This is a genomic window from Vagococcus allomyrinae (assembly GCF_017829975.1).
GTDB classification, from domain to species: domain Bacteria; phylum Bacillota; class Bacilli; order Lactobacillales; family Vagococcaceae; genus Vagococcus_D; species Vagococcus_D allomyrinae.
The window spans coordinates 279043-333936 of record NZ_JAEEGA010000002.1 but is presented as its reverse complement, the minus strand read 5'-3'; the positions used below and the strand labels follow the sequence as shown (position 1 = coordinate 333936).

Annotated in this window: 53 protein-coding genes (1 of these 53 only partly in view); 38 read left to right on the top strand and 15 right to left on the bottom strand. The window is 38.6% G+C overall.

Features of this window, described 5'->3' with window-relative positions; genetic code table 11:
* The 13 genes from I6N95_RS04225 to I6N95_RS04165 all read left to right on the top strand — a co-directional run.
* The coding region (locus I6N95_RS04225) for a MucBP domain-containing protein (RefSeq protein ID WP_209525106.1) at window positions 1-2012 on the top strand (2012 nt) is incomplete at its 5' end.
* A 462-nt stretch (window positions 2013-2474) separates the two neighbouring features.
* Window positions 2475-2735 carry a CD3324 family protein gene (locus I6N95_RS04220; RefSeq protein WP_209525105.1) on the top strand — a complete coding sequence of 87 codons (261 nt, stop codon included), beginning with the start codon at window positions 2475-2477 and terminating at the stop codon, window positions 2733-2735.
* 116 nt (window positions 2736-2851) lie between these two features.
* Window positions 2852-3763, top strand: coding sequence for a GNAT family N-acetyltransferase (locus tag I6N95_RS04215; RefSeq protein WP_209525104.1), 912 nt, complete (start codon window positions 2852-2854; stop codon window positions 3761-3763).
* 573 nt (window positions 3764-4336) lie between these two features.
* Complete coding sequence (locus I6N95_RS04210) at window positions 4337-4939, top strand: helix-turn-helix domain-containing protein (protein ID WP_209525103.1); 603 nt, start codon at window positions 4337-4339, stop codon at window positions 4937-4939.
* A gap of 187 nt (window positions 4940-5126) precedes the next feature.
* The gene (locus I6N95_RS04205) at window positions 5127-5747 is read left to right on the top strand and encodes a DUF1989 domain-containing protein (RefSeq protein ID WP_209525102.1); all 621 of its coding nucleotides are present in this window, start codon (window positions 5127-5129) and stop codon (window positions 5745-5747) included.
* Between the two features lie 752 nt (window positions 5748-6499).
* A complete protein-coding gene (locus I6N95_RS04200) occupies window positions 6500-6946 on the top strand; it encodes a MarR family winged helix-turn-helix transcriptional regulator (protein ID WP_209525101.1) in 447 nt (148 codons plus the stop codon).
* Window positions 6939-8372, top strand: coding sequence for an MDR family MFS transporter (locus tag I6N95_RS04195; protein ID WP_209525100.1), 1434 nt, complete (start codon window positions 6939-6941; stop codon window positions 8370-8372). The genes I6N95_RS04200 and I6N95_RS04195 overlap by 8 nt, the downstream gene beginning before the upstream one ends.
* Before the next feature lie 528 nt (window positions 8373-8900).
* Entirely contained in the window at window positions 8901-9431 is a 531-nt protein-coding gene (locus tag I6N95_RS04190) for a hypothetical protein (RefSeq protein WP_209525099.1), read from the top strand.
* A gap of 275 nt (window positions 9432-9706) precedes the next feature.
* Entirely contained in the window at window positions 9707-11011 is a 1305-nt protein-coding gene (locus tag I6N95_RS04185; RefSeq protein WP_209525098.1) for a PTS sugar transporter subunit IIC, read from the top strand.
* 14 nt (window positions 11012-11025) lie between these two features.
* Window positions 11026-11721, top strand: a complete 696-nt coding sequence (locus I6N95_RS04180) for a GntR family transcriptional regulator (RefSeq protein WP_209525097.1) — start codon at window positions 11026-11028, stop codon at window positions 11719-11721.
* Window positions 11722-11736: 15 nt separating this feature from the next.
* Window positions 11737-13161: a 6-phospho-beta-glucosidase gene (locus tag I6N95_RS04175; RefSeq protein ID WP_209525096.1), complete on the top strand. Its 1425-nt coding sequence runs from the start codon at window positions 11737-11739 to the stop codon at window positions 13159-13161.
* 704 nt (window positions 13162-13865) lie between these two features.
* Complete coding sequence (locus I6N95_RS04170) at window positions 13866-14561, top strand: class I SAM-dependent methyltransferase (protein ID WP_209525095.1); 696 nt, start codon at window positions 13866-13868, stop codon at window positions 14559-14561.
* A 184-nt stretch (window positions 14562-14745) separates the two neighbouring features.
* The gene (locus I6N95_RS04165) at window positions 14746-15243 is read left to right on the top strand and encodes a GNAT family N-acetyltransferase (protein WP_209525094.1); all 498 of its coding nucleotides are present in this window, start codon (window positions 14746-14748) and stop codon (window positions 15241-15243) included.
* A 67-nt stretch (window positions 15244-15310) separates the two neighbouring features.
* Here I6N95_RS04165 and I6N95_RS04160 read toward each other — a convergent pair whose 3' ends face one another.
* Window positions 15311-15481: a hypothetical protein gene (locus I6N95_RS04160; RefSeq protein ID WP_209525093.1), complete on the bottom strand. Its 171-nt coding sequence runs from the start codon at window positions 15479-15481 to the stop codon at window positions 15311-15313.
* A gap of 175 nt (window positions 15482-15656) precedes the next feature.
* Here I6N95_RS04160 and I6N95_RS04155 point away from each other — a divergent pair, with 175 nt between their 5' ends.
* From I6N95_RS04155 to I6N95_RS04145, 3 genes are all read left to right on the top strand, one after another.
* A complete protein-coding gene (locus I6N95_RS04155) occupies window positions 15657-16382 on the top strand; it encodes a helix-turn-helix domain-containing protein (protein WP_209525092.1) in 726 nt (241 codons plus the stop codon).
* A 118-nt stretch (window positions 16383-16500) separates the two neighbouring features.
* Window positions 16501-16650 (top strand): hypothetical protein, encoded by a 150-nt coding sequence (locus I6N95_RS04150; protein WP_209525091.1) that lies wholly within the window; start codon window positions 16501-16503, stop codon window positions 16648-16650.
* Between the two features lie 51 nt (window positions 16651-16701).
* Entirely contained in the window at window positions 16702-17292 is a 591-nt protein-coding gene (locus I6N95_RS04145; RefSeq protein ID WP_209525090.1) for a GNAT family N-acetyltransferase, read from the top strand.
* Window positions 17293-17499: 207 nt separating this feature from the next.
* Here the strand turns inward: I6N95_RS04145 and I6N95_RS04140 are convergent, their stop codons facing one another.
* The 3 genes from I6N95_RS04140 to I6N95_RS04130 are packed head-to-tail and all read right to left on the bottom strand — an operon-like array spanning window position 17500 to window position 21327.
* Window positions 17500-18939 carry a response regulator gene (locus I6N95_RS04140; protein ID WP_209525089.1) on the bottom strand — a complete coding sequence of 480 codons (1440 nt, stop codon included), beginning with the start codon at window positions 18937-18939 and terminating at the stop codon, window positions 17500-17502.
* Window positions 18917-20695 carry a sensor histidine kinase gene (locus I6N95_RS27640; protein WP_209525088.1) on the bottom strand — a complete coding sequence of 593 codons (1779 nt, stop codon included), beginning with the start codon at window positions 20693-20695 and terminating at the stop codon, window positions 18917-18919. The genes I6N95_RS04140 and I6N95_RS27640 overlap by 23 nt, the downstream gene beginning before the upstream one ends.
* 2 nt (window positions 20696-20697) lie before the next feature.
* Window positions 20698-21327: a DUF624 domain-containing protein gene (locus I6N95_RS04130; protein WP_209525087.1), complete on the bottom strand. Its 630-nt coding sequence runs from the start codon at window positions 21325-21327 to the stop codon at window positions 20698-20700.
* 290 nt (window positions 21328-21617) lie between these two features.
* Here I6N95_RS04130 and I6N95_RS04125 point away from each other — a divergent pair, with 290 nt between their 5' ends.
* The 7 genes from I6N95_RS04125 (at window position 21618) to rhaM (ending at window position 29842) form a co-directional block, all read left to right on the top strand.
* On the top strand, window positions 21618-22928 hold the full coding sequence (locus I6N95_RS04125; protein ID WP_209525086.1) for an ABC transporter substrate-binding protein: 1311 nt from the start codon (window positions 21618-21620) through the stop codon (window positions 22926-22928).
* Between the two features lie 16 nt (window positions 22929-22944).
* On the top strand, window positions 22945-23856 hold the full coding sequence (locus I6N95_RS04120) for a carbohydrate ABC transporter permease (protein WP_209525085.1): 912 nt from the start codon (window positions 22945-22947) through the stop codon (window positions 23854-23856).
* 3 nt (window positions 23857-23859) lie between these two features.
* Window positions 23860-24696, top strand: coding sequence for a carbohydrate ABC transporter permease (locus tag I6N95_RS04115; protein WP_209525084.1), 837 nt, complete (start codon window positions 23860-23862; stop codon window positions 24694-24696).
* A gap of 39 nt (window positions 24697-24735) precedes the next feature.
* Window positions 24736-25848 carry a beta-galactosidase BglB gene (bglB, locus tag I6N95_RS04110; protein WP_209525083.1) on the top strand — a complete coding sequence of 371 codons (1113 nt, stop codon included), beginning with the start codon at window positions 24736-24738 and terminating at the stop codon, window positions 25846-25848.
* Window positions 25849-25949: 101 nt separating this feature from the next.
* Window positions 25950-28556 (top strand): beta-galactosidase, encoded by a 2607-nt coding sequence (locus I6N95_RS04105; RefSeq protein ID WP_209525082.1) that lies wholly within the window; start codon window positions 25950-25952, stop codon window positions 28554-28556.
* Window positions 28557-28570: 14 nt separating this feature from the next.
* The gene (locus tag I6N95_RS04100) at window positions 28571-29410 is read left to right on the top strand and encodes a sugar phosphate isomerase/epimerase family protein (RefSeq protein WP_209525081.1); all 840 of its coding nucleotides are present in this window, start codon (window positions 28571-28573) and stop codon (window positions 29408-29410) included.
* A 117-nt stretch (window positions 29411-29527) separates the two neighbouring features.
* On the top strand, window positions 29528-29842 hold the full coding sequence (rhaM, locus tag I6N95_RS04095) for an L-rhamnose mutarotase (protein ID WP_209525080.1): 315 nt from the start codon (window positions 29528-29530) through the stop codon (window positions 29840-29842).
* A gap of 92 nt (window positions 29843-29934) precedes the next feature.
* Here the strand turns inward: rhaM and I6N95_RS04090 are convergent, their stop codons facing one another.
* The 7 genes from I6N95_RS04090 to I6N95_RS04060 all read right to left on the bottom strand — a co-directional run bounded on the left by I6N95_RS04090 (window position 29935) and on the right by I6N95_RS04060 (window position 35072).
* Window positions 29935-30558 (bottom strand): TipC family immunity protein, encoded by a 624-nt coding sequence (locus I6N95_RS04090; protein ID WP_209525079.1) that lies wholly within the window; start codon window positions 30556-30558, stop codon window positions 29935-29937.
* A gap of 175 nt (window positions 30559-30733) precedes the next feature.
* Window positions 30734-31363, bottom strand: a complete 630-nt coding sequence (locus I6N95_RS04085; RefSeq protein ID WP_209525078.1) for a TipC family immunity protein — start codon at window positions 31361-31363, stop codon at window positions 30734-30736.
* An 83-nt stretch (window positions 31364-31446) separates the two neighbouring features.
* Window positions 31447-32064 (bottom strand): TipC family immunity protein, encoded by a 618-nt coding sequence (locus I6N95_RS04080; protein WP_209525077.1) that lies wholly within the window; start codon window positions 32062-32064, stop codon window positions 31447-31449.
* Between the two features lie 83 nt (window positions 32065-32147).
* Window positions 32148-32771 (bottom strand): TipC family immunity protein, encoded by a 624-nt coding sequence (locus I6N95_RS04075; RefSeq protein ID WP_209525076.1) that lies wholly within the window; start codon window positions 32769-32771, stop codon window positions 32148-32150.
* A gap of 4 nt (window positions 32772-32775) precedes the next feature.
* Window positions 32776-34545, bottom strand: coding sequence for a T7SS effector LXG polymorphic toxin (locus tag I6N95_RS04070; protein ID WP_209525075.1), 1770 nt, complete (start codon window positions 34543-34545; stop codon window positions 32776-32778).
* On the bottom strand, window positions 34542-34898 hold the full coding sequence (locus tag I6N95_RS04065) for a hypothetical protein (protein ID WP_209525074.1): 357 nt from the start codon (window positions 34896-34898) through the stop codon (window positions 34542-34544). Before I6N95_RS04065 ends, I6N95_RS04070 begins: the two co-directional genes overlap by 4 nt.
* A 24-nt stretch (window positions 34899-34922) precedes the next feature.
* Window positions 34923-35072, bottom strand: coding sequence for a hypothetical protein (locus tag I6N95_RS04060; RefSeq protein ID WP_209525073.1), 150 nt, complete (start codon window positions 35070-35072; stop codon window positions 34923-34925).
* 354 nt (window positions 35073-35426) lie between these two features.
* Between I6N95_RS04060 and tnpA the strand changes: the two genes are divergently transcribed.
* The 3 genes from tnpA (at window position 35427) to I6N95_RS04045 (ending at window position 37442) form a co-directional block, all read left to right on the top strand.
* A complete protein-coding gene (tnpA, locus tag I6N95_RS04055; RefSeq protein WP_209525072.1) occupies window positions 35427-35828 on the top strand; it encodes an IS200/IS605 family transposase in 402 nt (133 codons plus the stop codon).
* Between the two features lie 25 nt (window positions 35829-35853).
* Window positions 35854-36993: an IS200/IS605 family element RNA-guided endonuclease TnpB gene (tnpB, locus tag I6N95_RS04050; RefSeq protein ID WP_209525071.1), complete on the top strand. Its 1140-nt coding sequence runs from the start codon at window positions 35854-35856 to the stop codon at window positions 36991-36993.
* A gap of 158 nt (window positions 36994-37151) precedes the next feature.
* Entirely contained in the window at window positions 37152-37442 is a 291-nt protein-coding gene (locus I6N95_RS04045; protein WP_245249243.1) for an AbrB/MazE/SpoVT family DNA-binding domain-containing protein, read from the top strand.
* Between the two features lie 424 nt (window positions 37443-37866).
* On the opposite strand, the gene I6N95_RS04040 is transcribed toward I6N95_RS04045, so the two are convergent.
* Together I6N95_RS04040 and I6N95_RS04035 are read right to left on the bottom strand one after the other, a co-directional pair.
* Entirely contained in the window at window positions 37867-38961 is a 1095-nt protein-coding gene (locus I6N95_RS04040; RefSeq protein ID WP_209525070.1) for an NAD(P)-dependent alcohol dehydrogenase, read from the bottom strand.
* 83 nt (window positions 38962-39044) lie between these two features.
* A complete protein-coding gene (locus I6N95_RS04035) occupies window positions 39045-40988 on the bottom strand; it encodes an NAD(P)/FAD-dependent oxidoreductase (RefSeq protein WP_209525069.1) in 1944 nt (647 codons plus the stop codon).
* Between the two features lie 139 nt (window positions 40989-41127).
* Between I6N95_RS04035 and I6N95_RS04030 the strand changes: the two genes are divergently transcribed.
* On the top strand, window positions 41128-41664 hold the full coding sequence (locus tag I6N95_RS04030) for a TetR/AcrR family transcriptional regulator C-terminal domain-containing protein (protein WP_209525068.1): 537 nt from the start codon (window positions 41128-41130) through the stop codon (window positions 41662-41664).
* Between the two features lie 221 nt (window positions 41665-41885).
* Here the strand turns inward: I6N95_RS04030 and I6N95_RS04025 are convergent, their stop codons facing one another.
* Both I6N95_RS04025 and I6N95_RS04020 read right to left on the bottom strand, forming a co-directional pair.
* Entirely contained in the window at window positions 41886-42215 is a 330-nt protein-coding gene (locus I6N95_RS04025) for a hypothetical protein (protein ID WP_209525067.1), read from the bottom strand.
* Between the two features lie 436 nt (window positions 42216-42651).
* Complete coding sequence (locus I6N95_RS04020) at window positions 42652-43515, bottom strand: helix-turn-helix domain-containing protein (RefSeq protein WP_209525066.1); 864 nt, start codon at window positions 43513-43515, stop codon at window positions 42652-42654.
* 821 nt (window positions 43516-44336) lie between these two features.
* Between I6N95_RS04020 and I6N95_RS04015 the strand changes: the two genes are divergently transcribed.
* The 11 genes from I6N95_RS04015 to I6N95_RS03965 form a co-directional block, all read left to right on the top strand.
* Window positions 44337-45002 (top strand): MIP/aquaporin family protein, encoded by a 666-nt coding sequence (locus tag I6N95_RS04015; protein WP_209525065.1) that lies wholly within the window; start codon window positions 44337-44339, stop codon window positions 45000-45002.
* A 110-nt stretch (window positions 45003-45112) separates the two neighbouring features.
* Window positions 45113-46000: an alpha/beta fold hydrolase gene (locus I6N95_RS04010; protein WP_209525064.1), complete on the top strand. Its 888-nt coding sequence runs from the start codon at window positions 45113-45115 to the stop codon at window positions 45998-46000.
* A gap of 711 nt (window positions 46001-46711) precedes the next feature.
* The gene (locus I6N95_RS04005) at window positions 46712-49420 is read left to right on the top strand and encodes a pectate lyase-like adhesive domain-containing protein (RefSeq protein WP_209525063.1); all 2709 of its coding nucleotides are present in this window, start codon (window positions 46712-46714) and stop codon (window positions 49418-49420) included.
* 16 nt (window positions 49421-49436) lie between these two features.
* A complete protein-coding gene (locus tag I6N95_RS04000; protein ID WP_209525062.1) occupies window positions 49437-49757 on the top strand; it encodes an LPXTG cell wall anchor domain-containing protein in 321 nt (106 codons plus the stop codon).
* A complete protein-coding gene (locus I6N95_RS03995) occupies window positions 49747-50538 on the top strand; it encodes a WxL domain-containing protein (RefSeq protein ID WP_209525061.1) in 792 nt (263 codons plus the stop codon). Before I6N95_RS04000 ends, I6N95_RS03995 begins: the two co-directional genes overlap by 11 nt.
* Before the next feature lie 47 nt (window positions 50539-50585).
* Window positions 50586-51329 carry a WxL domain-containing protein gene (locus tag I6N95_RS03990; protein ID WP_209525060.1) on the top strand — a complete coding sequence of 248 codons (744 nt, stop codon included), beginning with the start codon at window positions 50586-50588 and terminating at the stop codon, window positions 51327-51329.
* A 60-nt stretch (window positions 51330-51389) separates the two neighbouring features.
* Entirely contained in the window at window positions 51390-52130 is a 741-nt protein-coding gene (locus tag I6N95_RS03985; protein ID WP_209525059.1) for a WxL domain-containing protein, read from the top strand.
* A 197-nt stretch (window positions 52131-52327) separates the two neighbouring features.
* Window positions 52328-53392: a WxLIP family cell surface protein gene (locus I6N95_RS03980; RefSeq protein WP_209525058.1), complete on the top strand. Its 1065-nt coding sequence runs from the start codon at window positions 52328-52330 to the stop codon at window positions 53390-53392.
* 11 nt (window positions 53393-53403) lie between these two features.
* On the top strand, window positions 53404-54069 hold the full coding sequence (locus I6N95_RS03975) for a hypothetical protein (RefSeq protein ID WP_209525057.1): 666 nt from the start codon (window positions 53404-53406) through the stop codon (window positions 54067-54069).
* Between the two features lie 22 nt (window positions 54070-54091).
* Complete coding sequence (gene lepB, locus I6N95_RS03970; RefSeq protein WP_209525056.1) at window positions 54092-54697, top strand: signal peptidase I; 606 nt, start codon at window positions 54092-54094, stop codon at window positions 54695-54697.
* A 15-nt stretch (window positions 54698-54712) separates the two neighbouring features.
* Window positions 54713-54894, top strand: partial view of a WxLIP family cell surface protein gene (locus tag I6N95_RS03965; protein WP_209525055.1) — the start only. 826 nt of this gene lie beyond the right edge of the window; the window shows 182 of its 1008 coding nt (coding positions 1-182); the start codon lies at window positions 54713-54715; the stop codon falls past the right edge of the window.

Sequence of the window (54894 nt, the reverse complement as noted above, 5' to 3'; positions counted from 1 at the left end):
ATAAACCCTTTAACATAGCAAACATGTTAGACATTAATTATTCAATAGAACGAAAAAAGACTATTAACGGCGTTGAAGTTCCTAGTAATGTCAATAACATTTTTGGCTATACTTATCAAGATTCAACAAATGAAACCAATCTTATATCAGCAACAAATGAAACAGCGAATGGGGCTAGTTGGAATAGGAGTAATTATATTTTATCAGCTGCAGACGGTAGGAGATTACCAATTGCTTCTATGTATTATCAGGAAACAAACGATAACAAGACAGCCGTTCAATTTAGGTCAGCTGTGTCAAGTCAGAATGTTGCGACTAGCTCTATAAAATTTTCTTACGAGCTTCGTCTGACGCTTATTCCAACAGCATCTGGTGTGAGGTATGTCTATGAATTAGTCTTCAATCAGCAATTAGCAACACCTGAAAATTTTGGTTGGTTGATTCGTATAGATACTGAACTAGCCGGCAATGATTATATCCCGATTTATTCATTGGGACAAGGCAAGGGAACCTATATAGCTGAGAAAAAAAATGGTTTCAAAGTGATATTTCCAACTGTGCCAACATCAGAAGGTGGATATAACAATTATTTTGCAGGGAAATATGAGGGAATGAATAGTGGTCAAGGAACACCGTATTATGCTTTTGGCGGAAACCCTAAAGCAGACGGTCATGAAACAAAACCCTTTCTAGCAGATGAGCAAATCACGACTCAACTGGATACCGCAGTGTTCTTAAAATGGTTACCAGAAAACAAGTTAACTGCTAATGGTCAGAGAGCAACGTTTGCTTATGACGTGGTTCTTTTACCAACTTATCCGCCAGAGATAAAATGGCAAAGCAATCACAATCCTGAAAAGGTAGTTGTTTTAAAAGGTGAAAAATATAAATTAGCATTGAAATGGCAAGATTTAGATTCGTCATTTGTGTACTTGCAACGAAAGAAATCGACGGAATCATGGCCAGCCAACGATGCAAGTGGGAAGCCAAGCAATGCCATTAAGTTGGAAAAGCCTGATTCGGCAGGCATGCAAGATTGGATTGAGGCAGAATTTGACTACGACTCTTCTGATTTGCCAGTGGGGGACACGACATATAATTATCGAGTCACTGATTCAACTGGACAATTGGGAAAAAATACGATCAACGCTGTTGTGAATGTGTATGAAGAAGTTCCAGTTAAAGTAAAGTACGTTGATGAAGAAGGAAATGAATTGTTTCCACCAGTCGATAAAAAAGGCAAACCAAATGAAACGTATAGTTATCCAGCAGTTGATTTAAAATCTCAAGGTTGGGTATTGGATCGTACAGAGGGTGGTGAAGAAACAGGAGAAATTTCTCAAACTGGACTGAGTTTAACCCATGTCTATCGCAAGGGGCTTGTTAAAGTTGTGACAGAATACAAAATTGCCGAGACAACCACCGATCTTTTTCCAGCAGTAGCCCCTAAAGAATATTATTTTGGTGAAGCTTATGCAACCGATAATAAGCAAGTAGAAGCCGAAAATTTAGACTATTTATTGACGACAATACCGGATAATGCTACAGGAACCACTCCTTTTGAAGAAAAGACAATAGTAGTTACATATCTTTTCCGTAAAGGTGAATTAAAACTGCAGTCTGTTCCTGAAACAATTGATTTTGGTCAACAGAATCAACTAATTAGTTTTGGAAAAAGGGATATTTATCCAGCAAAAGATTTAGAAGTTGAAATATTGGATCAATTAAGCCGTGATTGGTCACTACAAGTAAGGATGGACGATCCATTAAAAGCAGCTAATGGAGAAGCTTTTAAAGGAAGCACAAATTTTAGAAAAGATATCAATGAACAATCATTGGCAATTAATCAACATAGTATCGAAGTCTATGAGCGTCGTCAAATTAAACAAGGAACATTAAGAGTGAGTTGGTTATCAGAAGAGAAATTAGGGGTATTCCTAACTCAAAAACCTGGAAATAAGGCAAGTGAATATAGCGGAATACTAACGTGGAGCCTAGTTGATGGATTATAGTGGAAGTCAATTCAGGGCAACGAGTTAAAAATGGTAACTTTAGCGCTAACACTAAGAAACAGCGTACTGAAAAGTCAAAGAGAGGTCAATCTTTTTGGCTTTTTTCGCGACCTTATTTAAAGGTAATGAGATTAAAGGGGGCATCCAGTTAATAAGGATGAAGTGAAAACTAAAAAAGCAAACGCGTAGGATTATTTTTTGCTACTTAGTTAAAAATATTTTGATAACGCTTTACCTAAACAAGAAAAGCGGGTAAACTAAAACTAAGAAAAAGACGATTATTCGGAGGTGAGCAAGATGATGAGACGTTATATCGGTTTTTTGAATGTATTATGCCATGCAAAGTTGAAGGGAAAAAAGCAACCCTTTGCATGGAGCTTGTAACACCGTTGCTGTGATCTAAGATCACGTTTCCCTCCGACTTTGCACCTTATGTATGTCATTAATAAGGAGCGAAGACGGATGAAATATGTAAAAGCACATGATGTATTTCCTAAAGAGCTATTAACGGAAATCCAAAAACATGTTCAAGGTCAATTGGTCTATATACCCAAATTACCTGAGGCTCATGAAAAATGGGGGACTCACACGGATACCAAAAAACGCTTGTTAGAACGGAATTCGGCAATTATCAAAGCTTATCAATCAGGTCTAACCGTCCCTCAATTGGCGGAAAGTTATTTTTTGTCAGAGGAAACCATTAAAAAAATAGTTTATTGCTAAAGACAGTCGTCATGCCCTTTTCGGTATGGCGACTTTGTTTATAAATCAAAGAAGGCATATGGTTTGTAGCGGGAAGGTGCTATAGTGAGAAAATAGAAAAGAAACGAGGTGGTCGCATGAAACCAATATTTTCCTTTTATACATCAGCTGATTTTGGTCGAGTGTCTCAATTTATTAGGCAGTTAAAGGTAGCGTATCTGCCTTATGATGGCGTTCGTTTTCAATTTACCTTAGGCTTGCACATTGATTTTGTCGGAAATGGGCTAGAAGGTGGTTTTGAACGAACCTGTGGTATTTGGGAAGACCGACAGGGAATTGTGGCGCTGGTTATGACAGAGGGCGGAACTCAGTGGGAGGAGACATTTTTTCTTTTTCGCTCAGATGAGGACAAAAGCACGGAACTTTTGCCGAGAATGTGTGAGTTTGCCGAGCGTTTTACCTCTCGGGTTTCGGCAGATCAGCAACAAAATCAGTATCGGTTATGTTTGCCAAGTAGTGATCTAGTTATTGCTAATTTTTTGCGAAAGCGAGGGTATCAGCGAACAACAGATAAAGAGCGAACACTGATCAAGCCTTATTCTGACCCAGAGGAAGTGATCTTACCAGAGGGGTTCACAATTCATGATGGGCGAACAGTAACACCTTTTTACACGGCATTGGCTCATAACCATTCTTTTCGTTACAATCAAGAAAATGATGGTGGCCAGCGAGGGTTTGAAAAAATCCGCCAAATGCCGGACTATCGACCTGAACTCGATTTAGTGGTTTTTGATCCTGAAGGACAGCCAGCTGGATTGGCCAACTTTTGGGTTAGCGACAAGACAGACATCGCTGTTTTGGAGCCACTTGGCGTTGTTTGGTGGTATCGGCGATTAGGGTTAGGAAAAGCGCTAATCACAGAAGGGATTAATCGTACTCGAGTTCATGGTTGCACCCAACTAATTGGTGGCGATCAGCCTTTTTATTGGGCACTAGGGTTTGAACCTCAACGAACGGATGATTATTGGGCTTGGACATCTTCCTCTTAACAATCAGCAGCTAGCGAAATGCGCAATAAGTCTATAAAAAAACAGTGAATTTACCCAAATAGGGTTATTCACTGGTTTTTTGGAGTGGACGCGGATAGATCGCCCTCCTTCCCTATGGTGATTGGTATGAGAACTGGTTTTCTACCACGAAACTAGGACGATAATCATGAGTGCTAATTCTGTAGTCAATTCTAAAATAATCTAAAGCCTTTTTGAATGTATCCTGCGCCGTCAGGAGCATATCCAATAGATGTCCTTCCTCCTGTTGCCGATGTTTGATGATCTATTTTATTTATGGTTTGGGCTTCGATTATGAGTCCTTTCAAAGCTAATGACTACAATAAAGATAAACTCCATACCCCAATAAGTTTTTTTAACCTCCTAAACGTAAGAGGGGTGAGTCGAAAACAGCCAGATATGCAATGATCAGATTCTTATCATTACGTTAAACATTGGTCTATCAGTGTTTGTCAGTATTGGGTATGTATTTAAGAAAATAACTAGCAAGGCATATAGTATAATATTAGGTAAGAATATGAGTTTTACATACTTAATGTCAGAAAGGAGAATGACATGAAAATTGGTCAAGTCATTAAAGAAAATAGAAATCGTAAGCAGTTGACGCAAGAAGCCCTAGCTGATTTAATAAATGTGTCAAGAAGCACCATATCCAGCTGGGAAAATGGTCGTTCCTATCCAGATTTGGAGATGGTATTGAGTTTGAGTGAAGAATTTGATATTAGTGTTGATCAATTATTGAAAGGTGACAGTGATATCGTTCATGAACTTACGAAAGACAGCCGGTTGAAAAAAAAGCATCGTCTAGTGATTACTGGTTTAACGATGGTTATGTTGTTATTATTAGTCGTTATGTTCAAGTTTCAGTTTAAAGCAAGAGATATTTCATCCTCGGATATTGTATCAGCTGAAAGAACGGGTGATGAGGTCGTGATTACGTTTAAGAAAAGCTTATTTTATAAAGAGGTGGCCTGCAATATCGACAATCAGGATAGTTCAAAAACCATCTACATAAGTATGGATCGCATGTTTGCCCCCTTTAGCAAAAATACTAATGTGTTTACAATTGAATTTGAATCTCTTAAGAATTCCCAAAGTAAACCAATCAAGATTGTAAATGATGAGTTTGAGGTCATTTATGATGTAAAAGAAAATTGATGAAACGCAAAACTAGGACATAATCATAACTGTAGGAAATAAGCAATTAACAGTTAGAAATTATGTCAAGGGAATGTAAAAGGTAACGCCTGTATGTTAAAATAAGGTTGAATATTTAGCGCGCCCTACTCGTAGAACAATTGTAAAAATGAATAGAAAGGTCATCAGAAAGTCTGGAGGAAAAAAGATGGAAAAAGAGTACATAGTGGCAGCCAAAAGTGGGTTAAATATCCCTGTGAATCAAGGGGAGCTGGTTGAAGTAATCGATTTAGATGGACAACAAGTCGTTGACTTTTTCGCCACAAATCAAATAAGTTCTAAGGAATATTTATCTACTGGTGCGACGATTGACTGTAACGAAAGTTTAAAAATAAGTGTTGGAGACGCTATTTACACGAATCATTACAATAAAATGTTTACGATCATTGAAGACGATGTTAAAGAACACGACTTACTGCATCCTTGTTGTCGGCCGGAAATGTATGATTTTTTTTATGGTACGGGGAAAGCTCATCCTAATTGCCTAGCCAATATTAACAAGTCCTTAAAGGACGTTTTTGCTGAAGAACGAGCAGAAATTACCCCTTTTAATATCTTTATGTATACCAAACTATTACCAAATGGCAAATTATCTGTTGAACCGCCCTTGTCAAAACCGGGGGATAAATTGGTGTTAAAAGCTGAAATGGACGTCTTGCTGGCAGTCGCAGCGTGCAGCGTATCTGAAAGCAACTGCAATGGCGGGAAATGTACGCCAATTAAGATAATCGTCAAGTCCCGTTCCGAGGTCTCTGGTGGTGACAAATGATTCGATTTCTTTAACCTTGAAGCTATATACATCCCGTAAAATAATCCGAACATATAGTTCCACTGGATTATCAACATAAGCTGTCGGGTTATTTGTTGGTGGAATTACTATTTATCTTATCCAAAAAGCAATTAAAAATATGATTGCAGAAAAGGGCTTGAAAGAGAAATAATCAAGATAAAGGCCACTAAAGAAGATTAGCTATCTATAACTAGATAATATAAAGACCTTTGGTGTTTTAGTTCTCCAAAGGTCTTTATTATGAGCGTCTTCTTTAGATTTCAGCACTAAATAGCGCGGGGAAGACAGCGATCATTCGACAGTTGCTGGATTTTCCAAATCCAGAGAAGGGATCAAGGGATCAACGATTATAAATGGATTGGCAATCACGCGTCCAGTAAACTTTGCAGAATGTCGAGTATTTACTAGGAGATTGCTTTACCGAATGGTTTGACAAGTTGGTAAATAGTTCGCATGATAAAGAATGGCTGGCCTGTTGCTCGTGAGAGGCATAAGCAAATCAACCGATCTGCTTATGCCTTTTTGCGAGCTTTTTTAATTGAATGAAGTAAGACATCTGTGCAACCGACTGACAGAACAGTCTGGTGTATCCTCTATCAATGTTAGGAATTGTATATAATCCTCATTTTAAATAAAAGTTACATCCGCACTAATCTTTTTCTTGAATATAGTTAGGTACCTAATTATAATACTAAAGGTACTACTAACTCATTTAGAAAGAAGTGACGAGGATGACGGTTCAAGACGAAAACATTGTGGAATTATTTTTTGATGTCTCAAAATTAAATCGGAGTTATTCTGATCATAAATTCGGGAATAAAATTCCCTTTAGAGGGCAATATCAGTGCCTGCTGACTTTAGAGAGTCACGGAAAAATGACCCAAAAAGAAATTGGAGAGAGATTAGGTATTCGCCCCTCTTCCGTTAGTGAGAATTTAACCAAGCTGGAGCAAAAAGGACTGATTATCCGCAGTGTATCAGATCGAGATAAAAGGGTGAGCTTTGTTTCCTTAACCTTGGAAGGGCAACGCGAAGCGGAGGCTATTCGTAAGAAAAAGGCCTTGGTTCATGTGGACATGTTAAGTTACTTAACCGAGACAGAAAAACTTCAATTTGCTAACGCGCTGTTGAAAATTAAAGAATTTTATTTAGAAATGGGAGAGACAGAATTTGAATAAAAGTATCGTTCTTACGGATAAAAAAAGAAACATGATTTTTATTAACATCGTCATTACTTGTATCGCGTTGACGATGTTATCAACGGCCTTGACGACGGCTTTGCCGGCAATTGTTAACGACTTAGACATCAGCGTGACCACCGGCCAATGGTTAACCAGTGGCTACGCCTTGTCAATGGCGATTGTTATGCCTTTGACCGCTTTTTTGATCACTCGCTTTCCAACAAAAAAATTGTATATTACCGGATTGGTGATCGCTTTAATCGGTCTGTTGCTCTGCGCGATCTCACCAAACTTTCCAATGATGATGATGGCCAGAATCCTGCAAGCGGTGGGCAATGGTCTGTTAACCTCTATGGCCCAAGTCATTCTGCTCTCGATTTATCCGCTTGAAAAGCGTGGGGCAATTATGGGCTGGTACGGCTTATCACTAAGCGCGGCACCAGTGATTGCTCCAACGATTGCCGGACTGATTGTTGATAAGATGGACTGGCCAGCGATTTTCTATCTAGCTAGTGTCATCATCGTCCTATCACTTATTTGGTCAATCATCGTTTTTGATGATTTGTTAGCAACCAAACCACAGAAATTTGATAGCCCCTCCTTTGTTCTGAGTGCCTTGGCATTTGGTGGTGTGACCTTGGCTATTGGCAATATTGGCCACTACGCCTTTTTTAGCCCTCAAGTCTTGCTATTATTGCTGATTGGTGTTGCAGGAACTCTTGCATTTATCCATCGACAATTGAAGTCTCATCAGCCTTTTCTTGAACTACGGATTTTGAGTAATCGGAATTATGCCTTAAGTGTTCTTGGAAGTATGCTTCTTTACTTAGTTATGATGGCTGCCACCATGTTATTACCATTATACGTTCAATCAGTTTTGGGGAAATCGGCGACTCTTTCTGGTTTGCTAGTACTGCCTGGTTCACTAATTATGGCCTTTATCAGCCCCTTTGCCGGGAAACTCTATGATAAAGTTGGCATTAAACCCCTCTTTGTTTTTGGCGCATGTGGCATGCTTATCAGTAATTTAGGAATGGTCTTTATTTCAATGAGTACGCCCATCTGGGTAGCAGCTGGCTATAATATGTTGCGTTGCATCGCCATTGGTTGTTTGATGATGCCGTTGGTTACCTGGGGAACTAGCTACATCAACCCAGAACTAACCGCCCATGGCACAGCCTTGTTAACCTCCTTGAGAACCGTCTCAGGAGCGATTGGCACAGCAGTCTTTGTGGGAATTATGACCACGGTAAGTCAACATTCAGTTAGTAGTTATGGCAGTGATGCTGCCATTCATGGCCTTAATATCGCCTTTTTATGGATGAGTGGGGTTAGTTTGCTATTGCTTTTAATGGGGATTATCTTTGTGAAAAAGGATGTACTCTTCGGAGAAGGACAGTTAATCAAAACAGAAGTAAAGTAGATCGAAATTTTTGAAAGCTAAACCATTTTGGCGAAATAATAGAAGTGGGTGTGTTAGTGCAGTGGACTAGTTAACGATTTGGTTAAGAATCGTTGACTACTGCCCCGTGACAGAAATGGAAACTCATTAGCTTGAATGATAATCGACAATGAGCCTGTTAATCAATTAATTCAGACAAAGACTGGCCCTAGAATGGTTTACTATATACATCGTGTTAAATAATCAGATAGATAGTTCCATTGGATAATTCGCATAATCAGACCTCAAGAGTGATACTTTCAGCTTTTTTCTAGCTGGAAGTTTAACGGTAAAGTGCCTTCACTACGTTGTCCCTTATCTCTAACGAATAAATTCGTAAGAATAACGGCAAATCTCAGTGCTTCAGCACATAGAATTTGATGAGATCGAAGCTTTGCGTAGTGATTATTTAATAGGAACTATATAGTTAAAAAGCCTGTTTAATAATAATTGACAACGAAAAAATAAAGCGTTGCCATTTAAATGTATACAGACGAAGGAGGCTTTATCATGGACACTCAAACCTTTAGACATTTTTCTAATGAGCGAATTTTACAAGCAATCATCGAGATTGACGGCCACTATTTTCCGACGATCCCAGTCAAACTCCCTCCCTTTTGCTATCTAGCTTTTCGTGAAAAAGGCATTGAGATAATTGAAGCGGAACCGCTAACGAACAAAAAGAAAGACGTTTTGGATGATCTCTCTTACAACCAGATCTGTCAGGTAGAGATTAACCCCGTCAAGAAACTAACAGTAGTAGTTGTTGCACCAGGCACAAGAATTAATTTAGATCTGATTATCAGATTGGAGAATGACACACATTTTCATTTCGAATGTGAGGAGATGAGTATGTTGGTCGAACTTTCAGAGAGACTGACGGCTCATAATATTGAGTTGGTCGATCCATTTGATTTAGTTAAAACATTTAGCTCAGCAAAGACGAGTCGTGATGCTTATGATTATTTAGAAGAACACCTAGAGGACTTAGCTGAGGAAAAGCAAATAGAGTTACTGAGGGTCACACAAACTAAGAGTTAGTAGGAACTCCCTGTCATTGTGGCAATTGATTACGGCATAACGTCAATTTATTTTGGCTGTGTAAATAACAGCAACCCTTATATTGAATAGAACAAGACATGAGCTAGTAGACGAGTTCATGTCTTGTTTTTTATTGTTGAGATAAATGGACTATTCATGCCTTTTTTAGTAGATTGTCTTTTTTTTGTTTACTTTTTCTATTATATAGAGTATCCTAAATATTATTCATTGGTATGAATTATAAAAGAGTGGAATGAAAAAGGAGAGTATCTATTATGAAAAAAATTAAAGATTTTTTTAACGTTGTTTTAGAAAAATTTTTAAAAGTAGTCAACACGAAATCGATGATCGCAATTAAGGATGGCTTTATTTTAACAATGCCTGTTACCTTAGTTGGATCGTTATTCTTGTTAGTAGCGGAGTTTCCCTTACCAGCTTGGGGAGAGTTAATGGCGAGTATTTTTGGGGCGGGCTGGAAAGAACCATTTTATCAAGTATCAGGGTCAACTTTCGATGTTCTAGCAATTGTTGCCGTTATTGCCATTTCTTATACTTATGCGAAGAATGAAAAGGTAAATGGCTTCAACAGCGCAATTTTATCCTTTGTCTCATTTTTAATTGTGACAGATTCATTTAAAATGACCGAAGCTGGCGAATCAATCGGCGGGGTTATTCCTAAAAACTGGACCGGTGGCAATGGCGTTATTACCGCAATTTTAGTCGCTATTATCACGGCAAAAATCTTTGCCTTCTTCCTTAAACGAAATATTACCATCAAAATGCCCGAAACCGTTCCAGCTGGGGTAACCAGTGCGTTCTCAGCCTTAATTCCAGGTCTGGTTATTATGGCAGGGTCGATGATTATCTTTATTTTGTCAAATAAATTTGCAGGCGTTTCTTTAACCGAACTGATCTTTAAAGTCTTACAAACGCCGTTACAAAACTTATCAGATACCTTGCCTGGCGGTTTGATTATGACGTTTATCATGTCGATTATGTTCTGGGCGGGGATTCACGGACCGAATATTGTCATGGGAATTATGGGGCCCATCTTAACGGCTAATGCAACGGCTAACCAAGAAATCGTTAACGCTGGTAAAGAATTAGTTGTCGGTGGCAATGCCAAAATTATGACGATTCAACTGATCGATGTCTACGTTAAATTCGGTGGCCAAGGGATTACCTTAGGGCTGTTAATTGCGGCGTTACTTGTAGCAAAATCTGCTCAATTAAAAGAAATTTCCAAACTTTCTGTAACACCAGGTATTTTTAACATCAATGAACCCGTTATTTACGGCTTGCCGATTGTCTTTAATCCCGTTTTACTAGTGCCTTTCGTGTTAGTCCCTATTGTTGGGGTCTTAATTTGTTATTTTGCCATTCGAATTGGTTTTATGCCACCCTTTCAGGCGGCCACTGTCCCATGGACAACCCCTGTTCTTGTGTCAGGCTTCCTGTTAGGTGGGGTTAAGGGAGTCATTGTCCAATTGCTAATCTTAGCAGAGTCTGTTCTGATCTATTTACCATTTGTAAAAAAACTTGATTCTATGTATCATAGTGAAGAGATGGCAAATAAATAAAAGAGGTGTCTGGATTGACAAAGTACAAACAGGTGGCGAAAGCAATTGAAGAAGCAATCAACTCTGGTAAATATACTGAAAAACTTCCCACAGAAGACGTCTTAATTGAGCTTTATGGGGCAAGTCGCAACACGATTCGCAATGCGATCGATTTGCTTGTCGATAATGCCAGATTATACCGCGTTCATGGTAGCGGCATTTACATTAGACAAAACACCGTTGAAAGTGCCATTGATGTGATGCAAATTCGCTCAAGTATGGCTCAGTTCAATCATTCCAAAGTGACGGCAAAAGTCATATCGATTGAAAAAATAGCAGCTGATGAAGACATTGCCAAGGAATTAGTGACAAAGGTTGGCACGATCATCTATCATATTAAACGGGTTCGTTATGTGGATGATTTGCCGACGATGATTGAATACTCCATGATTAACAAAGAGATCATCCCTTATATTGGCCAGGAAATTGCGGAAGGATCGATCTTTGATTATATTGAAAGTGATTTACACTTGAAGATTGGCTTTGCTGATCGCTATCTGACAGCTGAAAAATTATCTCAGGAGGATGCTGAACTATTTGGGCTGGAAGCCGGTGAGCCAACCTTGGTGAACAATGAAAAAATATACTTATCAAACGGCTTGCTCTTTAATCGCTCCAAAGTTTTTCATCACTACGAGAGAACGAAGATGTATGTGTCGGCAAAAAATTAAGAAATGAGGAACAACATGAGCTTTCCAATGAATTTTTTATGGGGCGGCGCAACAGCTGCCAATCAGTGTGAAGGTGCTTATGATCTAGATGGTCGCGGACTGGCAAACGTTGATGTCTTGCCGATCGGACCAGATAGGTTTGAGATTTTAGCTGGGAAGAAAAAGCATTTCAAGTTTGACGATGAACATGTTTACCCAGCTAAAAAGGGCATTGATTTTTACCATCATTACAAAGAAGACATTAAGTTATTTGCTGAAATGGGCTTTAAAGTCTATCGCTTTTCATTGGCGTGGACACGAATTTTTCCCAATGGCAATGATGAACAACCAAATGAAAAAGGGCTACAATTTTATGAGGATGTCATTAACGAGTGTTTGAAGTATGACATTGAGCCGCTAATTACGATTACTCACTTTGATGTGCCAATGCACTTAGTTGAAACCTTTGGCTCATGGCGTAACCGCAAGTTAATCGAGTGTTACGAACGCTTATGTCGGACGATCTTTACCCGTTACAAAGGCATGGTCAAATATTGGCTAACCTTTAATGAAATCAACATGATTTTGCATCTGCCATTTATGGGAGCGGGGCTTTGTTTTGAAGAAGGCGAAAATGAGGAGCAAGTTAAATATCAAGCAGCCCATTATGAATTGGTTGCCAGTGCCCTTGCCACAAAGATTGCCAAAGAAATTGATCCCGAAATGCAAATTGGTTGTATGCTAGCTGGCGGTGTCTTTTACGCGCAAACCCCAAATCCTAAAGATGTCTGGGCAGTTAGACAAGCTGAAATGGAAAATTATTTCTTTATTGATGTTCAAGCACGTGGTAAATATCCCTCATACGCCATTAAAGAATGGGAAAGAAAAGGGATTGAGCTGGATATTACAGAAGAAGACTTAACCTTACTAGCAGAAAATACCGTAGATTTTATCTCGTTTTCTTATTACTCTTCACGAGTAACAGCGGATCAAACGGAAGAAGCTGAAAAAACCGCAGGAAATGCCTTTGCCTCGTTAGAGAACCCTTATTTATCATCGAGTGAGTGGGGCTGGCAAATTGACCCATTAGGGTTAAGAATTACCTTAAATGACATTTACCAACGCTACCAAAAACCGCTATTCCTAGTTGAAAATGGTTTAGGCGCGATTGATACGCCGGATGAGAATCATGATGTTGCAGATGACTATCGGATTGATTACTTATCTTCTCATATTCAAGCGATGAGTGATGCAATCAGTTTGGATGGTGTCGACTTAATCGGGTACACGACCTGGGGATGTATCGATTTAGTTTCCGCCGGAACAGGTGAAATGAAAAAACGGTATGGCTTTATCTATGTTGACTTAGACAATGAGGGGGAAGGAACCCTTCAACGCTATAAGAAGAAATCATTCTCTTGGTATCAACGAGTCATTGAAACAAATGGCGAAGAACGCTAGAAAGTATTCGCCTGTGGTGGCTAGAAAAATGAAGCAGCTCTGTCAGTGATGATGGGGTTGTTTTTTTGATTTCACAGCCAAAAATTGATGTGGAACAAGTTGTTTCTTAGGTTTACTTCATTATTAATAACCGAAAAATCATTTTCTAACTGTGAAAAGATTATATAAATGTATCTTTTTTTTTTTTTTTTTTTAGATACACTAAAAAAATATAAAGCGACATTTAGTTCTTGAACCAATTAGTAATGGAGCTCATTGAAAATTATCTTTATAAGATGGGAATTATTATGGTATCATAAGAAGATAAAGAATCATGGGCTAACAAAGGACAATCGGAAATCGTCACTGCTAAAAAGACGGCGGCAGAAATCAAATAATTGTTTCATCATTTAACCATCTAACTCTAAAAAAAGTGACAGATGGTTTTTTTGATATTATCTAAGAAGAATTGTATAAGATGAAAAATACTAGAATTGCCAGATGTGAGATACTTTCGCAAAACAGACGATCGATCCGCTCTCAAACTATCAGAAGAGTATGACAAGCTATGTTGGTTAAGCCCTAAAGAAGTCTCAAAAGTGAATAATCTATTTGAACCAGTCATGAATAAGTGGGCGTGGGAAACCCTCATTTAATGGATATTAGTTTTTCGGAAGGATGAGTGGGTGTCTAGTTAAGACTAAAAACAGAGAGAAGGACAATAAATGGATAAGCACTTGTCGACAATCGCCAGTTCTTATGATCAAGGAATTACGCTTGGTAGAAAAGGTGTTAATTTGTATGAGAACTTGCCTGAGTCAATTACGAATCACGCGGATTTTGTTGCATATCAAGAATGGAGTCTTGAAGAAGGAACTTCTGACAGTCAACGTGAAGAAATTTGCGACTTTTTATTACCGAAGACAGAGATGAGATTTGTGGATTTAGGGTGTTGCTTAAATTTAATGTTTAATGGTTATGACAGATGGCCGTCGACCTATTACGGTGTGGACATAAGTCAAGAGACCATATTATTGCTTCGTGAGTTTATCGAAAAAAAGCAACTTAAAATAGGTTCTCTGTATTTGGGCAGTGTTCACCAGACGCCTTTTGAAATGGAGTACTTTGATATAGGTGCCTGCATAGGCGTTTTGGAATATTTTGATAAAACATTCATTGAAATGTCGGTGAAAGAAATGTATCGGATTCTTAAATATGATGGTAAACTAGTTGTTGATATCCCGGATATAAATGGCAACATTTATACAATAGCTAAAATGATCGAAGCACATCTTGGCCGTCCGAATCAGTTTAATATCTCCATTCGCGAGTTTGAAAACATACTAGCACCTTATTTTAAAATAGAGAAGCGAGAAGTGGTCGGACCGATGATTCAGTATTTTCTAAAACGAAATAAATGAGTGGTTCCGTTATTCGTAAAGATTAATAAGAATGCTGATTTGGGGAATGGAATGGTTAGTTATGCGGTCAGCGATTTTTTAGGTGATTAAGACTAAGCGCATATAAAAAATCCATTGAAGTCTTTTAGGCGAATTTCAACTAACGATCTATAAAAAGTTGCTGACAAACAATAGGAGGGATTAAATGGAAGTAGAATTTATCAAACTCGATGTGCAACATAAACAAGAGGTGCTAGAACTATTTAACTATTATATTGAAACCACAACAGCTGCCTACAGAGCTCAACTAGTTAATGAGGATTTTTTCTCACACTTTTGTGAAAGTGGAGACACATATTGTAGCTTTGCGATTGAAGCGAAAGACGGTAGCTTAGTTGGGTTTTGTCTATTAGAGGCTTACATCCCAATAAGCACATTTTCAAAAGCCGCCGAGGTGATGTATTTTCTCCATCCCAAATATACTGGCAAAGGAATTGGGGCGCTTGCCTTGAACAAATTGGAGGTTGAAGCAAAAAAACGAGGCATCACTCGCTTAATTGCAGATATTTCGCTGGAAAATGTTGGAAGCATTAAGTTTCACGAATCAAACGGGTTTGTTGAATTTGGAAAGTTGGCAAATATTGGGGAAAAATTCGGCAGAACATTTGGCATTATCTGGATGCAGAAAGAACTCTCATCATAGATTACTTAGATCTAATTCATACCAGTAGCTGATGAATTAAATCTAAGCAAAAAGCTGACAGATTGGTCTAACCACCAAATGCTATATAAGCGGCAACGCCAATGGCAAATCCCAGTAGTATCATGACACAATTCAAGATTAATGGTTTGTTTTTGTCACTACCTTTAGACCTCTCTTTTTGTAAAATGACGGTTAAGCCAAATACAACGATCAGTACGATCAATAAAAAAATTGACATGTATGTTTGCTCCCTCCCTTCTATCTGTAAAAACAGTATATAGCAACCAAGCTCGTCAAATGGGGATTGTAAACTTATGTTGCGTTAGAGCTTTCATGTGTAAAAAAATAGTAGGAGAACACCTAGAAAAGAAACTAAAGTTTCTTGTGAGAATAATATCAGGAGGACTGGGTCATTGAACAATTTTGGTGAACTATATCGAAGGCTTCGAAAGGGGAAAGAAATTCAGTTAAAAGAAGCGGCTGAGGGAATAATGAGCCCCCAAGCGGTCTCGAAATTTGAAAGAGGAGATAGTAATATTACGGTTTCTAACTTACTATTATTATTAGACAAAATTAACGTCAGTTATGAAGAATTTTTTGAACTGTCAAATGTAGAATCACTCTCAAGTATCATAAAGACTTTCGAAGTAGAGATGGATTGGGCATCAGCTGAAAATCTTTATTTTGAGTGGCAGAAACTAATAAAAAAATATCAACGGTTGTGGCATCAAACGAAAAGAAGTTGTTATCGACATTTTCAATTATTGGCGGAGTATTATTACGCTCAAATGAACAATCATACTCATCGCGTATCCCTTAGAGAAATCATAGAGTTTCTCTTAACTGCTGATTATTGGGGAAAATACGAATTATTCATTGTTAATTATGTCAGTTTCGAGATCAGTTCCGATTTGCTCAATGTGAAGATAGAATCCATTATTCGAAGAACAAAAAATGACCTTAATACCTATCAAATATTGGATTTTTTTATGGTCACAGCAGGTGTTTTTTTCAAACGATCAGAATACGATAATTTCATTAAACTAGTTGAGTCAATTCAATTAAAAATGGCGCCTCAGAAAGTGATCACGAACCTATTTTTTCTGCTATTTATCGACTATATAGTTCCCATTAAATAATCATCCTTTACCGTTAAACTTTCAGCCAGAAAAAAGCTGAAAGTACCACTCTTGGCGGATGATTATGCGCATTATCCAATGGAACTATATGTTTGATTATTTGACAGGATGTATATATTTGGAAAACATAAAAAACCAACTGATCGGGAAATCAGCTGGTTATCAGCGATGTAGCGACATTTTGGAATTTTTGATCAGCATCGGCCTACAAGATTATGCTAATATTCTCTATAAGGCGTTTCAAGAAGAACTGGTCGCAAGTAATTAATGGCGCGAGTTTGCTTACTTTAGCTGAAGGACAAAGTGATTAGGAGGTAAAATGGAAAATAAGCCGATACCATCAAATGATAAAAAGAAACCAATTATCTTTTTAGAGACAAGTCGCTTGGTTTTCTCTAAGTGGTCAGAGGATGACCTCACAAATGCTATGGTATTGTGGGGAGACTCTGAGGTGACGAAGTTCATTAGCGCATCAGGTAAATTTACTAAAGAAGATGTGGAAAATAGGTTAAAGAATGAGATAAAGCAGCAAGAAAAATATCAAGTTCAGTACTGGCCAATCTTTGAAAAGAATTCTGATGAATTTGTAGGAGTTTGTGGGCTGAGGATGCATGATGCTATTAATAATGTGTATGAATTAGGCTTTCATTTAAAAAAAGACTATTGGGGACAAGGATACGCGCTGGAGGCTGCTAGATCAGTCATTAATTACGCCTTTTCTGATTTGGATGCCACAGAATTATTCGCCGGTCATCATCCTGATAATTATTCTTCTCAAAAACTTCTAAGGAAGTTGGGCTTTTGTTACACGGGAAAAGAATTCTATCAACCGACTAAGTTATTTCATCCATCATACCGATTGACTAAGACAATAGATCGAGGGGAGATGTTTCAGATATTCTCTCGCTAATTTGGGCAATGTCAAAATTCAAACGGAATGGTAACGTTATGTTTGGATTAGAGTGTTCAAAATTACCAATCAAAGTAGCGCCATCATCAAGGATGGCGCTACTTCTTTGTGTTAACTTAAACTAGCAAAAACTGGCCGTTAACATTCCAAAAGCTAGGTCCCTCATTAACTAGCTGTGTGCTAATCCTTTAATAAACCTAAGCTAACTTATTGAGTGCTAGTATGTTCTTTTTTTGTATACCGATGAGGTGTCATCCCACTATGCCGTTTAAAGACTTGGCTAAAATACTCTGGGTTATTGCCGAAGCCGACAAGTTTAGCGACCTCATAAACCCGATAGTCTTCAGCCAATAACTGCTTAGCTTTTTCCATGCGGAATTCCACTAATTGCTGGTTAAACTTGTTGCCTGTTTGTTTAAAATAGGCTTTTCCAAGGTACTCAGGATTGAGAAACAGTAAATTTTTGGAGATCCAGCGTAAGGATAAATCTTCATTGTTAAAATGTTCTTCAATAATTCGGTTAAGGCTAGCGGCAATGTTTCCATCTGTGGAGCAGTTAGCCTCTTTTACTAGGTCAAAGATCGACATCACCAAGTAGTGCAATTCTGCTACGGAGCTAGAAAGGACGATCTTAATGGACAATTCGCTGGCCAGTTTATCGGTTTGAATTTTATATTGAGCAATCAGTTTTGTAATCAAGTCGTTGCATTCAATTTGCAGCAACTTTACCGGATAAAGGATGTCCTGGCAGGTTGTAAAAAACTGTTGAATGGCTAATTGGCCTTTTGTAAATTCAGCAGATTCGATTAAGGTCAAAATATCCTGACGAAAGGTTAAATACAACTGATTGTTTTTTTGTGCTGAGCTGGCCTGGCTTAATTGTTGAGCGTTTAAGACTGTAATATGGGTCACATAAAATTCTTTTTCAAAGGCTTTTAGGCCACCGCGAAAGGTGTCGTAAAGTTCAGCGATTTGGATAAACTCGGAGTGGAAAATGGTGCAACGGGGTAGTTTATCCAAAGGGAGTTGTTTTATCAATTTTTGCCCATGATAGGCGTCAGAAAATACCACATAATAAGCGGCTTTTTTGATGGAACCAGATAGGGAGTCAGCTTCTGCTAAATAATGATTAAACCATTTGGATAGCAGATGATAGTTTTTCGAATCGAATAGAATCAAATAAAAAGGGGCGACTTGAATGGTCGAAACCGTCGTTTTATCTAAGATCGTGGCTTCAATAACTTGTTGTAGACGGAGCTGTTGCATCTGATCAGTTTCTGCCACTAGTTCCAAGCTGTCCAGCAAAGAGCGCCTTAATTCATCTGGTTGACAAGGCTTTTGGATAAAATAACGAACACCCAACTCCATGGATTCTTTGGCATATTCAAAGGTACCAAAGCCGGTTAAAACGATGATTTGGGTTTGGGGATTGGTTTGGCGAATCAGACGAATCAGCTCAATGCCGTTAATAACTGGCATGTTAATATCGGTAATAATAATGTCCAAGGCTTGAGTTTGACTAAAGGCCAAAGCCTCTTCAGCAGAGTAGCGCGTTGTGATGGCCAAATTTAATTGAAAGCCTTGGATCATAGCAGTAATGCCATTGGCAATAATGGGTTCATCATCAACAACTAATATTTTTTTCATGGGAATCACTCCGATCATTCAATGGGATAGTTAAGGTGACCTCTGTTTGGTTAAAAGGACTGGAATGAATGGTCAAGGGGGTCTCCAGTTGATATTTAACTGTCAAACGAGCGGCAATATTTTTAAGGCCAATACCGTGATTGGCGTCTAAATCTAAGTGATGGTCAGAAAAGCCAGGCCCATTATCTGAGACACTGATAATTAAACAGTCAGCTTTTTCAAAAATCTTCAATTGAATCAGGCAGGGCGTGGACATCTTTTCGACAGCGTATTTAAAGGAATTTTCAATCAGTGGCTGGATGATTAGTTTGGGAATCACCTGACTGAGGTCATCGATTAAAATAACTGGAACAAAGGTAAAGCGATGTTGAAACCGGATAGATTGAATGGCGATATAAGCGTTGATTAAATCAAGTTCATCTTCAATGGTAGTGGTGGTCGATGAGTTGTCGATTTTCTTCTTAAATAGAAAGGCTAAAGAAGTCACCATTTGGGAAATTTCTGTTTCTTCTTTGTTTAAGGCCAACCAGTTAATGGAATCCAGTGTATTGTATAAAAAGTGTGGGTCTAGTTGGGCTTGTAGTGCTTTAAATTCAATTTCTTGGGCTAAGATTTTGGCTTGATAGTTTTGGGAAATCAATTGATCAATCTCTTCAATCATTTGTTGATAACTTTCGTAAAGAACGCCAATTTCATCGGTTTGATTAAGGGAGTCAATTCTTTTTAATTGACTTAAATCTTTATTTTGTTGAAAGCTCGTCATATTACTGGCTAACTTGTTTATTGGTGAAATCAGTGAACTGATATAATGATTAATAAGGGCGATAATGCCGATAAATAAACTAAGTGTGGTTAAAATGATGACCAGTTCAATATGAGTGATTTTTTGTAAGACATCCTTATTAGGCTGTAAAGAATAGAAGGTAAAGGCGCGATCGGTTGAGTGATTTTCCACAATAAAATACTTTTCGCCTTCAAAGCGGGCCACTCGATAATTGGGTGTTGGCAAGCTAGGCTTATTAATCAGTTCAATATAGCGATCAAAGGTCGCAGTGGCTAGTTTTGAGTTAGTGTAATAGTGATCTTGATACTCCAGAATAAACAGTTCACTGGAAGTGGGTGGTTTTCGTTCATTTAAAATTTGCTCAATAAACGAGGTGTCCACGGTTAAAATAATCGTGCCTAAATAATCGAGTGCTAGTCGCTTCGTGTTAAAAATTTTACGAGCATAGACTGCCCGACTAAAGTTTTCCGAGAAAAACCATTGGCCTTTGCTAGGGCCGTCAGGCAACGAGTCAACAATCGCCTTTACAGATAAATTATCAAGGAGATGATTGGAATCGGCCATAAAATTCACCTGATTTTCTTGATGGGTGTTAAGCAAAAAGACGCTGCGAATATCTTTTTCATCCAAAACTAAGGCATTAATCAGCAGTTGCATTTCTTGTTTAAGCTTAATTTTATCGCTGGTGTCCTTAGGTTGGTTCGCTTGTACGAGACTATTTTGTAACGAGTCATTGCCAATCAATTTATATGAGAAATTTTCAATGGCCTCAAAATGTTCGTAGAGATTAGCACTGGCAAAGGTGATTTTGTCATGGTTACTCTCATAAATTTGTTTTGAAAAAAAGAACCAAAAGATTAGATTGATAATAAGTAAAACTGAAAGGGAAACACCACCAATAAAAAAGACCGAGAGCTTCAGTTTTTGGCTAAACGACAGGGAATTAAAGCGATGGCTGATTTTTTTCTTCACGCTCATCCCTCATTTACTAAAGTGGGGAACTTTTCTAAGGCAGAGACCACTGTTCCGTGATAAATAGCATACCCAATAAGCAGAGGTAAAGAGGCTCCCAGTAAAACTGGTAAGACAGACTTAAGGGAAAGAACGAGGAGACAGCCAAAGAAGCTAAGGGCTAAAGCCAAGCTTTTACCAGGAAAGCGGAAAAGTAAAAAGACCGCCAGCTTAATCGTTGTACCAAACGAAGAGCTTGGAAATTCCACTAGATTAAACAAACTGAGCAAATAAACAAAAACTAACACCATGGCCATAGCTAAGTAGAGCGCTCGCATAACCAATTGATCGGGAAAGTAGACAAGGCAGATCCGATAATTGACTAAAAGCAGACTCCCGAGACCATAAAACAACAGTTGAACCAGTGAACTAGCTTTGAAAAAGTATCGGTAGTCATTGGCGAAGTCTTTGAAACTGGTACTTTCTCTCTTGGTTATCAAGCGCTGACAGGCTGCTAAAAGGGCACAGGTTGCCGGGCCTACGCCAAAAACTACCAGACCTAAAAGGGTAAAACACAACCATAGTAGATTGAGGTAAACAATCGAACTAATCGTTGAAAAAAGTGACATCATTCCATTTTTAATCGTTGTCATCATAAACTCTCCTTTAGCTTTATTGTAAGCGATTTTAAAATTAGAATAGCACAAAAATAGCGATTTACCTAATAGGGTTTTTAGTCATTTTTTTAGAGAAAATCGCCACCAATAGAAATGAAAGCTTGATACTATGCCATTTAGTCAGCTTGAAGTTAACGAAAGATAAAAAGCAATGAAAATAAGATATCCGAATTTTGAATGTTTTTATCTGTTTTTTACATTCCCGAAAGCAGTTTGATGACATAGAATAAGGGTGTAAGCGATCACAAGAAGAGGAGATAGCAGATATGAAAAAGATAGGTAAATTAGTCATGACCGCCTTAGTTGCTGGCAGTATCTTAACAGCCTGTGGGTCTAAAAAAGAAGAAACAGCCTCCACCGATGGCAAAAAGAAAGTGTCCTTTGTTTGGTGGGGAGCGGAAGTCCGCCACGAGAAATACATTAAGGCCATCGAGTTATTTGAAGAAAAAAATCCTGATATCGACATCGAGTTTGAATACTCTGCCTGGGATGATTACTGGAAAAAGCTAGCCACAAAATCAGCCGCCGGTGAATTACCAGATGTCATGCAGATGGATGCGGCTTATGTGGCCCAATACGGGGTTAAAAACCAGTTATCTGATTTAAATGAGTTTGTTAAAAGCGATGGGGGAATTGATGTTAGTCAGATTGACACTAGTTTGATTGATACTGCCCGTTTAAATGACAAACTTTACGCCATTGCCCCAAGTATGAACGCCATGTCGATGATCACGAATCCCCAACTATTAGAAAAAGCGGGTGTGACCTTTGATTATGACAGTTGGACCTTTGAGGACATGGCCAAAGGTGTCAGTGCGGTCCATGATAAAACAGGCGGCTATGGCTGGATTGATGTCTCGGATAATTCAGTCTTACTCCAGTATTTTTTAAGAACCAAAGGAGAAGAACTGTACGAATATGATAAAGATGGCAAACCGGTACTGGCTTTTTCAAAAGAAAATTTTGTTGAGTTTATGACGACCATTCAAAAGCTAGCGAAAGCCGGTGCTTTGCCAACTGCCGAAGTGGTTAATAACCTAAAGAGTTTTGATGAAAATCCCTTCTCACTAGGAGAAGCTGGCGTGCTACAGTCATGGACCAATCAATACGTCACCTATCAAGAATCGGCTGGCGAAAACGTGACCTTTAGTTTGGAATTACCTTATGATGCCAAAGAGACAGGGGCCTTGTATTACCGCCCAACCTTCTATTACTCAATGTCGCAAACCTCCAAAGTAAAAGATGAAGCGGCTAAATTTATTGATTTTATTGTCAACGATCCAGAAGCGGCCAAAATTATCGGCACAGAACGTGGCATTCCTTCTAATAACAAAAATAAAGAATTACTTTATCCCGATATGTCAGATACCGAAAAAAGAACGGCGGATTATTTAACTGATGTGGCTGAGATTGTCGGCGAAGCTTCTCCTGTTCCGCCAATCGGCTATTCAGAATTAAACAATCACTTCAAAGATTTATACGCTGAAATTACTTACGATACCATGACACCAGCAGAGGCTTATCAAAGTTTTGTGGAAAAAGCGGAGGAAATTTTTGCAGAAAATTATACTGACTAATGAATAGGGTGAAAAAATGAAGTTCTTTAAAAAAATGTCCAGTGACCGGCAGGATTTGGTCTCAGGCTATCTGTTTATATCGCCGTTTATTATTGGCTTTTTAATGTTCATCGTCGTACCTATGGGAATTTCATTGTTTATGTCCTTTCAAAATTACGACATGTTAACCGAAGCCAAATTTATTGGCTTGGATAACTTTAAAAAAATATTTTTTGATGATCCAAAGTTCAGACAATCTTTAAGTGTGACGGTGCGTTATGTTATCATGGCCGTGCCGTTGAGATTGATGATGGCTTTAGCTGTGGCGATGTTAATCAATCGCCCGTCGAAGTTATCTGGTTTATATCGCGTGCTGTTCTACATCCCGTCAGTTATTGGCGGGAGTGTGGCAGTCTCCATTATGTGGCGGAATATTTTTGGCGATGCCGGCTTAATCAATGGCTTGCTAAATGCTGTTGGCCTTGACTCGATATACTTTTTTAAAAATCCAACAACGGCGCTCTTAACCTTAATATTACTGGCCGGTTGGCAGTTTGGCTCTTCCATGCTAGTCTTTCTTTCGGGCTTAAAAAATATTCCCATCGACTATTATGAAGCAGCTCAAATCGATGGTGCCAGTAAAGTGCGTCAGTTTTTCAGCATTACACTGCCTTGTTTAACGCCGATTATTTTCTTTAATTTGGTGATGCAGACGATTCAATCATTCTTGACCTTTACCCCAGCCTATATTATTTCCAATGGCTCTGGTGCCCCTCGGAACGGCACCTTGGTCTATTCGCTGTACGTCTATCAAAAAGCCTTTGCCGATTTTAAAATGGGCTATGCTTCAGCTTTAGCTTGGGTTTTGTTAGTCATTGTGGGAATCGTTACCTTGATTTTATTTGCAACATCAAAATTTTGGGTATTTTCAGAATCAGAGGAGGTGTAACCCGTGGTAAAGACAAAAAAACAAAATTATGTGGTGGATGGCCTGATCTTATTAGTAGCGATTCTCTTGCTGTATCCCGTCTTTTGGCTGATATTTAGTTCCTTTAAGCCTAATGGGGATATCTTTAAAACGGCCACAGAGCTTTTCCCACGAGAATGGACCTTGGATAACTTTGTAACAGGCTTTCAAGGGATTGCCGGGATTAAATTTTGGCATTATATCTTTAATTCATTGCGAATCGCCATCATTGCCACCATCGGAGCGGTTTGTTCATCAGCCGTCATCTCTTACGGCTTTGGCCGGATCAGATTTAAAGGCAAAGGCTTTTGGTTTGCCTGTGTCTTAGTTACGATGATGTTGCCGGCAGAGATTATTATGGTGCCCCAGTATCTCTGGTTTAACAAATTGAACTGGGTCAACACCTTGTTCCCAGTGACTGTTCCATCTTTCTTTGGACAAGCTTTCTTTATTTTCTTAATGGTTCAGTTTATCCGCGGGTTACCTGTGGAGCTGGATGAAGCTGCTAAAATGGATGGTTGTGGCCGAGTAGGAATCTTCTTCCGAGTGATTTTGCCATTGATTAAACCATCATTGGCCACATCTGCCATCTTTTCCTTTTACTGGAAGTGGGAAGAACTCATTGGACCGATGCTCTATTTAACGAAACCAGAAAAATACACGGTTTCAATCGCCTTAAAGCAATTTCTGGATTCATCCAGCAGTTCCAACTGGGGGGCCATGTTTGCCATGTCAGTGGTCTCATTAATTCCCGTGATCGTGATTTTCTTTATGTTCCAAAAGTATATCGTTGAAGGCATCAGTACGACAGGGTTGAAATAGACAGGATGTGGCTTAGCGTCACAGTGAAAGGATAAAAAAATGAAAAGAAATCATAATATTGTGGAACATGCCGTTGAACGTCAGACGATTGTGGCCAATATTCATAAAATGATGGCTAATTTAACAACCATTAAAGATGATGGCGAGTTTTTGATTCATTTTGAGGAGCTCGTCGTGGATGATAAAAGCTGGCACGTTTGGAATTGGCCTCAAGGGGTCGGTTTATATGGTATCTATAAATACTATCAGTTAACCAAAGATGAGCAAGCCTTAAAAATTGTCACGGACTGGTTTGAAAACCAATTGCTGATCGGTGCTCCTCCTAAAAATATCAATACGATGGCCCCTTTATTGACCATGGCCTTCCTCTACGAAGAAAACCGTGACCAGCGATTCCTGCCGTATTTGGAAACCTGGGCAGAGTGGGCCATGTCAGAATTGCCTAAAACCCAAGAAGGGGGCTTTGAACATCTAACATATGGCCCAGAAAATGTCGAACAACTTTGGGATGATACCTTGATGATGACAGTTTTACCCTTGGCTAAAATTGGCATGCTTTTAGGGGAGAACCGTTATATTGAAGAGGCCAAACGACAATTTATGTTGCATATTAAGTATTTAGCAGACCGACAAACCGGTCTGTGGTACCACGGCTGGACCTTTGAGGGCCATCATCATTACGCCGAAGCCCTCTGGGGGCGAGGCAACTGCTGGGTGACGATTGCCATCCCAGAGATTATTGACATTTTGGAACTACCAACTGGCGATGGTTTCAGAGCCTTTTTGGTAGAAACTTTAAATGCTCAAATTCAAACGTTGGTTGCCAATCAAAAGGACAGTGGCTTATGGTCCACTTTGTTGCTTGAGCCAAGTTCTTATGAAGAATCATCGGCAACTGCTGGTTTTGCTTATGGAATTTTAAAATCAGTCCGAAAAGGGTATGTGACGCCTGCGTTAAAAGCCTCAGCAGAAAAAGCGATTCAAGCCTTGTGTCAGGAAATTAATGCTGATGGAGAAGTCCAAAAAGTTTCAGTGGGAACGGCCATGGGAGCCGATTTAGATTATTATCGCAATGTCCCAATAACGGCCATGCCATACGGGCAATCCTTAGTTGTTTTAGCTTTCGCGGAATATCTGTATGATTTTATCTAGTTGAGTTAGAAGCAATTCACTCTTTTGAGGGTGATTGCTTCCTTTTTTGAAAGAGCTAAAAATGCGAAGGGTTAACTGAATGAAAAATGGGAGGTAATCTGGTGAAAATTTTATTAGCGGGTGATTCAACAGTTGCGGACTATCCTCTGTCTCAGGCACCTATGATGGGTTGGGGGCAGGCGTTAAAGGGTCTGTGTTCGGAGCTGGAAGTGATTAATTATGCCAAGTGTGGAGCGACAACGGCTTCTTTTGTTAGTGAAGGACAGTGGGCGTCTCTCTTAAAAGCAGTAGCCCCAGAGGTCGTGGTGCTTATCCAATTTGGTCATAACGATCAAAAGAGTGAGAATGGTGTAACGGCCAATGATTTTTACCGAAATTTGACAGAGATGGTGGCCCAGGTCAAACAAAGAGGGGGACGACCCGTGCTCTGTACGCCAATCGAAAGGCGACAACAGATTCAAGGAGAGTGGTTTAAAAGTCTACAGCGAGAATCCTTGATCATTAAAAACGTAGGCAGTGAGACAGAGACTCGTGTGTTTGATTTAAATAGCTATAGTTTTTTACTGTATCAATTAACGGAACCAAAGGTCGTTGAGACTTATTTTCTCCATATGGGAACTCATCCTCATTATCCTATGGGACTGTCAGATGATACCCATCTGTCGGAATTAGGAGCAGAAAAAATCGCTCGTTATGTGGCCAATCGCCTTAACGAATTGTCAGCAGCCAATCTTTTTGACAGCTATTATTACGGGGCTTGTATGTATCCTGAAGTGATTGATCGGGAGACCCTTCAAACAGATATAAAGCACATGAAGAAAATTGGCATGAATTTGGCCCGGATTGGGGAGTTTGTCTGGGGCCAGTTGGAACCGGCAGAAGGGACCTATGATGTGCGCTTTTTGGAAGAAACGTTGTCACTTTATCGAGACAATCAAATTGATGTGATTTTATGCATCCCTACCCCAACACCGCCGCGTTGGTTGACGAGGGATTATCCTGAGTGTTGTCTTAAAAATAACGATGGAACAGTCATGACCCATGGCTCTCGTCAACATGTCTGCACCAATCATCCTTATTTTCGCCAAAAAGCTTATGAATTGACGAAGGCCATAGCCAAAGTGGCAGAAAAATATGACAATGTGGTTGCCATTCAGTTGGACAATGAATTTAAGTGTCACGTGGATTTGTGTTACTGTAAGGCCTGCGAAAAAGGCTGGCATCAGTGGCTTGAAGACAACTACCACCACATTGACGGTCTCAACAAAGCCTGGGGAACGGCGATTTGGAGTGAGTCTTATGGTTCTTTTCAAGACGTGGTCTTGCCAACGACAACGCCCTTTCTTCACAATGCTAGCTTGATGACCGCTTTTCGAAAATACACCGCCGATTCACTAAATGAATTTGCCCATGGCCTTTGCCATGTGATTCGTCAGGAAACCTTTAAGCCGATTACTCACAATACAGCATTAGGCTTTAATTTGGCTAATCAAGCCTTATTTAGTGAACTGGATGTTGCTGCCTTTGATACCTATGCTCCAGCTAGCAATTACCCAGGCTATACTTTAAATTTGGATCTCTGGCGAAATCTAAAACAGGTTCCTGAGATGTTGTTGTTGGAAACCTCGACCTCCCATGCTGGACATATCGAAAATTATATTGAGCCCCACCCGCCAAAGTATTTACAAACAGAGATTTTTACGGGCTTTGCTGCCGGGCTTAAAGCCTTTACTTACTGGCATTTTCGCGGCCACCGATATGGAGTGGAGCAACCTCATAGCACTGTCGTCACCGCTTGGGGAGAGCCAGATTTAGGGTATGAGGATGTGGTTGCAGGCGGTCAACGATTGCAAGAGCTTCGCCCTTTATTAGCAGATACGGAAGTAGTGAAGTCAAAGATTGGGTTGATTTATTCCGATCGGGCTAAGCGTTTCTATCATACGGAAACAGGCGGTTTTTATGATTATCGCGAGCTGATTACCGATTATTATAGCGCCCTAAGCCATCAAGGGTTAAGCGTGGAGGTAATCCAAGAAGAGACGGACTTTTCAGCATTTGAGGTCATATTAGTGCCTTACGTCCGCTATCTTTCAGCTAAACTAGCCGCGGCCTTGCGCCACTTTACAGAACAAGGAGGTAAGTTGATACTGGGACCGATGACGGGTGACCGAACCAAAGAACATGCCTTAGTAGAGGGGGGAATCAGCTTAGCCGATTGGCTGGGCTTAGCGACGGTCACTCAGTTTAGCTGTAATCAACCGTTGACTGCTAACTATGAAGGTGAATCGATGGAGCTGTGGGGATTGATTACCAGTTTTGCCTCAACCGATCAGAGTGTCAGTCAGATCACATCTGAGTTAGCCAAAGGAAAGTCTGTCTTAGCCAAAAAGCAAATTGGTTTAGGCGAAGGGCTTTACGTTGGCGCCCAGCCGAAACAGCTGGTTGGCAATCAGAGTTGGCAGGCATTTATTCAAAAAGAATTGGCTCCTTTTGATAATAAGCAAAACTTTTTAACTATCAGTGAAGGCATTGTTTGTTATTGTCGGGATAATCCGGAGAGACGCGATTTTTATTTAGCCAATATGACCGGTCACCCTTGTGGTTATCAGTTAAAACAAACAGGACAGGACTTACTGAACTTAGTTACCTTAAGTGGCAAACAAAGCCTTGAACCATACGGAATGTTAGTCTTGTCGTTTAAAAAGTAAGAAGGAGTGATGAGATGTTTTCAATAGGTGTTCGCGGACATGACCTAAGTGAGAAACAAACGATTGCAGATTTAGGATCAGCCTTAGAAGAATTAACCATCCAGACGGTGCAATTTGCCTTTAATATGTCTTTTCCTGAACTAGTCACCCCAGTATCTAAACTAACTTCAGGACTGGCGATGGCAACTCGACAAGCATTAGCAGATAAGAACGTCAGAATAGGCGTGCTAAGTTGCTACATCAACATGATTCACCCTGATCTCGTTCAAAGAGAAGCTGCCCTCCAACGATTTGAAACCTATTTGAGTTACGCCAATAGCTTTGGCGCACCCTTAGTGGCCACAGAAACTGGTTGTGTTCATCCCGAAATTCATTACACGGCGGAAAACTACACAGAGAAAGCCTTTCAAGACGTGGTGCAAGTGGTGAAGCGTCTGACTAAAACAGCAGCGCAACACGGCACCTTGGTTGGCATCGAACCCGGAATTAATCATCCTATTTATTCGCCGGAAAAAACACTGGCATTAATTGCAGCCGTTGATGCCACCAATCTAAAAATTGTCTTAGATCCCACCAATTTAATTACCGCTGAAACTTATCAAAAGCAAGCGGACATCATTCAGAATTGTTTTGATTTATTCGGTCATAAAATTGACGTCATTCACTTGAAAGATTTTATTGTTAAAGCAGGACAAATCATACCGGTGGCCTTTGGTGAAGGCGTGATGGATATCCCTTGGTTTTTGAACTTTCTAAAAGACCAAAAACCGGGAATAACGATTATTCTGGAAGAGACTAAGGATCGAAAAATTGCAACAGCCGTTGAGTCTATGAAGGAGTGGTCTGATAGGTAGCGACCGAACCACTATGTGATGCCAATTTTCGCCATTATTTTGGCCTGAAACTGGCAAGGTGATAAAAGAAAATCAAGGAATTAGCGCAGCTGTTCAAGGGTGCTAGAAAGGTGAGCAATGATAAAAAAAGCGTTTAAGATGAAATTATTCCCAGGATGTGAAGAAACATACCGTCAACGCCACGATCAACTTTGGCCAGAGATGGTGGAACTCTTAAAAACACATGGAGCAAAAACATATTGTATTTTTTTCGATTCCGAAACAAGTTCCTTATTTGGTTACTTAGAAATCGACAATGAAGAGAAATGGTTACAAGTGGCTCAAACAGAAATCAATCAAAAATGGTGGAACTACATGGCAGATATTATGGAAACCAACGAAGACTATTCTCCAGTGAGCGTTGAGTTAACAAAGATGTTTAATTTAGAGTGAAGTTCATTGATATGACAGGCAATCCTTGCGAAATTACCACCATGCTAGGTTAGGTGTATTGTCAGGAATCGAAGCGATAAAAACAAACCACGTTACCAAGCCGTTTTAATTGTCACATTTACTAAATTATCAGGCGAGTAGTTACTTGGATAGACAGACACCCAATCGGTGAGAAAGACCTCATTCAATCCTTGATAATCCCATGCCGCTAATTGTTCAGCCGTAATTTCACAAGAAGTCAACGTATCTTTGACTTCTTTTTGAGTGGTGATTCTTTTATTTGAATCAATTTCTACCAAAGAGATCTCTTTGGTTAGTTCCCTATTTTTTACATAGTAGACATTGTCGAAAAAAAGCGTCATATTTTCTGTAACCATATAGGAGTACCCAATTCGTAATTCTTTTTTCGTGCTGTTATTTGATATTCGTAAAGAGTTCATCGGAGCCTTTAAACTGTCATCCTCGTAAGATTCCATAATGATGCTTTCTCTTTTTGAAGCGGTTATTCCTGTCAATTTCGTAGCACTGGCTGACATTCCTTTGATATCACCTAAAGAAGATCGTCTGTCGAAACTCTCTCCAGAAGCATTTCGGCTATCGTAATAAATTTCATCAAAGATAGTTTGGAATTTTATTTTCTCATAAATGGATGCTGAAATGAGAATGCCAATTAAGCAAACTAGTAGAATTAGTAATTTTTTTAGAGGATTTTTCATATGGTTAGCTTTCCTTTTTTGCGTGATCTGCATCTTCATTTTTATTATTGCTCGGGCTTTCAATGAAAGGATACGAATTAGGGGCGTATTTTTTCATCAATCTTTCTTTTTCTGTGACTTCTTGGCCGCTTTATAATCAACTACAACAAAATTTTGTGACGAATACAAGATAAAGCTACCATGCTGTTTCTATTTTTACATTTCCCAGATTTTCAGGAGAATAGTTACTTGGATAGACGGATACCCAATCCTCTAAAAAGAGCTGATTCATCCCTTGGGCATTCCATTCAGTTAATTGCTTTTCTGAAATATTATAAGTAGCTAAATAGGTTTGTACGTCATTTTTATCCTTAACAAGAATCTCTCCCGCTCTTTCTGTATCAAAGAATGAGAGTGTTTGGGAGAGTGTTTTCTTAGACACGCTGTAGGTATTATCCATGCTTAAATTGACAGTAGATGTGATACTGTAGCTAACATTAATATTTACTTTTTTCTTTTTAGAATAGAATTTTATTGATAGATTAAACATGTCTTCAGGTAAGGTGCTTTTTTGATAAACTTCTTTGGTAATTTTTTCACCATTTTCTGAAATAGAAGATAAATAATACACTTGTGATTCGATATTGGGTATATTTTCTAGTACAGAACGGGGCTTCTCAAAAGGTTCATTTGTCGCTCCAGCACCTGCATAATAAATCTCATCAAAGATATTTTGGATTTTTATTCTATTGTAACTATTTCCTACAATGAGTATACCAATCAAACTAGTTAGTAGAATTAATAACTTTTTTAGAGGCTTTTTCATATAGTCTGCTTCCTTTGTTGCATAATGTAATGTTTCTAGTAAGATAATCATGTGTAAATCTGAACGATTAATGTCAAATAGTATTACCACTGTGTCTTTATTTTTACATTTCCCAGATTTTCGGGAGAATAGTTACTGGGATAGACGGATACCCAATCCTCCAAAAAGAGCTGATTCACCCCTTGGGCATTCCATTCAGTTAATTGCTTTTCTGAAATATTATAAGTAGCTGAGTAGGTTTGTACATCATTTTTATCCTTAACAAGAATCTCTCCCGCTCTTTCTGTATCAAAGAATGAGAGTGTTTGGGAGAGTGTTTTTTTAGACACACTGTAGGTATTATCCATGCTTAAATTAACAGTAGATGTGATACTGTAACTAACGTTAATCGTCAATTCTTTCTTTTTTGAATAAAATGTTGTTGATAAACCAATCATATTGTTAGGTAGTTTATCTTCTTGATATCTCTCTTCTGTGATTTTTTCACCATTTTCTGAAATAGAGGACAAATAGTATACTTGTGATTCGATATTGGGTATATTTTCTATTACAGAACGGGGCTTCTCAAAAGGTTCATTTGTCGCTCCAGCACCTGTATAATAAATCTCATCAAAGATATTTTGGATTTTTATTCTATTGTAAATATTTCCCGCTATCAGGATGCTAATTAAACTAGCTAGTAGAATTAATAATTTTTTCATATGGTTAGCTTCCTTTGTTGCATAATGTAATGTTTCTTGTAAGAGAATCATTTGTAAATTTAAATGATTAATCTCAAATAGTATTACCATTGTGTATGTATTTTTACATTTCCCAGATTATCAGGCGAATAGTTACTAGGATAGACAGATACCCAATCTTTGAGAAAGACGTTATTCATTCCTTGATAATCCCATGCTGCTAATTGTCCATCCGTGATTTTGTAAGATAACAACGTATCTTTGACTTCTTTTTGGGTCGTTATTCTTTTGCTAGAATCTATCTCTACAAAAGATATCACCTTTGTTAACTGTCTATTTTTTACATTGTAGACATTGTCAAAAAAAATAGTGATATTCCCTGTAACTGTATATGAGTAACCAATTCGTAATTCCTTTTTTGTACTATTATTCACTATACTTAGGGAGTTCATCGGAGCGTTTAAACTGTCATCCTCGTAAAATTCCATAATTGCATGTTCTCCTTCTGGCGCAGCTATTCCTGTCAAATTCGTAGCACTGGCTGACATTCCTTTGATGTTTCCTAATGAAGATCGTCTGTCGAAACTCTCTCCAGAAGCATTTCGACTATCATAATAAATTTCATCAAAAATATTTTGGAATTTTATCTTCTCGTAAATGAATGCTGAAATGAGTATGCTAATTAAGCAAATTAGTAGAACTAATAATTTTTTCACAGGTGTTTTCATATGGTTAGCTTCCTTTGTAAGTATAATTTGTAAATTCATTTTTATCATTATTCAGGCTTTCAATGAAATTATACGAAGCGGGATAATGCATTTTCACATAAATTAATTTTTCTTGTTCAGTAAGAATTCGTTTAGTGTTTGCATTGTATGCATCTGGTCGACCTTCATATTGAGTTTGATATTGCATCTCTCCAGCAGTATATTCATATTTAGGCGCTAGATCATTCAATATTTCATTTTTAACGTAGTTATAATCAGAGTTGTCTTTAAATTCTTTTGCTCGATTCGTCTGACCATTGATTAACTCATAATAATAGTTACTTGATGCTTGGGTATAGGTGATATTTTGGTCAGTCATTCTGTGAATAATGTTTACGGCATCTAAATCTGCTTTATAGTCATCGCTACCAATACTTGGTTTTTCTGCTGGAACGGTCGTCGTATCTCCTCTCCAACCCGCGAGTTCTCCCACAGTTTTTGAGTCAAAGCGTCCTGTTATAACACCGCTCAGATTAGCTAGACGTAAATTTCCATCGAGTAGGGTAGCCATTGTAATAGACTGGTGAGTAAAATCTCCTTTAGTGCCGAAATCACTCAATTTTTGATTCCAAAATTGACTAAACTTTTCATTACTAATTTCGCCATATGCTATCTCATAATTTTTTTTAGACTGTATATATATTTCTAACCTTAATTTATTTGCTGCTACATTACCAGGAGATTGTATATGTTGCAAGTCCAAATTATAATACAATTCCTTGTATTCTTTTTCAGATAAACCTAGTTCAAATAGTATAGCCATTAAATCTTTAGGTGATTTTAGTATTTCTCCTGTATAGTGTGTAACCTCATCATAAAAGTAAACGCTTAAACTACCAGCTGTGTTTGGCCACATTAGCTGGTTTTTTAATCCCTCTCCATAGCTAAATTCTCCAAGAATTCTTGTGAAGAGGTAATCTCTTTTTTTCTGAGATAATTCTGGAAAATTCCTGTCAATTCCTTCTTTTATTTTAAAAATTTGTTTGGCGGTAATGTCATCAAACCCAAATTGATCTTGTAGCAATCGAAGATAGGCTTGCTTTTGCGCCGTCTTTTTTATTTTTGTGCTACTTTGCAGTGAAGTAAACCAACTTTTATCTGTTCCTTCAGGCAACACGTAAGTACCATCACCATTTACAATAGTGCCATTTAGTACCAAAACGGCTTGCATCGACATCCTCATGTCGTTGAGACTGTTAGTGAACAAGCCATTTGTTTGAGAGGAAAAGTCATATAGTTTTTCTAATTTCTGATTTAATTCGTCGATATCCTCTTGAATCATCTCTGACATACGTGTTAACCGTCGCTGGAAATCAAGCAAAGCATTTAAAACAACTGCCAGGGGATTTCTTCGGGTCGCGGTTCTTACTAAATTTGAAGTAAAATCAATTGATGTTTTCATGGCTCTTTTTGTCGCTATTTGTTGGGTTAGAAGGGCTTCATCTAAGTAGCCCTCGCTTGAAATGAGTTGGTCAGCCGCTTGATAGTGCTGTAAATCTTGTTCAATCGTCTCACAAGCAGTAGCAACTCGTGCAATTATTGGAATAATCAGGTCACTAAATAACCCTTCTCCAGCCATATAGGCTGCACCAGCTAATGTTTGGCCATCCACAGCCTTAATGACTTGTTGGCTTCCTGCTTTTAAGTGATTAATTGTGTCCTTTCCATTTGCTAAATTTTTTGTTAAGGCTTGGATTAATTCAGCAGACTCACGACTTGAATAAACTAAACTCAAGATAGCTCACTCCGTTTCTTATAAAGCGTTTCGCGTTCTTTATCCACTTTATTTGTCCCTTTGCGATAAGCTGCTGCTATTTGTTCCTTTGATTCGTGTAGTAATTGTCGAAATACCTGTTCTTGTTCGTCATCATGGCGCTGTTGCTCATATTTTTTAGAAGTTTCATCATGTGTTACGTCATCATTGAGCATCGCGACTGTTTGAAAGCCTCTGCGAAGATCTTCTTCTAGATTTTCCATAGCATCAGTTATGGTTCTTTCCGTATTTGTTAACTCATCCAACTGTTCTTCTTTTTGTAAAATCAAGCGATAGTATTTGGCTCGTTCTTGTTCGTTCTTTTTCCTTTCCATTTTTTTCACCTCTTAAAACTGAAGCTAACTGTCTCGAAGATCGATAATTTCTACTATTGTCAGACTGGCTATCGTATTTTTCTCCAATGTAATTTGTTGCCCTTGATGAATGGCGACTGAATTTCTACAATGGCGGCACTTGCCAACTCCTTTGGAGACGCAATCCTCTCCCATAAATGTCCTCTTTCGTTATCTCTAGATTAGAGATCTGTTAATTATAAAATCAGTATATCAAAAAGTCGGGGGTTATTGTAAAAAACGAGTGATTTTTTATAACTAAAATAGAGGGGGAATTTGAAAATATCATTTCTTGGAATGAAGGACTAGTTCGCTAAGTAATTAACTGATGAAAATTAATGTTTCTATTTATGCAATAGTCGAGAACACTCGCGACTTTAGTCGTGTAGATGAATCGGCTTCGGTTGTGGCATAGCTTTAGCTATGTTGAACAGCCGATATCATATATATTAAACTCTTTTTGGATTTTAACGATGACGTATGTTAAACTATTTCCAAGGAGGTTTTTTCATGTCAGAAGTACATCAGGGTCGTGGGTATGTCTATTCCATACAGTATCATTTAGTTTGGTGTGTGAAATATAGACATCATATTTTGTACGGAAACATCGATACATATGTTAAAAAATTATTAAACCAGATTGCGTTGGATAATGATAGTCAAATCATTGAAATGGAGTCAGATAAAGACCATATTCACTTACTTATTGAATGCAAACCTCAACATTATATTCCTAATATAATGAAAGCATTTAAAGGCGTGTCTGCACGGCTCTTGTTGAAAGCGTATCCCGAACTTAAAAAGCGTCTGTCGGGTGGTCATCTTTGGAATCCTAGCTACTTTGTCGCGACAGTTAGTGAAAATACAGACGAGCAAATTAGACACTACATACAACATCAAAAAAAGAACTAACTAGTAGCAAACGAGGTGAATTGCAATGTTACGACATAAAGCGTATAAATTTAGAGTGTACCCGAACGTCGAGCAGGAAATCTTAATCAATAAAACAATCGGGTCATCTAGATTTGTCTATAATTATATGTTAAATGCTTGGAAGACATCCTTTAAGGAAACGGGTAAAGGTTTATCTTATGGCAAGTGTTCTGCCATGTTGCCTTCTATGAAAAAATCAGAAGAGACATCATGGTTAAAAGAAGTTGATAGTATCGCGTTACAATCATCTATTAAGAATTTAGCTGAATCATTTGATCGGTTTTTCAACAAACAAACTCAATCCCCTAAGTTTAAAAGCAAGAAAAATCCTGTTCAAAGTTATACCACAAAAAACACAAACAATAATGTGGCTATTGTAGGCAATAAGGTGAAATTACCTAAGCTAGGATTGGTTAAATTTTCTAAGAGTCGTGACGTTAATGGTCGTATTTTAAGTGCCACTGTCCGTAGAAATGCCAGTGGTAAATTTTTCGTATCGTTACAATGTGAAGAGGAAATAACTGAGTTCCCAACAGCAAACAAAACAGTGGGGATTGATCTAGGTATTACAGATTTTGCGATTCTTTCTAATGGTCAAAAAATCACTAACAATAAATTCGCAGCTAAAATGGAAAAGAAACTAAAGCGTGAACAACGGAAGTTATCAAAACGGGCATCATTAGCTAAACAGAACGGGATTAAGTTGTTTGAAGCTAAAAATTACCAAAAACAAAAGCGAAAAGTAGCTAGACTGTCTGAAAAAGTAATGAATCAACGCAGTGACTTTCTAAATAAGTTGAGTACAGAAATCATCAAAAATCACGATATTATTTGTATTGAAGACTTAAGTACAAAAGGAATGTTGCGTAATCATAAGCTAGCCAAAAGTATATCCGATGTCTCTTGGTCCAGTTTTGTGACTAACTTACAGTACAAGGCTGACTGGTATGGGCGTGAAATAATCAAAGTAGACAAATGGTTTGCATCTAGTCAAATTTGTTCAGAATGTGCCCATAAAGACGGCAAGAAATCTCTTGAAATGAGAGAATGGACTTGTCCTATTTGTCATACTCATCACGATCGAGATATTAATGCCAGTGTTAATATCTTGACCGAAGGTCTAAGATTACAAGCTTTAGCCTAGATAAACTCAATAACCGTAGGAACTGCGGGGATAGCTTGGTAAATAAAAGACACCGCTGATAGTAAAGAAATACGCTATCAAGTATGCTTTTTTCCCAAGAATCTTGTGACTTTAGTCATGAGAGGTTCAAACCTTACTAATTAACTAAGAAAGAGTTTATGCTAATATCCTCGAATAACATGTTGTTAATATTTTTCTTGTTTGAGATTAAAGTTAGAAAAATTGGTAACTCACTTGGGGTGCTTTTACCAAAAGATAGTGGAGTAACTGAAGGTGAGTTGCTAGTTTATCGGAAGATGGGGAGTATTATTCAATTAGAGTTATCTGAAGCAAAAAAAGTCCATGATCGAGGTTTAATAGAAGAAAGTTTTGATGATTTTGAAAAAGGAAATACGGTCACAGAGAAAGAAATGACACAAGAGTTCGGAAAGTATGGATGGGGAGGCTAGTATATGCCGTACAATATATGAAAGTTTTTGGAAGAGGGTAAGAGAGTAAGATTGTTTAATGCTTAGTCACTTATTCTTTTACTGAAGAAAAAATTTCACAATTTATCCGATCCATCTATAACTCAATTGAATTAACAAAAATTTTTCCCGAAATGCACGAAGAAATATCTAGCACCTATCAGTTTGACCAACCAACAGATAGAATGTTAATTGGTAAATTAAACAAGAAAATGCTAGTTGGAAATGTCTACAATCAAAAGCAAATGCATGTTAGATTTTAATGATGTGTGTTGACGCAAAAATAGTGAGTCTGGGAAAGAAGCCCAGACTCACTATTTTTTTTGTGATGATGATGAGATAAACACGCTCCAAAAGCCTGATTGGAGCGTGTATTTATCTCTGATGACGCGGGAACAAACCGACTTTATTCCTCATTAATAAGTAACACTGGTTTAATTACTTTACCAGCATTCATATCAGCAAAGGCTTGTTCGATTTCATTGAACTGATAAAAAGATATTAACTTTTCAACTGGAAATAAACCGTCTTTATAATACTGAACTAACCTTGGGATAAACGCCTGAGTATCGGCCCCACCTTCAGGCGCACTACCTACATTAATCCAATGTCCCATCATGTACATTACTGGCACCGTTGGATCAGCGCCAACGGCATGAAGCATGGCTTGTCCTTTTGACGTTAACGAGTAAATGGCCGCATCAATCATTTTTTGATTGCCGGTTGTATCGATACTATAATTAACACCTGAATGAACGATACTTCTAATTGCTTCAGGAATGTCGGGAGTTTCTAAGCGATTAATCGTGTGGGTGGCTCCAATTTCAAGTGCCAATTCCAATTTTGGCGGTGTTCCACCTACGGCAATAATTGTTTTACAACCTGCGATTTTGGCTGCCATGATGGCCGCAAGACCAACAGAGCCACAGCCAAAGACCGCAATTGAAGAACCAGGTTCTGCCTTAAAAAATTCGAGAACGGATGCTGCGCCTGTTTGAAAGCCGCATCCTAGGGGACCCATCAGTTTTAAGGGGACACTTTGATCAATTTTAATAACGCTCGTGTAGTGGGTAACGGCATAAGTTGTAAAAGAAGATTGACCAAAAAAGCAATGAATGCGTTTGCCATCTTTCGAAATCCGACTGGTGCCATCCCTCATAGTGCCCATAGTGGATAATTCTGATACCCGCAAACACAAGCTAGTATTGCCCTCTTGACAATTGTCACATTCATCGCAATATGGCACACTTAAAACAACATGGTCACCTACCTGAACATTGGTCACTTTTTCGCCGACTTTTTGGACGATTCCTGCCCCTTCATGACCTAAAACAAGTGGCGGTTCGGTCCATAAACCAGCTTTCCCGGCAACATCACTATGACAAATACCGGTTGCTATAATTTTAGTAAGAACCTCGTATTCTTTGGGATCGTCTAATTCAAGATCGGTCAGTTTGAAATCACTATTCTTTTCTTCAATTAAAGCCGCTTTAACTTTCATTTTCCTCTTCCTTTCACGCTTATTATCGGGAACAACATAAATTTTTCAGTAACATGTGATAAGAATGCCAAAGGTAATGAAGCTTAATTAAAGGCAAAAGCTTTATCGTTAGCAGTCTTAAGAGCATCGTAAATTTGGCCGGGCTTTTGTGCGTCACCAACAACCAATAGATGATGAAATTCATTTTGGAATTCTTTTAGTCTGTCTTTATTTGAGGAGACTCCCATTGCTAAAACAACCGCATCAACCTCAGCAGTTATTTCTTTTAGATTGTCTTTAAGAACCGTAATAGAGGTATCTTCAACCTGTTTTAGCAAATGATTTGTGTTAATAACCACATTTTTTTCTGCTAAACTATTTAACAAGAACATTTTGACAACCCCGTTTAAACCTAGAGCTATTTCTGAGTCTCTTTCATAAATCGTGACCTGATTTTTTTCCGCTAAAACTTCGGCTGTTTCTAAACCTGTTACACCTGCTCCGATCACGGCAATTTTCTTTTCTGCCAACGAGACTTTATGAGTTAAAACGTCATTAGCAGTCCAAACGTGGCCTTTAAAAATTCCCGGAATACTGTTTGGTACAATACTTTCCCCACCGACAGCGTAAACAACTCCATAGGGATTTAATTTTTTTACGATGTCAGCAGTAGCTTCCACGTTTAACTTAACCTCAACGTTATGTAATTCGAGCTCTGCTAGTTGAGTTTTGATAAATTCTCCTAACATTTCTTTATGAGGCGGGACTTCCGCTGTTTTCACTAAGCCACCTAAGGCATTACTTTTTTCTAAAAGGGTGACAGCAAATTTTCTTTTAGCTAAGACCATGGCGGCTTGCATGCCAGCTGGCCCACCACCAACTACGATTATTTTTTTCCCTGTGCCGTTTTGAACAAGGTTTGCGTCATTATATCTTGTTTCTCGACCAAGGCGTGGATTAACGGTACATTGAAGGGGTTTGGATAGAACAACTGAATAACTGCAATGTAAACAACCTAGACATTTACGAATTAGCACATCATTGCCCATGTATGCTTTATTGGCCCATTCTGGATCTGCTAACTGTCCCCTAGCAATACCGATAAAATCACAAACGTCTTCTTCTAACAGCTTTTCTGCAAAAGCTGGACGCTTGATATTATTGACTGCCACAACAGGGATCGTTACATTTTTTTTGACTTCTTTAGCTAATTGTTTTTTCCAACCTTCTGCTAGTTGTTGCGGTTCCATAATGGCATAGTTTGATTCATAAGTGCCAGCACTGACATCAATTGCAGCGACGCCCATTGTCTCCAGTTTTTTTGAAATGGCAACAGCATCTTCGATCGTCAAGCCACCCTCTGTGTATTCGGAAGCACTGATTCGAACCATAATTGGATAAGCTATGCCACACACTTTTTGAATGCCTAAAATGATTTCCTCCAGAAAAGCAAAACGTTTAGCAAAATCTCCACCATATTTATCCGTTCGCTGATTTGAGTAAGGACTTAAAAATTGATTGATCAAATAGCCGTGTGCCGCATGAACTTCGACACCATCAAAACCCGCCATTTTTGCCCGCAATGCACCAGCTACAAACTTCTGCACCATTTCTTCACATTCTGTGGTTGTCATTTCTCTGGGAACTTCGCCGATCACTTTACAGGCAATTCCACTAGGGGCTACAGCTTGTTTACCACCAATTTGGATGCTGGCGGTTTGTCTACCGGGATGATGAAGCTGCAACATAATTTTACAGTCATGTTGTTGTACCGCATCAACTAATTCTGTCAATTTGCGAATAGCGCGATCGGAGGAAATACTCAGTTGATTAGTCAAACCAATCCCCGTTTCTTCGTCCACTCGAGTGATTTCTGTAATAATTAAACCACAGCCTCCTTTGGCCCGTTCTTCATAAAATCTAATAATTTCATCCGTCGCTTCTCCATCGTAACGGGCAAATCCCGTCCCCATAGCAGTCATAACAATGCGGTTCTTTAAATCCATGGTTCCAATGCTTCCTCTAGAAAATAATTTTTCGTAACTCATTCCCATCATCCTTTCAATTTTTATCTTTAGTGAAAAACTTCACTTTAAAACTTAATTTTGTTCCAACTTAAATTTGCTATAATTTAGTTGCATCACAGTCCCTTATTAGCGGTATGTCACGCAGAAAGAAGGTAATTGAATGTATCACTTATTTAATGAAACCAAATTGCTGATCGTAAAAGCCACTGAAGAGCTGCTGGAAAAACAACCCATTGAGAAAATTTCTGTTTCTACTATTATGAAAAAATGCGGCATGTCTAGACAAACATTCTATAATCATTTCTATGATAAATTTGATCTAATCATTTTTCTTCATCTCTATAAAACAATAACGTCCATAAAAAAATTTCAAAGAAGCAAAAACTTTATTTGCTCCATGACGGATAGTTTTAAATTAATGCAACAAAATAGAACGATCTACTTAAACCTTAGTTCATATAGAGGACAAAATTCATTTGAAGAAAGCTATTTTGAATTTTTGATTGGCTATTCCATCGAACATATTGGTGAAAATCGACTTTCTCTTGATGAGAGCTTTATTCACGAACTTTATTGGCACGGTGTCACGAGCATGGTTCTAAAATGGTTTAAAGATGATATGGCGATCGAAGCAGATAAACTCGGAGAACTTATCTATAAAAGCATGCCCGAAGCGATTCAACACTACTATGTTTAAAGCGCTTCCTCTTTTGAGGAAGTTCGTCAGACAATGATCATTATCTTAAGTATAAATGCTAAGCATACTGTCAATACATAGACAAAAGCAGGCATCTGTCAAATAATTGGTTGACAGATGCCTGCTTTTGTCATTTTTAAGAGACTGATCATGTGAAGCTTTTCGTCGAACGTGAGTTAATACTTTGTCTACCTAACTGTCAGCTTCTCCAGTTGTGTTACTTAAACTGTTGGCAAACATCTTGAATAGTAATCAAATGCTTGTTTTGTCCAATTATGCTGGTGTTGAGTTCCACTTTCCTCAGTTCGATACTCACAGGACGCTTGGTATTGGCAAGTGGTTTGTTGAGTGTTAGTATTAATCGGAGTCATTTGAACAGTTGCATTGCCCTCCGTTGTATCGTAGTTACTAGTTCCGACACTAGGCTCACTGCCCATATGATTCATGGCGTTTTGGCGATGATAACGAGGTTCTTCAGGCGTTGCTTGCTCTGAATTGTTTTGTGATTCTGTTGCAGTGTCACGATGGTGAGTTGCTGAGTGCTTTTCCATGTGAGTACCCCTCTGATTTTCCATATTTCCGTGAGATCTGGCTAAAGCAGTTACAGGTGTGGTTGAGATTGTTAAAAGACTCATCATTAAAAATAATACAGGTTTCTTTCGTTTCACTTTCGGCACCTCTTTCTTAATTTATTACTATTATGGTGGATAGATGTGTAGATTTTATGTAGGAGCGCTTTATTTTTTAATGAGCTGTATCCATTCATAACCAAGTACACTTTTACATGTGAGTGGGAGTGTCTCGACGAGATAATTTAACAGGACCATTAAGTGTTAGCTGTTGTATGAGCCACCGAAAGGGATAGTAATATTACATAAAGGACACGAAAAGCAGTGAACAGTAGGAAACGTTAGCCTTTGGTTGACCGATCATTAGGAAGTAATATTCCTGTGCTTTAGGTAGAAGAGACCAGTCTGGCGTTATAACCTAGTGTTTCACTTTTTCAATTGTCTTTTTTAATTCAATCACATACCTATTTACTAGAGGAACCTCTAATGTTTCTAGAACACTAATGGCTTTAGTCGCCAGTGTGATCCCTTCGTATGTTTTGCCTTGAGTGATAATGATAAGTCCCTTTATAAAGAGGCTACGATTTTTTTCGAAGAGAAACCCTGATTTAAGTAGCTTTTTTGCGTACTTGTAAGCTAAAATAGCTTGTTCTATCTCATCAATTCGTAAAAATGTGATAGCGGCATGATGAAGCAGCAAAATTAATTCACTAGGACATGAGTACTCGACACTTTTATTAGCATCGAGTCTTCTTATTTCTTGAATCAGTGTAATCAGTAAGTAAGGAGAAATAATAGCATGGGAATTACTGAGAATAAAAAGATTATAAGATGTCCAAAAAGGAATTTGTAATAAGTAATCAGACATAATTTTCAAGTCTTTTTTAGGGATAGAGTGGCTTGGATTCAGGTCAATAATAGCTGCGGCTATCATAATACTATTTATTTGATGAGATTTTTTTCGAGTTGCTAAAAATAATTTTTTTTCTGTTTCCTGAAGCTGACATAATTTGGAAGTGTTTGTTTCTCGGTAAGCTGTTGAAATTTGTGAGGCAAGTTCATTGAAATGATAAAAGGAATTATTACAAAAAAAAATGAATTCATCAATTTTGACATTAATTTTATCAAGTAATTTCAGAAATATAGACAAAGTTATGTTAGTTTTTCCCGTTTCGAATTTACTGAGGTAAGAAAGAGATACTACGCCTTGTGAAACTTCTTTTAGTGTTAGATTTTGACTGATTCTGATGACACGAAATACTTTTCCATAATTATCATTCATGGGGCATTCTCCTAATTAAGTTGATTGTGTATAGTGCTTTCTAGTGAGCTACACTTTAAATCTGTATACTTTTTATAAATTGATAGGTGATTCGGTGAATAGTGGTAATTATAGTGGCTGAGAATGCTACTTTTCACTTCTTTATCAAAATTGCAGGAGTGACGGATAGGTGCTCCGCAACATAATTGGTGCCTATAGCGTCACTGGTTTGTTCCTTTAATCACAATCGGAAAGAAGTGTTTGTAATTATTTAACAGTAGCTATATGAACATCTCCTGGAAGACAATCATGCAACATGACAAAGAATCGCCATATGTCGATGGTCATTGCGAATTGTCACATATGAGAACTAGGGATAAGTAGAACGCCTTTTTACTAATAATCGAAAGTAGCATTACTTATTTAATTGGTGATTTTAGACAGGTCAATTCAATCTTTAAGCACTGCAAAAAAGATTGTGTTTCTATTATAGTGTAATAATTTAGAAAATGATAGAATTCGTGATAATTTTAAGAGAAACAAAACAGAAATAGTGAGTATATACATCCGTGAATCAATCCGAATAGATAGTCCCATTGGATTGTTTAGGAGGAGTCGTACAGGTAGTAACGTTCAGAATATCATTTCTTAAATGAGAAATAAAAGAGAGCTTAATTAATTATGTTCATTGATACCTGTCCTTTTGTGCGAATGATTTAAAAGGAAGACAAGAATACCCTATAGAAATAGGCGAGGGTCACATTATATGTTTAAATCATTGAAAAGGGCTGTTAATTCTTAGCGAGCATGTAAGAGTAAACTGCTGTAAGGAGGTTTGGAGAATGTTTATTAAGGCAATGTCAGAAATGATTGGTACATTTATACTTGTATTTATAGGGACAGCAACAGCTGTTATTGGAGGAAAAGAGACTCAAATCGGAGTATTGCTGGTATCACTTGCTTTTGGACTAGCCTTAATAGCGGCGAGTTACAGTGTGTCCAGAGATTCAGGGGCACACTTAAATCCGGCCGTTAGTTTAGCATTCTTTTTAAATAAGCGAATTGAGTTGAATGTTTTGGTGTACTATGTTATTAGTCAACTAGTCGGAGCTTGTGCAGGATCTTATACATTAAAATTATTATTAACCTCAAACCCTAATGCATCTGATAATTTAGGGCAGAATAGTTTTGATTCAGTTGGTCCTTGGTTTGCTTTTTCTAGTGAGGTACTTTTAACTTTTATCTTTGTCCTAATCGTTATCTCTGCCACAGGGAAACGTAGGAATCCAAATATGGCCGGTGTTATTAGCGGCATGGGGCTCATCTTAGTCCATTTAGTGGGCACAAGAATCACTGGAACGTCTGTTAACCCTGCAAGAAGTATAGCGCCAGCCCTATTCGTTGGAGGTGAAGCTCTTTCTCAAGTTTGGGTATTCATAGTTGCGCCCTTTTTGGGTGCGACAATAGCCGCTTTTGTTGGGAAATTTTTTTTGTTCACAGAAAATTAATTATTTTGATCGATTAATCTAGTTTGAGTGTGCTAAAGAGATTGGAGAAATTAACAAAGACAATAATTGAAGTTGAGAATCAGTCAATAATCAGATAGAGGAGGAATCATATGAAAAAAAGTATTAGAAATGCAGCGTTAATAGCTGGAACTCTTACAGTAAGTAGTTTCTTATTAGCCAAAGCAATTAATCGTAAAAGATTTAGTCGGTTATCCATCGGTCATCAAAAAGAAGAGGCAATCCCGACGGTCATTCTCCATGGGGTTAATGGAAACAAACGAACAATGCAAGGGATGTTGCAGCGGATGCATAAGCAAAACGTTGCATATAAAGCATTGGAGATAGAAGTTGCTGAAGATGGTGAAGTATTTGTTAACGGAACATGGGGGCAGACACAAGGATACTTAAAACCGGTAATTCAGGTATTCTTTGATAATAATGATGCACCAGCAGAACTTCAAGCTGAGTGGTTAAAATCAGTTATGGTATTTTTGCATGATAAATTAGAGGTTCAAAAAGTTAATTTAATTGGGCATTCGATGGGAGGGGTAACATCCTTACATTATTTGACACAAATTAAGACGTTTCAAGAATCTGTGCCTCGCGTGTCTAAATTAATTACGCTAGGTTCTCCTTTTAAAGGCAATGTGGCACACACAATTATGAGTCAAGTATATAAATTAGAAAAATCAGAAGAAGGAATTCGCAACTTCGATGATAATTTTACTTATTTTATGGTTGAGAGAAATAAGCTTCCAGAAGATCTAAGGGTGCTAAACATCTATGGTGACGTAGAAAATGGAACAGAAAGTGACAGCATTGTTAAAGTTGAAAGTGCCTTAGCTTTAGGGGAGATTGTAAAAGATAACGTTGCTAGTTATAACGAAATCAAATTAACAGGCATACGGAGTCAACATACCTTATTGCATGAGAATCCAGAAGCAGATGAGGCGATTATTAAATTCTTATGGTATCGTGATCTTGATTCTTTTGACTAAATATAAACAGAACTATCATTGGCGTTAAACTAAAAAGGGTCAAAGGATGTTCAACTATAGAGTGTTGACGGGAGTCTTTTCGTGTTATTTAAAATGAACAAGTTCCCCATCTAAATCGTGAGGTCTCCTAATCGGTATTCACGATTCCCCCCGCTGATCGCTGCGCTTGAAAAGCAGCGATCAGTGGGGGATTTTGGTATTCCACAGATATTAGCTCCATAATTTCCATGGTGAAATTAATCAGACTACCGGTAAATTAATTAACAATGAATTAAAGACCATATTCAGCCACCTCATCAAAGTTTTGCTTTTATTAGGGAAGAACAACAATCAAACGTTTAAAAGTTATGTCGAGATTTAGCTGATATTATATAGAAGCAATTGGCTAACAAGAATTAGCTGTGACTTGTTTCAAAATACTTAGTAATTAGGTTATATAAATTATATAGCCGATTTTTCGTTTTTTTTATGTTTCATTTTTATACAAGGGTATCAAAAAAGATAATAGCCTTATAAAGGAGAAAAGCTTTTTATTTTTTTGTATATGGTATATATAACGAAAAGTATTTGGTTTATTATTAGGAACTTTGTCTCAAAAAAGCGGTTGATTTACGAAAAAGACGACACGGCCGGCCTGTATTTTTGATTTATACTATGTATGTAGTTAAGAAACAAAAGGCATTTCAAAAATTTAAATAAAGGAGGACAAGAATGAAAAATCATTACTTACGTGTACTGATGACCACGTTGGTTTTAGGTAGCCTGATGACGAGTATAGCTGTACCTAGTATGACTGAAGTTAAGGCGGCAGTTATTGAAGATGAAGAGTCAACAGAAAGTACTGAAGACACTGAACGTAGTGACAATCAAAAAAGTATCGAAAGTCTAGAAGATACTAGCACAGAAGAAACCATTGATTCTTCAGAACGCAATGAGGCAGTAGTTCCTGAAATGTCAGCAGCTGAAGATGTGATTCAAGCAGTTGACACAGGATGGCAAAATACTCACTCACAACTAAAGATGGCAACTGCCTCTGAGAGTGGTTTTGTCTCTGCGACACCAGAAGAAATAGCAGCAGCTAATGAGGCAGCCAATATGGAAATCGGCTTTAATCCAGAAGAGAAAGTAGTAGAAGTAGCCGACTGGTCTGAATTTAGAACGGCTTATAATGATGGAACGGTGACAAAGATTATTTTAACTACCGACATTAGTAACAGTAGTAATCAGGCACTTAACCTGCGACGAACATCAATTGAAATCGATGGGAGGGGTCATACCTTACATCTAAATCGACGAAGCTTGGAGATAAATAGTCCAACAGATGGAATTGGCTTTTTCCATATCCATGATATGGTCGCTCAACAACGACTTGACAATGGGTTAACCGCGGCAGGCTACTATGCCTTTGTCAATGGGACTAACTTTACTGCAAATGTTGCGGGATGGACATTTCGGACAGGGAACATCACAACGGTACCAGTTAACGGAAATCGAGTGGGGCGTTTTATCAGAGCCTATCAATCGGAAGTGCAAGTATACGGTAAGATGAGCCTGCATACAACAGAGGAAAATTATTATGCAGGAAGCGTGGTTATTGATGACAAGACAGACTGGTACGGTGAAGTGACTTATGCCAATTATTCTGCTGTCTGGTTTGTGGAAAATTCCACCAATGCGGCGTCCACAAGTAAGAGTCAAGAATTTACTATTGGAGACAATAGCCGAGTGGTCCTAAAAAATTCCTCAAACGGCACTACTTATCCAGCGGTTTTTCATCATTACGCTAGCTTAACGGTTGGTGAAAATTCTATCTACAATGCGAATATGAATGGGAACGCGGTGCGTTTTGATCAGCCAAATTCTCAAATGACCATTAAAGATGGGGCAGTTGTTAACTTACTGAGCCGTGGAAATGGTGAAGTACTTCAATACAGTGCCAACAATTCGAATTTAACAGTGGAACCAGGAGGTAGCCTGTATATTGTAGGCAATACAACAGGTGGCGTTGTAAATCTGCAAGGGGCAGGTGGTCACACCTTAACCCTTGATAACCCAGCCGGTTTTGATATTCGGAATAACAATGACCGTGGCCGAGCACTTGCCATGAACAATGCGACGAATGTCTTTTCGATTAAAGAATCAGACATAGACTTGTGGAATGTTGGGAAGCTGGTTGGCGGTCCGTCTCAAGAAACCTACGCGTTAGTTGATAATTTTAGCGTGAAGAATGGCGGTGGCACAGCTAATGTGACCACGTCTGAACCAAGTTTGAGTAATTTCACAGTGAATAACTACCGCCGGATTGCCGGGATGAACACTAAACCGGAAGTCCAATGGTCACCTGTCACTGATGCTGATAAATCGTATCAGGCAAAAGTATTAATTGGCTACACCCCAGGAAATACCTTTGATGAGTTTGGGAATGTCGTGCTAGAAGAAGTTTTTGCATCGGCAAATCAGGCAAAAGTAACTTATACAGACACGTTTGGTGAGACACATGAAGCATCGACTGCTGATGATGGGTATGCGACGTTTACTGATACTCGGTTTAATGAAGCGACTAAAGAGATGTTTGCAACAGCAGTTCGAGGCCCGTGGGAAAGTGAAGAAGCGGTGAAAACAACGGTCATCGATGTGACACCACCAGAACCAGCCAAAGTAGATAAGGCAGAACGAGTTAGCCCGTCCACTAAAGAATTGACGGGCACAGGTGAAGTCAATGCTAACGTTAGCTTTACCTTAAATGGCGTAGCCCAACCAGCTTGGAATACCACCGTTAATAATGAGGGAAGATGGTTGATCACGATACCTGAGGGGACTCTCACTCAAGACGATAAGATTCAGATTATTTTGCAAGATAAATCTGGGGCTGCGGATCTAGAGACACCTCCTATCACTAACAATGAAATTGGAAATAGTAATCCTGTCACCGATCTCAACTATAGCGATGCGACATTTAAGGCAGGGACAATCATTTCAGTTAATGGGACCCTCACGATGATCTCAGCACCAGCTAATGTTGCGTTTGGTTCTCTGAACATACGTGATTACACTCAGTTAATTGGTGCCGATAAAAGCAGTATTGATGATGCTTTAATCATCGAAGATACCCGTGGTGCTCGAGATAAATGGGAAGTAACAGTTCAGGTTGTAGAAGAAATGACCAATGATGGCGATGTGCTAGTAGGGGCGATGAAATATCATTACAACAATCAATTGCTAACCTTAACAGCCAGTCCTCAAACCATCTATAGCAACGGTCCCAACGATTTAGCCTCAACTTACAATATTACGAACGCTTGGGGCAAAGGGAGTGATCAAAACGGCTTAAAAATCCAAGCCAAAGAAGATGTCGTTCCTAAAACTAATGGCAGTTACACTGGCACGGTGAAATGGAGTCTACGCGATACGATTGAATAAAGAAAGGGTGAAATCATTGAGCAGAAACAAAGTTACGATAGTATTAATAAGCGTTGCCCTTGCTGTATTCATGGCATTTCCATTAAATACGTTTGCTGGTAGTGCTGGTAATCGAGGCGAAGTAGCCTTCTATTATGAAGACAGCGGTCCTTCTCAGAAGCCAGAGTCTGAGGAATCAGTGACACAGTCTGGCAAGATCCCTACAAAACACTTGAGCTTACCTCAAACTGGCGAAAAAAAGACATCTTCTTACTTAGTGGGAGCAGGTATCATCTTGCTAGTCGGGATATGGTTTTGGAAACAACGACGAAGTAAGGAGGGGTCAAGTGAAGATTAAATGTACTACTTTCGCATTAGTCACACTTCTGGCCTTAAGTGGTCTAATAACGACGACTGCTGAAGCTCAAGGAACAACTAGCAAAGGGACAGTCACATTTCATTCAAGTGATAGTGAAACACCACCGATTGATCCTGAAAAACCAGGTGAAGTGGTGGAGCCTGCTGAACCGATTATTAAGACAGAGGGGCCGCTACGCTTGGATTTAGTCCCAAAATTTAATTTTGGCGCTCAAGCTATTTCAAAAGACGATCAGACTTATTTTGCTGACGCTCAGTTATTTAAGGATGAGACGCCGGCCCGAGCCAATTATGTTCAAGTCACAGATAACCGTGGCACAGTGGCAGGTTGGGAGTTAACCGTCAAGCAAGAAACACAATTTTCAAACAGTACAACTAAAAACAAAGAATTAAAAGGAGCCGTTCTGTCCCTAGACAAACAATGGGCGAATTCCACTATGGGTCAGCAGCTTCAACCGACGATTATGAAGGATGCCATTGAAATTAATCAAATCGGCGCCTCTTATCCCATCGCAACTGCTGAACGGGGCAAAGGCAATGGTACATGGGCCATTCAATTTGGTTCATCAGGTGAAACAGAGGGCAGTGAAAGCACGCTAAAACCACGTCTAAATGCAGATGGTTCAGCCCTAACTGACCCGTTAACCAATAAACCAACGTTTAAAAATGAAGCAATCTCATTGTTCGTGCCGGGAAAAACAATAAAAGATCCGGTCAAATACACAACGGTGTTAACTTGGACAATAGCCGAGTTGTCATAGCATGATAAAGCAGTACAAAAAACAGAAAAATTCTAGGAGGAAATAGTATGATGAAATTACAAAAATTAGCAGGTGCAGTATTATTAGGATCATTAGCATTAGGAATGGTAGCTCCCCAAGCTTTGGCCGCAAGTGAAGACTTAACTGGTAAGGGAACGGTAACCTTCTTAGAAGACAAATCTATTACAGGTCCAACAGATCCAGAAGAGCCAGGCAAAGAAGTAGAAGTTGATCCAGGTGAAGGCACGACCCAAACAGAACAAGGACCATTGTCAGTTGACTTTGTTTCAGTTCTTAAATTTGGCGAACAAACCTTAACTCCATCAGCAAACGCTGGTGTTTATGAAGCACAAGCAACGACCATTACAAAAGATGGTGAGAAAGTTGAGCGTGGTAATTACGTCCAAGTGACAGATAAACGTTCTGGCTCCACTAAACAAGGCTGGCAATTATCGGCGGCCATGACAAAGAAATTTACAAGTGAAACAACTCAAGACGAAATTGGTGGCGCAACAATCTCATTTGCAAATCCATTTTTAAATTCTGATCAAGCCGATAAAGGTGACATCCAAACAAATGCGACAGTTTTATTAGAATCTGATGGTTCATCAGCCCCCGTTGCTAATGCAGCAGCAGGCAAAGGTTGGGGAACCTATACAGTAGAATATGGAACTTCAACAGATGCTAATATGGATAAATCAGTTATCTTAACAGTCCCAGCGTCGACACCACTTTCAGTAGACGAAGAGTACACAGCAGATATCACATGGACGATCGCTAATTTAGACTAGTTCATCAATTAAGACTTAATAAACTAAAAAAACAGAAAAATTCTAGGAGGAAATATTATAATGAAATTACAAAAATTAGCAGGTGCAGTATTATTAGGATCATTAGCATTAGGAATGGTAGCTCCCCAAGCTTTGGCCGCAAGTGAAGACTTAACTGGTAAAGGAACGGTGACCTTCTTAGAAGACAAATCTATTACAGGTCCAACAGATCCAGAAGATCCAGGCAAAGAAGTAGAAGTTGATCCAGGTGAAGGCACGACCCAAACAGAACAAGGACCGTTGTCAGTTGATTTTGTTTCAGTTCTTAAATTTGGCGAACAAACCTTAACTCCTTCAGCCAATGCGGGTGTTTATGAAGCACAAGCAACGACCATTACAAAAGATGGTGAGAAAGTTGAGCGTGGTAATTACGTCCAAGTGACAGATAAACGTTCTGGCTCCACTAAACAAGGCTGGCAATTATCGGCGGCCATGACGAAGAAATTTACAAGTGAAACAACTCAAGACGAAATTGGTGGCGCAACAATCTCATTTGCAAATCCGTTTTTAAATTCTGATCAAGCCGATAAAGGCGAGATCCAAACAAATGCGACAGTTTTATTAGAATCTGATGGCACATCAGCTCCCGTTGCCAATGCAGCAGCAGGCAAAGGTTGGGGAACCTATACCGTTGAGTATGGAACTTCAACAGATGCTAACATGGATAAATCAGTTATCTTAACAGTGCCAGCGTCGACACCACTTTCAGTAGACGAAGAGTACACAGCAGATATCACATGGACGATCGCAAACTTAGACTAAGCCATTTATCGAACGCTCAATAGCCCAGTAGTAACTAAGTTGAGAATAACTCAGTGGACCATAGTCCACTGGAGTTATTGATCAGCTGTTCGGCTTTGAGCAACTCCGGTATACAAGTGATTGTCGAAGTTGCTGAGAGCCTAAAAAAAAAGCAAAATTAAATAACAAAAAAATTGTAAAAAGAAGGAGCTAGTTTTATGATTAAATTAAAACAAATATTGATGACATTAGCAGTTTTAGCAGTAGGAGCATTGCCAACATTGGTTCAGGCCGATGAGGTTGAGAATGCAGTTGAATCAACAGGTTATAGTTACAAAATTAATTACCCAGAGAATCAGCTAACACCAGGTGGGGCACTGAAATTAAAGATGAATCCTAAGCAAGAACAAGAAGTAACCGTTGAACTCGAAAATTACAGTGACGAAGAAATAACCATTGATTTATCGCTAAATGGTGCACGTACCAACGGCAATGGTATTTTAGAATATGGCCCAAGTGCTTTTAAAAAAGACTCATCTATGGAGTATGACTTACCAGATTTAGTGACGATCCCTGATTCTATCAAGGTCCCTGCAAAAGGGAAGGCCGATTTGATCTTGGCGATTAAGATGCCAGAAATTGCTTACGATGGCATTGTCACAGGTGGAATTGAAATGCAAAAGGCTGGGCAAGTAGAGGCTGAAGGAAGTGGTGAAGGTGGCCAGACGATCGTTAATAAAGTAGCCTATCTTTTCGGTGTTACATTGTCAATGACTGACAAAGAGATCAGCCCAGAATTGGCACTTCAAAAAGTTTATCCTGAATTAGCTAATTATAAGAATGCTATTTTCTTAGATGTGGCCAATACGACAGCGGTCAAAGTTGAAAATTTAACTTTAGATGCGATGATAACAAAAAAAGGTAGTGAAGAAGTTCTGTATGAAAGCAAAAAGGCGAATATGAGCATGGCGCCAAATACGTTAATGTCTTACCCTGTCAGCTTAGCTGGTGAAGAGATGGTCGCTGGGAAATACACTGCTACCGTAACAGCTTCTAATGGTGATAAAGAATGGAAATGGGTAGAAGATTTTGAGATTACCGATGAAGATGCGGATAAGTTTAACCAAGGTGATGTGAATATTGTGCAAGAACGCGGTTTAAATTGGAAGATGATTGCTTTGATTGTTGTTGCTGGCTTGTCAGTTGTGGCAGGAGGAATCTTTGTTATTCGCCTCGTAAGCAAGAAGAAAGGTACGACGAGTTCAAAAAAACGTAAAAAATAGGAGGTTTGGTTATGATTAACTTAGATTGGCTCATTATCGGCGCCATATCCTTAGGAATTATCTGCCTGTTACTACTGATTCTATCATTTGCAGCGAGTCTTCGGGCTCGCTCTCAGCTAAGGAAGCTAGGAGGAAAGCCAACAGGCAGATCTGCTAAAAAAAAGTGGCGTCGCCAAAAAAATCGTTACACGAAAACGCAAAAATCTGCATTTAAAAGTGGGAGTTGGTTGTTGCTCATGACACTTGTGATCAGTGGGATCGGTGGTTATGCGAAGTACTATCAAATGACGAATATGACAGCAGCAGATACGGAGAATATTGTGACGGGGTATTACTTACTTGATCAGATGACCGAGCAACTGAATGCCATAGAAAGTAGTGAGAATGACGAGAAGCTAAATGCTAATATCCATACATTAGCAGTACGAATGGCTAGTTTTTCATCAAAAAAAGGCAGTGATCGAGGAACAAAAGAATCTCAATTACTGTTAAACCGTTATTATGCACGTATGGGACAGTTAGGAGTTAACTTGGCCTCGCAAAAAGCCGAGGTGCTGAAAGAAGACCAGGAATTATTGCATAGTTACATACAAGACATTGAACGAGTCGAAGAAAGTCAAAACAAAGTCTTAGCTTTTTATCAAGTGGATGAAAAATCTTTGGCTCAGAAACAATAGGCTGAATATGAGGTGTTGGTGAATGGCAAAAAAAAGAAAAAGAACACGAAAGAGTTCGGTGACGTCGCGTCATCAGAAAAAGTCTCGTTCAACTGATAGAATACGCAAATTAAAAGCACTAGGGTTAGCTTTTTTAATGATGGTTGTCATTCTAGTTGGTGTAGGCTCGTTGTTTTTTTCTTTTGGCAAGATGACCGGCTATTCAATGATGCCAGAGGTTTCTAATGGTGATGTGTTAGTAATCGCTAAACAACAGCCTAAACGATTTGAATTGATTTATCTGAAGACGCCAAATAAGACAAATGAACGATCAGTTCGACGGGTGATTGGTGTACCAGGTGATGAGATTTATTATCAGGATGACCAGTTGTTTGTCAATGGCCAAGGGAAAAGCGAGCGCTATCTAAATAATCGTAAAGCCGAATTAGTCGAAGGTTATCTGACAGCGGATTTTACTTTAGAGGAATTGACAGGCAAGTCCAGAGTGCCGTCAGGCTATTATTTTGTTTTGGGAGATAATCGACAAGCTGCCACAGATAGCCGTGAGTACCAGTTTGTTAAACAATCAGAAATTATCGGTATAGTGACAACGAGGATATACCCACTGGATACTATCAAAAATTATTAAAAAGGAGTGACGGCTATGAGAGTGATAAAAAGGAGTATTTTAGGCGCTTTAACCATTGCTGGTTTAGGATTTTGTTTAGCGACGGGAGCAGACGCTGCTGAAAAAAATGAAGAAACGGGCATGAGTTTTACCTATGCGAACAAAGTACCAGAAAACCAACTCAAAGAAGGGGATTTCTTTGATTTAAAGATGGAGAA

Bases quoted from the DNA above. Each gene is read 5' to 3' on its own strand.
- I6N95_RS04220 (WP_209525105.1), top strand. From the start codon at position 2,475: ATGAAATATGTAAAAGCACATGATGTATTTCCTAAAGAGCTATTAACG.
- I6N95_RS04215 (WP_209525104.1), top strand. From the start codon at position 2,852: ATGAAACCAATATTTTCCTTTTATACATCAGCTGATTTTGGTCGAGTG.
- I6N95_RS04210 (WP_209525103.1), top strand. From the start codon at position 4,337: ATGAAAATTGGTCAAGTCATTAAAGAAAATAGAAATCGTAAGCAGTTG.
- I6N95_RS04205 (WP_209525102.1), top strand. From the start codon at position 5,127: ATGGAAAAAGAGTACATAGTGGCAGCCAAAAGTGGGTTAAATATCCCT.
- I6N95_RS04200 (WP_209525101.1), top strand. From the start codon at position 6,500: ATGACGGTTCAAGACGAAAACATTGTGGAATTATTTTTTGATGTCTCA.
- I6N95_RS04190 (WP_209525099.1), top strand. From the start codon at position 8,901: ATGGACACTCAAACCTTTAGACATTTTTCTAATGAGCGAATTTTACAA.
- I6N95_RS04185 (WP_209525098.1), top strand. From the start codon at position 9,707: ATGAAAAAAATTAAAGATTTTTTTAACGTTGTTTTAGAAAAATTTTTA.
- I6N95_RS04175 (WP_209525096.1), top strand. From the start codon at position 11,737: ATGAGCTTTCCAATGAATTTTTTATGGGGCGGCGCAACAGCTGCCAAT.
- I6N95_RS04170 (WP_209525095.1), top strand. From the start codon at position 13,866: ATGGATAAGCACTTGTCGACAATCGCCAGTTCTTATGATCAAGGAATT.
- I6N95_RS04165 (WP_209525094.1), top strand. From the start codon at position 14,746: ATGGAAGTAGAATTTATCAAACTCGATGTGCAACATAAACAAGAGGTG.
- I6N95_RS04160 (WP_209525093.1), bottom strand. From the start codon at position 15,481: ATGTCAATTTTTTTATTGATCGTACTGATCGTTGTATTTGGCTTAACC.
- I6N95_RS04145 (WP_209525090.1), top strand. From the start codon at position 16,702: ATGGAAAATAAGCCGATACCATCAAATGATAAAAAGAAACCAATTATC.
- I6N95_RS04140 (WP_209525089.1), bottom strand. From the start codon at position 18,939: ATGAAAAAAATATTAGTTGTTGATGATGAACCCATTATTGCCAATGGC.
- I6N95_RS04130 (WP_209525087.1), bottom strand. From the start codon at position 21,327: ATGACAACGATTAAAAATGGAATGATGTCACTTTTTTCAACGATTAGT.
- I6N95_RS04125 (WP_209525086.1), top strand. From the start codon at position 21,618: ATGAAAAAGATAGGTAAATTAGTCATGACCGCCTTAGTTGCTGGCAGT.
- I6N95_RS04120 (WP_209525085.1), top strand. From the start codon at position 22,945: ATGAAGTTCTTTAAAAAAATGTCCAGTGACCGGCAGGATTTGGTCTCA.
- bglB (WP_209525083.1), top strand. From the start codon at position 24,736: ATGAAAAGAAATCATAATATTGTGGAACATGCCGTTGAACGTCAGACG.
- I6N95_RS04100 (WP_209525081.1), top strand. From the start codon at position 28,571: ATGTTTTCAATAGGTGTTCGCGGACATGACCTAAGTGAGAAACAAACG.
- rhaM (WP_209525080.1), top strand. From the start codon at position 29,528: ATGATAAAAAAAGCGTTTAAGATGAAATTATTCCCAGGATGTGAAGAA.
- I6N95_RS04090 (WP_209525079.1), bottom strand. From the start codon at position 30,558: ATGAAAAATCCTCTAAAAAAATTACTAATTCTACTAGTTTGCTTAATT.
- I6N95_RS04085 (WP_209525078.1), bottom strand. From the start codon at position 31,363: ATGAAAAAGCCTCTAAAAAAGTTATTAATTCTACTAACTAGTTTGATT.
- I6N95_RS04080 (WP_209525077.1), bottom strand. From the start codon at position 32,064: ATGAAAAAATTATTAATTCTACTAGCTAGTTTAATTAGCATCCTGATA.
- I6N95_RS04075 (WP_209525076.1), bottom strand. From the start codon at position 32,771: ATGAAAACACCTGTGAAAAAATTATTAGTTCTACTAATTTGCTTAATT.
- I6N95_RS04065 (WP_209525074.1), bottom strand. From the start codon at position 34,898: ATGGAAAGGAAAAAGAACGAACAAGAACGAGCCAAATACTATCGCTTG.
- I6N95_RS04060 (WP_209525073.1), bottom strand. From the start codon at position 35,072: ATGGGAGAGGATTGCGTCTCCAAAGGAGTTGGCAAGTGCCGCCATTGT.
- tnpA (WP_209525072.1), top strand. From the start codon at position 35,427: ATGTCAGAAGTACATCAGGGTCGTGGGTATGTCTATTCCATACAGTAT.
- tnpB (WP_209525071.1), top strand. From the start codon at position 35,854: ATGTTACGACATAAAGCGTATAAATTTAGAGTGTACCCGAACGTCGAG.
- I6N95_RS04045 (WP_245249243.1), top strand. From the start codon at position 37,152: ATGCTAATATCCTCGAATAACATGTTGTTAATATTTTTCTTGTTTGAG.
- I6N95_RS04040 (WP_209525070.1), bottom strand. From the start codon at position 38,961: ATGAAAGTTAAAGCGGCTTTAATTGAAGAAAAGAATAGTGATTTCAAA.
- I6N95_RS04035 (WP_209525069.1), bottom strand. From the start codon at position 40,988: ATGAGTTACGAAAAATTATTTTCTAGAGGAAGCATTGGAACCATGGAT.
- I6N95_RS04030 (WP_209525068.1), top strand. From the start codon at position 41,128: ATGTATCACTTATTTAATGAAACCAAATTGCTGATCGTAAAAGCCACT.
- I6N95_RS04025 (WP_209525067.1), bottom strand. From the start codon at position 42,215: ATGGAAAAGCACTCAGCAACTCACCATCGTGACACTGCAACAGAATCA.
- I6N95_RS04020 (WP_209525066.1), bottom strand. From the start codon at position 43,515: ATGAATGATAATTATGGAAAAGTATTTCGTGTCATCAGAATCAGTCAA.
- I6N95_RS04015 (WP_209525065.1), top strand. From the start codon at position 44,337: ATGTTTATTAAGGCAATGTCAGAAATGATTGGTACATTTATACTTGTA.
- I6N95_RS04010 (WP_209525064.1), top strand. From the start codon at position 45,113: ATGAAAAAAAGTATTAGAAATGCAGCGTTAATAGCTGGAACTCTTACA.
- I6N95_RS04005 (WP_209525063.1), top strand. From the start codon at position 46,712: ATGAAAAATCATTACTTACGTGTACTGATGACCACGTTGGTTTTAGGT.
- I6N95_RS03990 (WP_209525060.1), top strand. From the start codon at position 50,586: ATGATGAAATTACAAAAATTAGCAGGTGCAGTATTATTAGGATCATTA.
- I6N95_RS03985 (WP_209525059.1), top strand. From the start codon at position 51,390: ATGAAATTACAAAAATTAGCAGGTGCAGTATTATTAGGATCATTAGCA.
- I6N95_RS03980 (WP_209525058.1), top strand. From the start codon at position 52,328: ATGATTAAATTAAAACAAATATTGATGACATTAGCAGTTTTAGCAGTA.
- I6N95_RS03975 (WP_209525057.1), top strand. From the start codon at position 53,404: ATGATTAACTTAGATTGGCTCATTATCGGCGCCATATCCTTAGGAATT.
- lepB (WP_209525056.1), top strand. From the start codon at position 54,092: ATGGCAAAAAAAAGAAAAAGAACACGAAAGAGTTCGGTGACGTCGCGT.